The following is a 57671-nucleotide window of genomic DNA, read 5'->3' as shown; positions in this document are numbered from 1 at the left end:
GGTATGGGCGGCTCAGTTATGGGCGCTCAAGTCACTGTCTGCGGATAACTATTGGGTTGTGATTTTGCTGCTGTTTTCAGCGATGTTCCTGATGCCGCTGTCGAGACGATTGTGGGATTCTGAATCCCGGCAGACATGGCGGCCTGCGATGGAACTGGGATGCGCAGTTTTGATCGCTGCAAGCTTCATGGCAAACTCGGCTGTTTATGTCATTCCATGGCTGTTGGTTCGTTCGGCAGCGGCGTATGAAGCGATCCGAAATTGCTCAAGAAAGACGCTGAGAGATCCGGCTGAACTGACGCTTTTATCAGCCCGGATATTCCCCGCCATCGGTGCCGCATGGCTGGTGGCACATCGTGCCAACTGGGCACCGTGGGGATTTGACCCGCTGATCGTGTTGCTCACGGCGGCGCATTTCCATCATGCGGGATTCACGCTGCCAATGATGGCGGGACTGAATGCCCGGGCGAATCCGGGATGCTGGACGCGCTTTTCATGTGTGGCGATTTTGCTCGGTGTGCCGCTTGTAGCCGTGGGCATTACCGGCACGCATTTTGGCATGTTGAAGTTTGTTGAGCCTTTTGGCGTGGTGATTTTGGTGATGGGTGCGCTGGGTGTCGCTGCCTCACAGGTAAGGAGAGGCTTGGAGCGGCAGCGCACGATCTGGACAGGCATCGGCTTCCTCCTTTCAGGCGCGTCGCTCTTTGCGGCGATGCTGTTGGCGCTCGGTTTTGGCCTGCGCTATTTGGTTCCAAACTTCGCGCTGACAATGCCGCAGATGTGGGCGATCCACGGGACGCTGAATGCGTTTGGCTTTGGGCTGTGCGGGATCCTGGCGTGGTGCGCTTGGACTACATCAGCCGACAAAACCCTGCTGAGCGTAACGGCGTAGAGTTTCCGGCGCAATGTCATAGCCGTTCGGCCATGATATGATGCCATAGGCAAGAAAGGCTTCCGCAAATGTTGCTGGATCAGACAACGCACGCCGGAGCGGGCCGCCGTCGTTACCGTATTCAGCGAAATCGAGCTCGGTGACATAGCCATCACGAAAACGCAGGCTGACAAGATGAGGGCCGGTCACCTGCAAGGCGGCGACTTCGCATGCTTCGAGAGAAACGGTGGAATCAGACTGGCTGATCTCAGGCATGCCGAACAGTGGCGGCAAATTCAGGCTTGATCAAGCCTCACACGTTCTGAGCGCCCTTGAGCAGATCAAACAACGTGACCATCCCGAGAAGACGTTTTTGCTCATCGACGACCACCGCCTTGCTGACGCCGCTGCGCATCAGGGTGCCGACGAGCACAGGCACGGGGGTGTCGGCGGTGACGCAGAAAGGTTTGGTCAGTGGCAGCGCTTGCAGCTTGTCCACGCAGGTGAGGCCGTGATTCTTGAGCCATTCATAGGCAACGGAGCGGCGCAGCAGGCCAATGACGCAGCCGTTTGTGGTGACGGGATAAGTGCTGTGCGGATGCGCTTGAAACTCCGCCACGGCATCCTGTACGGTGACATTGGTATCGAGGAAGGCGATGTTGCGCGTCATGACATCGGCAGCGCAGGCTTTTCGGGTGGCTTCGGGAATCATGTCCACCGTGTTCTGAATTTCCTCGGGCAGATGGTACTGCTGTGCGGTGCCACGGAAGAGGGCATCCAGCGAGCCGATGCTTTTCGCGAGGGTCTTGAAGGTCTGCCCGTCGATGGCGACGAGTTCGCTGGATTCGGTGGCCTGGGCATCGAAACGCCAAATGCCATCACTCAGCAATGCGCGTTCGCCGAAGTGCTCGCCAGGTCCGGCTGCTTTGACGATCTGGCCCTGGGCATCGGTGATGTTGACGTTGCCTTTTTTGACAGCGTAAAGGGACAGGGCAGGCTCGCCAGCGTGGAAGAGGGAGTCCCCGGGTTCGAGGTGCATCTCGCCGAGAGGCGAGGAGAAACTGGGAGTGAGCAGGTTGATGTCGCGCGGGAAAAACAGTTCGAAGGTCCATTCCGCCATGACGCGCAGCTTGCGGTCAAAGCCTGGGAGCTTCATGAGGTAAATGCTGCGCCACATGAACCAGGCGATGATGCCGGAGAAGCGCATGCCAAACACCTGTGCGACCGCCTTGCGATGGCCGATGGTGGCGAGTTCGCCGAGGCCGGTGAAGCGAAACGGTTTCAAGGGACGCCCTGCAAAACTGGCGGCGATGTTTTTGGCCACGAGCGCCCCCTGGCGCATGGCAAACTGCGCGGTCTCGGGGCAGTTGCCGCCATCGGCTTTGGGGAAGACGGCGCAATCACCCGCCGACCACACATTGCTGAGACCTTTGACCTGGCCGCTGGACTCGACCACGACCTTGCCGCGCTCCACAGGGAGCCCGCCATTCGCGCCGAGGGCCGTGATCTGTGGATGTGGCGCATTGCCCACTGTGCAGACCACGAGCGTGGCGGAAAGAGAGATGCCATCCCCCAGCTGCACGGTGCGTGCTGTGACCGCACGCACGCGGCTTTTGAAGATGATCTTCACACCCATCTCCGTGAGACATTTGCCAGTGTAGGTGCCGAGGCTGTCGCTGAGCATGCCCAGCAGTCGGTCCCCGCTGTGGATCAGCGTGACGCTAGGTTCATCGGGCTCGATGTTTTCGTAGAAGCGGCGTGCGCCTTGGATCAAATCCTGAATTTGTCCGGCGGTTTCCACCCCTGAGTAACCGCCACCGACGATGACGAAGGAGAGCAGTTCTTTGCGCAGCTTGGGATTGGTGATGAGATTGGCCTCCTCCAGGCGGCTGATGATGGCGGCGCGCAGCTTCATCGCATCGCCAACCGTTCGCATGAGGTAGGCGTGCTCGCCCATGCCGGGAATGCGGCTGAGGTCCACTCCGGCGCCGGGTGCCAGCATGATGTGCTCAAACCCCACCGTGACCTGAGGGGTAAACATGCCGCCGTTCAGGGTGATGATGCGGTTTTCCAGATCGATGTGTGTGACCTCGCCTTTCAGCACCTCCGCGCCACGGCAGATCATGCGGATGGGATTGACCACATGCTGCGGTGAGAGCGACCCACCCGCGACTTCCGGCAACATCGGCTGGAAAACCATGTGATTCTCGCTGGCAATGATGCCCACGGTCATGTTCGCCACATCTTCAGTGAGCCGCAGCAGTTCGCGTGCGCAGTAGACTCCTGCAAACCCTCCGCCGATGATGGCTACTTTGAAAATGCGGTCGGGTTGCTTGGGCATGGTCCGCACTTCAGACGCAGGCAGCGAGCCAGCTTGACTGGAAAATGCAGTCTCCTAGCTCATGGAACGCCGCAGCACGCGTTTCATCACCACCAAGGCGTCTCCGGGCATGAGCATCGCGGAGGGGCTGGGATTCAAATCCGTGGCGCCTTCCTTGCGCAGGATGGCTACCGGCAGCATGCGCCCGGCGGTGCCGGTTTCGACTTCCGAGATGCGCTTGTGGACCCAGGGGGAGTCCGCACGGATCTCGATCTCCTCCATGTCGAGGCCGAGTTCGGTGAGGTGGTGGTCGAAGTCGATGCTGGCCTTCGTCTTGCCGCCGATCAGGTCGCGCGTGTTGGGGTGCAGGATCAGGTGGGCGATGCGGTCTGCGCCGATGTGCGCGGGCAGAACGACGCGGTTGGCCCCGGCCTGCAGCAGCTTGCGCTCGGTGGAGGGAACTTCGCCGCGCGCGATGATCTGAATCGAGGGGTTCATGTTACGCGCGCTGAGGGTGATGAAGACATTGGCGGCGTCATTGGGCAGCACGGTGGCCAGCACCCGTGCGCGGCTGATGCCGGCGTGTTTCAGCACGGCTTCGTCGGTGGCTTCTCCCTGGAGGGTGAGGAAGCCTGCATCCCGCACCTCCGCCACGCGGTCAGTCGCCTGATCGACAATGACAAAGGGAATGCCGCCAGCCTGCAGCTGTGAGGCGATCATACGGCCGATGCGGCCGTAGCCGCAGATTATGGCGTGGTTGCTCAGTTTTTCGATTTCGTTTTCCATGCGTTTGCCTCCCAAAGCTCGTTGAATCTGTGCCTCCGTCAGCCACTGCACCAAAGTACCGGTGACAAAAATGATGCCGGTGCAGCCAAAAAGAATCAGGGTGACCGTCCACGCCCGCAGCCAGGGATCGGTGATGGGCACCACTTCGCCGTAGCCGACGCTGAAGGCGGTGATGACGACCATATAGAAGGCATCACTCCACGACCACCCCGCGACCCGGTAGCCCACGGTGAAGACCGCCATGACCACGCCCACGAAGGCAAAGGCATAGAAAACATTGGTCTGCGGGCGGCTCTTGGCGATGGGCATGCGGTTGGGCGGATAGGAAAGAGTAGCGGAAGGCGTGCCAGAACCCGGGGTGGCCGTCGAAGTTCGTCGCTGCTGGCTGAAATGCCGCGTGCGTTCGGGCCGTTTGCATTCCACGTTCCAAACCCAATCTATGAAGCATCTGCTCACCGCCCTCCTGGCCTTCTCACTCCTCGGCTCCGCGTTTTCAGCGGACAAAAAATCCATCGTCATGATCGCGGGGAAGCCCTCCCATGGTCCGGGGCAGCATGAACACAATGCGGGCATCCAGCTGCTGAAAAAGTGCCTGGAGCAGGGTGCGGCAGATCAGGTGGACATCAAATTTCACCTGAATGGCGAGTGGCCCTCCCAGGAGGAGCTTTCCGCAGCGGACACGGTCGTCATTTACTCGGACGGAGGTGGCGGACATCCGGCCCTGCAGGGAGACCATCTGGCCCAGCTCGACAAAGAGATGAAGCGCGGCTGCGGCTTTCTGACGCTGCATTACGCGGTGGAGCCGACGATTGAGAAGGGCGGCAAGGAGTTCATCGACTGGATGGGCGGCTGCTTTGAGATCAACTGGAGCGTGAACCCCCACTGGGATGCCAACTTCAAAGAACTGCCTGCGCACCCAATCAGCTCCGGCGTGAAGCCTTTTGGCACTAATGACGAATGGTATTTCTTCATGCGCTTCCGCCCAAACATGGAAGGCGTGACTCCGATCCTGAGCGATGTGGCTCCTGAATCGACGATGAGCCGCCCAGATGGCGCGCACAGCGGCAACCCGGCGGTGCGTGAGTCCGTGAAGAAGCAGGAGAAGCAGCATGTCGCCTGGGCCTGCGAGCGTGCGGACGGCGGCCGCGGCTTTGGCTTCACCGGTGGCCACTACCACAAAGGCTGGGCCAACAACGAGCAGCGCAAGCTGGTGCTGAACGCGATCCTTTGGACGGCGAAGGCAAAGATCCCTGCAGATGGCGTGGCCTCGACAGTGACGGATGAAGACATGAAGGCTAATCTCGACCTCAAGCCCGGCCAAGGCCTGCCGGAGAAGCCGAAGCCAGCGCCGAAGGCGAAGTAACCCCGCCATTCCGACTTTCATGAACCGCCGTCGTTTCCTGCAAAAAAGCGCGGCGGGCATGCTGGCCGCCAACCTGGCCTCCGGGCAGTCAGCGGCCCCACTGATTGCCTCCATTGATAAAATCACGCTCAAGCATGGGCGTGATGGCAGCGGGCCGTCGTGGTTTCATCCGCGGCCCTGCGTGGTGCCGTCGAAAGACGGGCCGGTGGTGTTTATGACGATGCAGGAGATTCGCGGCTCGGACTTCTTTCTGCCGGTGCATTGGATGGAATCGCGGGACCTCGGCCAGACGTGGTCGGAGCCGCAGCCGGTGCCACCGCTGGGCCGCGACCCGACGACGGATGGGCGGGGCGATGAAGGTGTGTGCGATGTGGTGCCGCAGTATCATGCGAAAACCGCCACCGTTTTGGCCATGGGCCACAATGTCTTTTACAAAGGCCCGAAGTTTGACCGCAACCAGCCGGCGCGCTGCCCGGTGTATGCCGTTTACAAGGACGGCCGCTGGTCGGAGCGCAAACGGCTGATCTGGGATGATCCGCGGGGTGCGAATATTTATACAAACAACTGCGGCCAGCGCGAGGTGCTGGAAGACGGCAGCATTGCTTTCGTGATGTCTTTTGGCGCGAAGCAAACCAGCCGCTCCGCCGTCGGGGTGCGCTGCTCGTTTGATGGTGAAACGCTGGCCATTCAAAAGGTGGGCCGCGAGATCAAGCATGCTGCGGGTCGCGGGCTGCTGGAGCCATCGCTCGTGCGGTATCGCGGGAAGTTTTATACGACTTTGCGGGCGGAGGACAATCGCGGATATGTCGCCGCGAGTGATGACGGACTCGACTTCGAAGAAAAGCAGCCGTGGTGCTGGGACGACGGCACGCCGCTGGAAATGAGCACAACGCAGCAGCACTGGCTGCCGCACAGCGAGGCGCTGCATCTGGTCTATACGCGCAAAGACGCCAGCAATGTGAAGGTGATACGCTGGCGCTCGCCGCTGTTCATGGCGCAGGTGGATCTGAAAACACTGCGTCTCATCCGCGACACGGAGCGCATCGTGCTGCCACTGGAAGGCGATGGAGTGAACGCACCGGATGATGTGCCGTTGATGGGCAATTTTCAGACCACCAACATATCACCGAATGAATCGTGGGTGACCGACGGTGGCATGCTGCCAAAGCATGGCTTCAAAGGCGATCTGTTGCTGGGCAAGATCCGCTGGAGCAGGCCGAACACCCTGGTGTGATGCGCTCAGGCGGAGTAGCCGCCTGAGATGTAGGCGTTGAGCTGCTCGATCGTCATGCGCTGGGTGGCGATGATCCACTTCACGAGATCGCCGATGGACACGATGCCGAGCAGTTCCTCGCCATCCAGCACGGGCAGGTGGCGGATGCGGTGCTCCGTGATGATCTCCATGCAAGTGGAGACGGTTTGATCGGGCCCCACGGTCACCAGGTCCCGGACCATGATGTCGCTGACGGGTGTGTTCTTGGATGATTTCCCCTTGAGCGCCACTTTGCTCATGTAGTCGCGCTCTGAAATGATGCCGACCAGCTTGGTGCCTTCCATCACCGGCAGAGCGCCGATGTTTTTCTCGGCCATCATCTGAATGGCCTGGAAGACGGTGGCCGTTGGCGAGATGGTCCAGATGTCCCGGCCCTTGTGCTCTAGCAGGGTTTTGGCGGCGGTAGGAATTTCCATGGCATTAAATTTGTTAACTGATTTTCTGAAATGGGCGTCTGCTAAGCAAGCTTCGTTTTACGCGCCCTGTCTGGCCGGGGGAAAAGCGGGAATCAGCCAACCTTGGTGCTTGAGAACGACTCGGTGTGTCGTTTCATGCGGTGCCATGAGCACCCAACCCACGCCTCTCTCACGTCGCCGCTTCGTCGGTGCTGCCGGTCTCGTCGCCGGGAGCATGATCACCCGTCCGCTGTTTGGACAGAACGCACCCAGCAACAAACTCAACGTCGCCCTCATCGGTGTCTGGGGTCGAGGTCTCGCGCATTACGACTCCATCGCGGAGGAAAATGTCGTCGCATTGTGTGACATCAACGAGGCGCGCTTTCCAGAGGCGCTGAAGCGTTTTCCCAATGCCACCACGTACATCGACTGGCGCAAGTGTCTCGACCACAAAGGTCTGGATGCCGTCGTCGTCTGCACGCCCGACCACACGCATGCGTTCATCGCCAACTGGGCGCTGAAGCGGAACCTGCACTGCTACTGCGAGAAGCCGCTGGCCATCACGGTGAATGAAGCGCGCACGGTGCGTGCGACGTGGGAAACCAAGAAGGACAAGCTGGCCACGCAGGTGGGCATGCAGCGTCATGCGAACCCGAATTTCAACCGCGTGCGCGAACTCATTCGTGACGGCGCCATCGGAGAGCTGAAGGCCGCTTACGCCTGGGGCAATCGCCAGATCCCGAAGCCCGGCTACTTCCCTGAAGAAGGCGAGCCGCCAAAAGGATTTCACTATGACCTGTGGCTTGGCCCATCGCCGTTCCATCCTTACAATCCGGCCTACTTCTCTGGCGGAGCCGGTGCGAACTGCCTTTCCTGGAACATGTTCTGGGACTTCGGCGCCGGACAGATCGGTGACATGGGCAGCCACACGATGGACCTTCTCTGGAATGCCGTGGACGGAGGCCTGCCGACCTCCGCTGAAGCCAAGGGCGATGCGTACAATTCCGACGTGACGCCAGTGAAGTGTGAATCGCATTTCGAACTGCCCGCCAACGACTGGCGCGGCCCGATCTCCGTCGCCTGGTATCAGGGCGGCGCGATGCCAAGCTCACCGAAGAAACACATCGATCTGACGCAGATCGGCCACGGTGCCATGTTCAAAGGCACGAAGGGCTTCCTCATCGCGGACTTCGATTCACGTCTCATCCTGCCCTACGGCAACGACGCCGACATGAGCTACTACAAGCCGCGCAAGAAGGAGGACATGCTGCCTGACCTCGGGCACTTCCAGAAGCAGTGGTTTGACGCCTGCCGCGATCCGAGCAAGCCCACCGCCTGCAACTTCGGCTACAGCGCCAACATGATCGAGATGATGCTGCTCGGCCTCGTGGCCTACCGCACCGGCAAAAAGATCCAGTACGACGGCAAAACCGGCACCAGCCCGGACACACCCGAAGCGAACGCCTTCATGAAGAAGGAGTACCGCGACGGCTGGAACATCGACGGATAGTTCCACATAAATCAGTTCACGCCCATCAGCCTGGAGCTGATGGGCGGTGAACTGACATTGGTGAGGCAGATGATTTTGGTGAAACGATGCCTGCAACCATCTGAATGATGACCCCATGAAACGCCGTCACTTTCTCACCGCCACTGTGGCGAGCAGCGCTATGGTTGCCGCTGCCGCGCCGCCGGGCGGCATCATCGACTGCCAGAGCCACCTCTTCTTTCCCGAGGTGGTGGACATGATGCGGAAACGCAAAGTGGAGCCGCTGGTGTATGACGAGAAGGGCACCACGTTTCTCAAAATGGGCGACTGGTTGCGCAAGGTGCCATCTCACTATCTTGATGTGAATGCCAAGCTGGCAAGCATGGAGGCCAGCGGCATCGATATCACGATGCTTAGCACCCTCTCGGGCAATGCACGTCAGCTCTTTGGCCTTTCATGAGCGAAGCGCATGACAGCACTCCCGGCGTCATCGGCATGGGCCTGATGGGCAGTGCCGTGATGAAGATGATCGGGGCCAGTTGCGGCTGGGATGTGGATGTCACCCGCTGCATCAATGCACCGACCGCCAACGATGTGTTTGCTCACTGCGATGTGGTATTTCTCTGCCTGCCGAATTCCGAAATCGTTCGTGATGTGCTCCGTGCTGCCACCTTGAAGCCCGGCCAGGTCCTCATTGATACCACGACCGGAGATCCGTGTGAAATGGCCGCGCTGGGGGCTGAACTGAACGCGCAGGGTGTGTACTACCTGGATGCGACGGTGTCTGGCAGCAGTGCGCAGCTGCTGCAGCGCGACGTGCTGGTCATGGTCGGCGGTGACGCCTCCGTGTTTGCGCAATGTCGTGATTGGCTTGATCGTTTTGCGCGCGAGGTGGTGCATGTGGGGCCTTGTGGCAGCGGAGCGAAGATGAAACTCGTGACAAATCTCGTGCTGGGCCTCAATCGCGCCGCGCTGGCGGAAGGACTCGCATTTGCGCAGCAACTGGACCTCGACCTCACGCAAACGCTTGATGTGATGCGCCGGAGCATGGCCTACTCCCGCATCATGGACACGAAGGGAGAGAAGATGGTCACGCAGGACTTCACGCCGCAGGCCAAGCTCTCGCAGCATCTGAAGGATGTGCGTCTTATGCTGGCTGCGAGTGCGATCCCGCTGCCGCTGAGCGAAACGCATCGCCAGTTGCTCGAAAAGGCGGAAGCGCTTGGCTATGGCGAGGCGGACAACAGTGCAGTAATACAGGCCATTCTGAAATCATGAATACTGCCCAACGCTATCTGGTGCTCGTCACTGTTTTTCTGGCACTTGTCTTTGACGGCGTGGAACTCGGACTGATGCCGGTGGCCTCGCTCTCGGTGTCGAAAAGCCTTCTTGGGGCTGGTTTTACGGCGGAGCTCGGGGGCGAGTGGTTTGCGCGCTTCACCGCGGCGCTGATGCTCGGTGCCGCCATCGGAGGCATCACTCTCGGCAGCTTTGGCGATCGTGTGGGGCGCACGCGGGCGATGGGCGTATGCATCCTGTTATACTCTCTCTTTGCCGCGATGGGGGCCTATGCACAAACGCAGGAGCAGATGCTGGCGCTGCGCTTTCTGGTGGGGCTCGGAGTCGGCGGCTTGTGGCCGAATGGCATCGCGCTCGTTTCAGAATGCTGGTCCAGCGCTTCGCGTCCGCTGGTTTCAGGCGCGATGATGGCCGGATTGAACTTCGGCGTTCTGGCGCTCTCTCAGGTGGCGCGGCAGTGGCACATCACCCCGGATTCCTGGCGCTGGGTGTTTCAGTTTGCGGGCCTGCCTGCGCTGCTGGGCTTGTTTGTGCTCGTGGCTTTACCGGAGTCGCCCAAATGGCTGGCCTCTCGTGGCATGGCGAAGAGCCCCGTGACACCCTTGCGTGAATTGTTCCGGCCCGCGTTGATTCGCTTTACGCTGGTGGGCATTTTATTGAGCTCCATTCCCATGATTGGCGCGTGGTCGGCCAGCAAGTGGATGATTCCATGGTCTGACAAGATCGCCGGTGCTGCGCATGGGGACTACAAGGCGGCCACGCAGGGCTGGTGGGCGCTGGGGGCCACGCTTGGCAGCCTGTTGGGCGGGCAGTGCGCGATCTGGCTCGGCCGCCGCCTGAGCTACTGCCTGATCAGCCTGGCCACGGTGAGCATCACCTTCACGATGTTCCAACTGACCGCGCCGCTGCAGGCTTCGTTTCATCCGATCGTCTGTGCTCAGGGTTTTGTCGCCACCTTGTTCTTTGGCTGGCTGGCGCTCTATCTGCCGGAGCTGTTTCCCACGCGTGTTCGTGCCACAGGCAGCGGTCTGGCGTACAATTCCGGCCGTTTTGGCACCGCAGTCGGCGTGCTGGCTGCGGGATACCTCTTCACCGCGCTCGGCGGCGACTACGCACGCGTCGGCGCGATCTGTGCTTTGATTTACGCGCTGGGCATTTTTGTCATCTGGTGGGCGCCGAATACGCAGACGCAAGAGTTGGCCGATTGAGTCCGCATTTGGCGACCGTATGGAGAGGATGCGACCGCTTCTCTTCGCCCTCTGCACTCTCATTTCGACCGCGTATGCGGCTGATCCCGCCCCTGTTTTCAAAGCCGGAGCCGCCACCAGCAACATCACGCCGGAGCTCGGCAGTTCGATCAACGGGGGCTTTCAGGACGGCAAGGCGCTGTACATCCACGATGAACTGAACGCGCGCTGCCTCGCGCTGGATGATGGGAAAACGAAGCTTGTGCTGGTGGTCGCGGACAGCTGCGTCATTGGCCGTGGCATTTTCGATGAAGCGAAGAAGATGGTCAAGGAGGCCACGGGTCTGCCCCCGGAGAACATGCTCATGTCCGCCACGCACTCGCACTCCTGTGGCACCGCGCAGGCCGTGGGCCAGAGCGAGCCGAGCCCCATGTATCAGCGCTTCCTTGCCAAACGCATCGTCGATGGCGTGCAGCGTGCGCTGAACAATCTGGCACCTGCCAAAATCGCGTGGGGCAGCGTGGACGTGCCGCAGCATGTGTTCAACCGCCGCTGGAAAATGAAGCCCGGTGGCATTCCTCCCACTCCTCATGGAGTCATCACCGATCAGGTGAAGACGAACCCCGGTGTCAACAATCCCAACTTGCTTGAACCCGCAGGTCCCACGGATCCGCAGGTATGTTTTATCAGCGTGCAGTCAACGGAGGGAAAACCCATCGCGCTGTATGCGAACTACTCGTTGCACTATGTGGGCGGGGTGGGCCCGGGCCATATTTCGGCTGACTACTATGGTGTGTTTGCCAACCGCATTGGTGAGCTCCTTGGTGCAGACCGGCAGGATCCCCCTTTCGTGGGCATCATGTCGAACGGCACCAGCGGCGACATCAACAACATCGACTTCCGTGGTGGTCAGGCTAAGGAGGGGCCGTATGGTCGCATCAAGATCGTGGCGAATGATGTGGCGCAGGCAGTGGCTGGGGCCTGCAAAACGCTGAAGTATCATGACTGGGTGCCGCTGGGTGTGGCGCAGAAGGAAGTCACTCTGGGCCTGCGCATTCCTACGCAGGAAGAAGTGGAGAAGGCGCGCGCGGTGACGAAGCAGTCAAAGCTTTTCCCACGCATGGAGACAATGGAGCAGGTGTATGCGCGAGAAACTGTACTGCTGGCAGATTTTCCGAAGCAAGTCTCCGCGCCGTTGCAAGTCCTCAAGATCGGCGAGCTGCGCGTATCGGCCATTCCTGCCGAGGTCTTCGTGGAGATCGGCCTCGGCTTGAAAAAGCGTCATCCCCAGACCTTCACAGTGTCGCTGGCCAATGCCTACCACGGCTACCTGCCCACGCCTGAGCAGCACAAGCTCGGCGGCTATGAAACCTGGCGTGCGAGGTCAGCCTGCCTCGAAGTCGATGCCTCGACGAAGATCGTCGCCGGGCTGGAAGAGCTGTTTTCGTCACTTCAATGAAACCTGTCATGAAATCCATCCTGCTTTGCTTCGCTCTGCTCACTGGCACGGCGCCTGCCGCGAACATCGTCATCATGACGGTGGAAGATCCCAACAACTATGAAGCGCCGCGGACGATGCGTGAGTTTGCGGAGAAGGAACTCCGGCCGCTGGGGCATCACGTCACGGTCATTGATGGTGACAAGCCGCAGATGCATCACTTTACCGGTCTCGTCGAAGCACTGAAGGACGCGGATCTGCTGGTGCTTTTCTCCCGCCGCCGCTTTCCACCGAAGGAGCAGATGGCTGCAATTCGTGCACATCTTGCTGCTGGGAAACCGCTGCTCGGTATCCGCACTGCAAATCATGCTTTCCTTCCCAAGCCCAAGGAAGTCGTAGATCCCAGTCTGGCTGCTTGGCCGGAGTTCACGCATGAAGTTCTAGGCGGAGAAAATACAGGCTATGAAATCAAGGGCCTGCCTTACAGCGTCAGAGCGCCGGATGGAGTCAAGACGCCGCTTCTTGAAGGAGTGAATGTGGCGAACATCCGTGGTTATCAGTCGCTGTACCAAGTGTTGCCGCTGGCCGCTGATGCCACGCCGATTCTCATCGGTACCGCGCAGGCCGGAGCCGCCACCCCTCCTCAGCCGGTCGCGTGGACGCGCACGTATGGACCTGGCAAGGCCCGCATCTTTTACACCAGTCTCGGAGCGCCCGAAGACATGCGCAGTGCGGATGTGCAGCGACTGTTGCTCAATGCCGTGGCATGGACTCTGCAGAAATAACGAATCATGAAATTCATCTGTCTTCTCCTGCTCGTCTGCGTGGCCGCTGCCCGGGCTGAAATGCTCGCTGGTGTTGCCAAAGTTGACATCACAGACCGCACGGTTCCGCTGGTCAATGATCCTTGTTTTGCCAAGGCTCTAGTTTTGAAAAGCGGTGGCACCACCGCGGTGGTGATCACGCTGGATGCCGTGGCGGTGGGCGGCATCGGGCGCGTCGGCAACGGTTTCATGACCACCGTGCGCAAGGGATTGCAGCAGGATCTGGGCATTCCGCCCGCAAATGTAGTGGTCAATGCCAGCCACTGTCACGGCATCGTGCGTGGCGATCTGGAGCCGCTCGTTATTCAGGCGGTGAAGGAGGCCATGCAAAACCTCGTTCCCGTAAAGGTGGGCAGTGGCGTGGGTTCGGAGACGCGCATCAGCGAAAACCGCCGCCTCAAGATGAAGGATGGCAGCACGGTGGACATGCGCCGTGCTTACTCGATGCCACGAGATGAAGATGTGGCCAGCGTGGGCCCTATCGATCCGCAGGTCGGCCTGCTGCGCCTGGATCGCATGGATGGCACACCCTTGGCCGTGCTCTACCAGTTCGCCTGCCATCCCATCATGAATCCGCCCAGCAAGGGCTGCTCGGCAGATTATCCCGGCTTCGCTTCCAAGGTCATTGAAGAGGCACTTGGCGGTGGTGCGATGGCCTTCTTCGTGCAGGGCTGCGGTGGCGACATCAATCCGGTGCGCTACAAAGAAGTCACGCGCACTCCGGATGCGGAGCCGCTCGGCACCATGCTCGGTGCGACCGTTCTGGCTGCGACACGGAAGATCGAAACCAAAGGCGATGGCTTACTCAAAGTGAGCAATGCCACCATCGCAGTACCACGTGCGGCGGATTACACCGCACGCATCAGCAACATCGAGGCGGAGCAGAAAAAACTCGTCGCCACGCTCAAGTCCACGAACATCAACTTCAAAAGTTTCCTGCCGCTGCTGCTCCAGCACAAGCTCTGGCCGGACACGCCATCGCACTACTCGCAGAGTTATCTGCACGATCAGTCGCTTGATCGGAAGGCCATCTCACAGCTCGATGCGGACAACCGCCTGCTGGTGGAAAACTACCTCGCCAACATCGAAATCATGGAGCGGCTCACCCGGCTGAATGCAAATCTGGCGCTGCTCAAAATGCATCTGAAACAAACCCTGGCCGCTGGTGAAAAAACGCTGGATGCCGAGGTCTGCGGCCTGCGTGTGGGCGATTTCAAACTGGTGACATTTCCAGGAGAGGTCACGGTTCAGGTAGGCCTGAACATCAAGAAAGTCGCAAAGGATACGAACGCCCATGTCTCCGGCTATACCAACGGTTACATCTGGTACACCCCCACCGTGGAGCAGCGTCTCAATCCTGGCTATGCGCAGGAAGACTGCGATACATTGGTCGCGCCTGAGTGGCAGAAGATCTTTGAGACGAAAGCGCTGGAGGTGTTGACCAACCTCAGCCGATAACCATCCCCAATGAAAACCATTCTCACTCTCTTGTTATGCGCCTGGACCAGCGGGGCCATGGCCGCTGATGAACTGCCAAAGACGCTCATGACCCAGCGCGGGAAACTGCTGGTCAGCGAAGACTTCGCGCCCCCGCTCGCGCCGGTCACGGGAAAGCCCGTGGGATTTGCCAGCGGGTTTACCGGCTGGCGCTACAATGCAGGGCCTGCGGGTGGAAAGTCCGGACAGTGGAAGCTGGCCGAGGGTTGCTTTACCGGCATTGAAAGTCCCGCCGCCAATCATCCCGCGACGGCATCCTTTGGTTTTCAATTCACCGACGCCATCATCCAATGCGAAGTGCGGCTGAACGATGTGCCTGATGAGGGACGCAAGTATCGCTCATTGTTTGTGAAGGCGACGGATGTGAAGGATTATGTGATCGCGCTCAGCATCGGCCCGGGCGGCTTGTTTTTAACGCCCTATGATGCCGACCGCATTAATCCCGCCACCAAGCAGCGGGAGAAGGGGACGACGAGCCGCGTCCTGACTCCGGTCAAACTCAACGAATGGCATACGGTGGTGCTGGAGATCAAAGGCGACGAGGTCGTGGGCACGCTCGATGGCAAGAGCACCACCCTGAGCAACCCACTCATCAGCGTGGCCAAGCACAGCATCATGCTGGGAGCTGGCACCGAGGCCAGCTTCCGCCATCTGCGCGTGTGGGAGGCTCTGCCAAAACCAGACTGGGCGGCGGCCAAGGCGGCACTGCAAGCAGCACCGAAACCCTGATCAAACTTTCAATCCTATGAACCTATCCTTTGTTTTTCGCATAGTGCTCTTCGTTGCAGCCGTCCTCGGATGGCAGCTGCAAGCGGCGGAGCCACCGCACATCGTCATCATGATTGGCGAGGATGAATATCACACTTGGGAAACCTTGCCGGAGTTCGCAGCCAAAGAATTGAAGGCAGCTCCTTATCGCATTACCATCATTCAGGCGGACGCGGCGGACAAAAATCAGTTCCCGGGATTCGTGGAGGCCATGCGTGATGCAGATCTTCTCTTCATCAGTGTACGGCGCCGCACTCCGCCGATGGAGGTCATCAATGCCGTGCGCGCGCATCTTGCCGCCGGCAAGCCGCTGGTGGGAATCCGCACGGCCAGCCATTGCTTTGCCCTGCGTCCCAAGGAACCCGAGCCCAAAGCGGGACTGGCGATTTGGCAGGACTTTGACCCGCAGGTGCTGGGAGGCAACTACACCGGCCACTATGGCAAAGACGCCGCCACGATCACCCTGGTGCCGGGTGCGGAGGCACATCCCATCCTGCGTGGCGTCACCGTGGCTGAACTCGTCGGACACGGCGGTCTGTACAAAAACACACCACTGCAGGCCGGAACCACGCCGCTTTTGATGGGGACGCTGGCAGGAACCGCAACGGAGCCCGTCGCATGGACTCATGCCTACGGCGAAAAGAAGTCCCGCATCTTTTACACCTCGTTGGGGCATTGGGATGACTTCAAGCTGCCCGCCTTCCGGCGCTTTTTGCTCAACGGCATCGCCTGGGCATTGGAGAAGTAAGGCGCCTTTCTCATCTCACGCGCCCATCCGTCCAACGACGAAACCTAAAATGGCAGTGTTGCAGCCTTGAGCATCGCCAATGGCTCGCCATAGAAAGCGGTTCACCAAAACCACCCCGAATATGCGACTTCAAGACCAGGTCATCCTCATCACCGGCAGCACCACCGGCATCGGCGAATTCATGGCGCGGCGCTTTGTCGCCGAAGGCGCCAAAGTCATCCTCCACGGCCGTGACGCGGCACGTGGCGAGGCCTTGTGCCAGGAACTCGGCAAGGACAAAGCAGCCTTCTGCCAAGGAGACCTGGCGGATGCCGCGTATCCGGCCAAGCTGGCTGCCGACGCGATCGCTGCCTTCGGCAAGGTGGATGCGCTGGTGAACAACGCGGCGCTGACCAATCGCGCACGCATCGCTGAGACGGATGCCGCCATGTTTGACCGCATCATCGCCGTGAATGCGCGTGCGCCGATGCTCCTGATCCGTGCCTTGCTGCCTGAATTGAAAAAGAACCGGGGTGTCGTGCTGAACATCGGCTCGGTGCTCGCCCACTGCGGTCAGGCGAATCTGCTGGCCTACTCGATGTCCAAGGGCGCGCTGATGACGATGACGCGCAATCTGGCCGACGCACTTGGCACGGACCGTGTGCGTGTGAACCAGCTCAATGTGGGCTGGACGCTGACGGAAAACGAATACCAGGTGAAACTCGGCGATGGACTCGGCGAAGGCTGGCCTGATCGCCTCCCTGCCTACGCCGTGCCCATGGGCCGCCTGCTCATGCCGGAAGACATCGCTGCGGCGGCCGTTTACTGGGTCGGTCGCGAAAGCTTCCCCGTCACCGGCACCGTGGCCGAACTCGAGCAGTATCCGCTCATCGGCCGCTACACGAATCACGAAGGCGACCCCCTCAAACAACAAGATCACACCAACTAAACCACTATGAAACTGATCCGCTTCGGCAACCCAGGAGAAGAGAAACCCGGCCTTCAACTCGAAGACGGCCGCCGCATTGATGCGAGCGCCTTTGGCAGCGACTACGATGAAAAATTCTTCGGGGGCGATGGGCTGGAACGTCTCGCCGCCTGGGCCAAGGCCAATGCAGCCACTGCCCCGACTGTGAGTGCTGACACGCGCCTGGGTCCATGCATCGCACGTCCGAGCAAGATCATCTGCATCGGTCTGAACTACAGCGACCACGCCAAGGAAAGCGGCATGCCGATTCCGGCTGAGCCCATCGTGTTTTTCAAAGCCACCAGCGCCATCGTTGGCCCGAACGACAATGTGGTCATCCCGCGCAATTCGAAGAAGACCGACTGGGAAGTTGAGCTCGCTTTCGTCATCGGCAAAAAAGCCAGCTACGTCTCCGAAGAAAACGCCATGAGCCATGTGGCCGGCTACTGCGTGCACAATGACTACAGCGAGCGCGAATGGCAGCTGGAGCGCGGCGGTCAGTGGGTCAAAGGCAAGAGCTGCGACACCTTCGCGCCTATCGGGCCTTTCCTTGCCACCAGCGATGAAATTCCTGATCCACAGAATTTGAAGCTCTGGCTCAAGCTGAACGGCAAGACCATCCAGAACAGCAGCACCGCGCAGATGATCTTCGGCGTGAAGACGCTGGTGAGCTACCTGAGCCAGTTCATGAGCCTGCTGCCCGGAGACATCATCACCACCGGCACGCCTCCCGGAGTCGGCCTCGGCTTCAAGCCTGAGCCTCTCTTTATGAAGCCCGGCGATGTCATCGAACTCGGAGTCGAAGGACTCGGCGAGCAGGGGCAGACAGCAGTCGCGGCTGCATGAGTCGGAGGTCAGGCATCCTGCCTGACGATGGTTTGAGGCTTCCAGCCTATGTCAGAAGATCGAAGGCGGGACGCCTCGATCCGCTGACAGGCCGGAGGCCTATCCTCCAGGCGTGACCTTCAGCCGCACAAAACCTTTTCCAACCGTATTCACGCTGACGGTAATGGTGCCGTCTGGGTTCGTCGTCGTTTGTGCCGTTCCGATGTCGTTCCAGTTGAGCAAATCGGCCGATGACTGCGCCTGGATGGTCCCCCACTCCGTGAAGACGGCGCGCGGCCGATAAGTCATCGTCAGCGCGCCATTCTGCACTACGGGTCTGGGCAAGCTGGAGACATCGGTGAGGCCTTCCAGTGCAAACTCAAGTCCGTTGGGAATGCCGTTGTGATTTGAGTCGTCGGTGAAGCTGCCGCTTTGTCCTTGCGATGCGAGCCACTCGGTGAGGGGGATGTTGGGATCAAGGCCGAGGACGGTGGAGATGATATAGTCGTCAGTCAGCGGCGTGATCGCGGTGGACGGATACCTGGCGTTGAAGGCGTCGACGACCATCTGCGCGATCTTGGCGTGGGCGCAGGTGTTGGGGTGGAAGCCGTCTCCAGAGAAAGTGTAGCGAGTGCGAGCATCGGCGTCTGCCATGCGATAGAATTCGATGCCCTTGATGCGGAAGGGCTGGGTGATGAGCGCCTTGGTGAAGTCATAGACGCCGGGGACGAAGCCGATGTTTTGCGATTGCGCATATGCGGCGAGGGTTGCGTTCAAAGCATCCATGGCGGCGGTGACGCGAGCTGTCTTGACGGGGTCGGTGGGATAGCCTGCTTGAATCTTCGGCGTGCAGCCCACGTGTGGCACGCTGACCAGCACGATGGGAATGGTGGCATTCACCTTGCGCACGTAGTCAAGGATCCATTGCAGATTGCCAAGGGTGGTGTTGGTGACCGAGGCGTCCACCACACCGTTGTAGAGATCGGCGTAGTAGCTGTCGGCATCGTTGCCGCCGGCGAAGATGACGACGCGTTGCACGTCGGTGCGAAGCTGGCTTTTGAGCGTGTTCGTCCACCAGAAGTTGTAAATGCTGCTGAGCTGGTCGCGGATGTCGGTGGTTGTGGCACCCGGGAAAGCCCAGTTGAAGCGGTGACCGGTGAGGCGGGGGTCGGAATAGGCGCTCCAGGTGCCAGTGTCGAACCAATCGGTGCGGTGCTGATGCAGAATCTCGATCCAGTTCCGCGCCTGCCAGGAAGCCGGGTTGTTGGGAAAGAGGGCGGGGAATTCGGCTTCGTATTCCTTGGTCAGACTGTCGCCGATGACCAGACACTGCTCCGCCCTGAGCGTGAGGCCCATGAGGAGGAAGAGGAACAGACAACGCAGCATCTACCTGTCTGACGTGCAAAGGGCAAAAAAGTTCACTGTTAAATGAAGTTCATCGGCTTTGAGTTCAATGAACTAGCTTCATTAAAAAATAGGCCAATGTGAGCCACGTGGAATGCATGACTTCCGTGCTAAGCTGGAGGCTTGTACTGGTTCACTCCACCTTCAGCACCCCATTCATCACCATCCAGTGGCCGGGGAAGGTACAGAGGTAGGGGTAGTCGCCTTTCTCTTTCGGGGCGGTGATGTGAATGGTGAAGCTGGATTGCGGATTCGTCATGTCCGTGTAGGCGAGCACATCATCGGAATCCGGCACGTAATGTTTGGCCAGCCCCTGCGGATCGGTGATCATGAGATTGGCGAGATTGCCGATCTTTTGCAGCGTGCCCGGTTTGGCGAGCATCCAGTTGTGCGGCACCACGTCGGGGTTCTTGAAAACGATGGTGAGCTTTTCACCAGTTTTGGCGGTGAGCTGCTTCTGCACGTATTGCAGGCCCAGGGCGGCTTCGATGACGAGTTCTCGGCCGCCTTCGCCTTTGGCCCATGGGTTGGGCTTGGCTGACTTCGGTGCTTCGAGGCCGATTTGCGCGGCGTGATTCGTCTTCGCGATTTTGGCGTAGCCGGGGAACTCGGTGAAGGGTTCGGCCAAAGCGTGTGCGGTGAGGAAGATGTCGTGGCCAGTGCTCACATGGAGATGAATCTGGCTCGCGGTGACGATCTGCGGGATTTCGAGGAAGAGGGTCTTGCCGCCGTCCAGCTTCTGCACGCTGCGCACTTCCAGCGGATCGTGGCCAGGTGTATCAGCATACTTCACAGAATACTCGGGAGAGCCATACTGCGGCCCGTAGCGGTAGTTCCAGCACTGCGCAAAGCAGGTGGCGGGATCGGCATCCTTCACGGGCTGATTGAAGCGGAGCAGCACACCATTGTCGCGGGCTTCGAAGCCGATGGGCACCGGCTTCTCGCCACCAGTGAAACGCACGCGCTGGAAGCAGCCGTCCTTCGGCGTGTAGCTCCCCCAGCCCTGCATGCCGTTCACATAGAGATGGCCGTCATTGGGATTGAAGCGCGCGCACTGCGGGCCGGAGTCGAAATTGCCGCTGATCTTTACGGCTGCTGCCTGCCAGCGGCCTTTGACGTTCTGCCGCATGACGAGCCACGCGCTACCACCGCCGGAAGAGAGGTGAACGAGGTTTCCATCGCCTTTGAGAGCTGCCCATTTCTCGCCCGTGATGAAAGCCTGACTGCTCGCGCTGTTGTCCTCGCCACGTGGCATGTACATCAGCACCGGTTCGGGAGGCTGGCCGTTTTTCGGACCACCTGCGCCGAAGTGCGTGCCGAGATTGTGATCCAGCTCGATCTGGAAGATGGAGGAAGCCGGTGTCCAGTCGCCCTCCTGCCCGCTGGTGGTGAGGAAGCGACCATCCGGCGAGATGCCGAGACCATCCGGATTGCGGAAGCCGGTGCCGAGCACTTCGAGTTTGTCGCGACCCGTGATGCGGCACACACCCTGGTTGCCGGAGGCGAAATACCAGCGGCCCTCTTTGTCGGTTTCCAGTCCGACGATGAAATCATGGCCACCAGGAGAGGTCTGCATCGCATTCGTCACGCACTCGTAGAAGTCCGCTTCGTCATCACCATTGAGATCATGCAGGCAGGTGATTTGATCACGACCGAGGACGTAGAGCTTGTCCTTCACGATCTTCATCCCCAGCGGTTGGTTCAATCCAGTGGCGAAGCGTTTCCAGCGTACTGTTTCGAGCTTCTCGTCGATGCCTTTCACCAGCCACACTTCGCCGGTCATGGTGGCAATCGCCGCGGTGCCATCGCTGAAGAAATCATGCGCGGTGATGAAGAATAGCGTGCCGTAGGGATTGTCGAAGGGCAGTTCGATGGTGTCGGTAGCGAATGGCTGCTGGGTGCCGAGCTTGCCTTTGGTTTCGATCCACTGCGGCCATTGAGAGGTAAAATCCTTTGCCTGCCGGACTTCCTGGCCAAGTACATTCCAGAACGATTCACCGACCTTGAAGATGACGGCCTTGCCCTGCCGGTAGAACCCATCATATTGCCCCTGGATCTTGGTGGATGGCTTTGAAGCCACCTTCCCATCCATTGCGGCTCCGCCCATGAAGCCGTGGCGTGCATCGTTGAGCTTGATGAAGCCGCCGGTCCAGGTGACCGGGAACGAAAGTGTTTCAGGATTGAAGACATAAGAGGTGTCTCCGGCTCGTACGCACACGGCTTTTGGAATGGTGAGGCCCGCACCTTTGAAGACGCAACTGAACACGCTGCCATGATCGCTCGCGGCAAAACGGCCATCCTTCCAAGTCACCTGATCGTTTTGGTTGCCCCAGTGGCCCTGCTGGCCGCCATCGAGGCCGGGGAACTGCGGGATCAGTTCGGGCAGCGGCTTCTGCTTCATGAACTGCAGTGCCTGCTTGCCGTAGAAGTCGAAGACTCGCTCGCGATTCACGAATTCCTGCCAGTGGACGTTGTCCTCGGTATGGAGCGGTTTGAGGTCGGGTTTGAAGGCGGCGGGCGGCGGAGCCTTGGGCGGCATGAGGGCGTCGAGATGATCGAAGTCCCAGATGCCGATGGTGTTGTCCATGCGCAGGCGCGGAGCGGTGCCCTTGCGCGGCTTCATCACGCCGCGTGCGATGCGCACATCGTCAATAATCCCGTCACAGCCGATGCTGCCATCCACAAGGCTGCCGAAAGCAATGCCTCCCGCTTTGGGCGTGCCCTTCATCGGTTGCACCGGTTTTTCAAAGACCTGTTTGCCATCAATCCAAAGCACGACGCTCTTTTCGTCGATGCTGGCAAGAAAGTCGTGCCACTTGCCGTCGCAGACATTCACCTGCGAATCGAAGTCACCACCACGGCCGGGCATGAAGAGCGCGAGCGTGCCGCGTTTCGCATGCGTGTAGAGCTCCCAATGCGTGGCGGATGATTTGGCGTCGGAGGCGATGAGGATGTTGTAGTGATCTTTGCCAGTCAGCATGGCGCGGCACTCGATGGTGAGCGGCAGCGCGCGGAAGGGCTCGTTGTCCTGCTCAAAGTAGCTGCCCTTCAGCGCCTCGCCGAATTCCTTGTTCAAAGAGGGCACGCCCTCGCCGGTCATGGCGGGTTTGGTGATGAAGCTGGTGGCTGCAGGCTTGTCGCTCCAGGTGCGATACTTTGGCTTCGGTCCGGGAGGATTGTCATCAAGCTGTGGCACGAGCCAGGCAAGGCCATCGAGGTTGTCGAGCAGGCGGCCTTCAGCGTCTTCATTCGTGTGGTTCAGGATGCCGATGGGGCCGCTGTAACCGCTCGCACGCACAATGCGCAGCATCTTCACATCTTCGGTGCCCACACCGAGCGGGAGGATCTTGCGACCCTTGGCCTCACCATCGATGTCCATGCCGTTGAGATTGAAGCAAAGCAGATGCGGCAGCATGCGCGGCAGCACTTTGGCGAGGCGGTCCAGATGACCATGGCCATGATGCAGATTGTAAACGATGCCCACGTTCTTAATGCCTTTGGCCTTCAGCGCTTCCACGATGGCAATGGCGTTTTCCGGCTCACCATACCAGGCACCGTGATTGTAAAGCGCCACCTGGCAGCCCAGCGGTGCCGCGGCTTCGCAGATTGGCTGCAGGCGTGCCACCTCCTTCGCCACACGCGCTTGTTGATCCGCTTCATCTTTGACTTGGATTGCACCGCCGTTGCCATTCACCCAGATCTGTGGATGCACACCGTGACGTTTGAAAAGCTCCAACGTCTGCTTCGCCTCATCGTTGAGTGAGGTGGGGAACCACCAGCCCATGAGTTCGATGTGGTGCTTTTTGAGCGCGTTCAGCTCGTCGTCCCACTGCGGGATGTGCTCCTTGCGGTAGTCATAGACGAATTTCTTCACGCCCATTTTCTCCAGCATCGCCGCGCGCTCTTCCGGGCCGCGTTTGCCCGCATCAAATGGCACGATGCACCACGCGGCGAGGTTGGATTTGTCGAAGAGCCCCTCGGCTGCCTGGGATTGACCGAGGGCAGAGGTGATAAATGCGAAAGCGAGGAGTCGGGAGAGCATGGGGAATGTTTACTTAGTGTTGGAATAGGCGGCCCACTGGGCCTCGATCCACTTCGCATCAGGCGCGCCGTCGAAAACGAGGATGCGGTATTTGGAGACGTAGGGTTTGCCTGGCTCGATGGACCAGTCGCCATCCTGCGATGGGGCGATGCAGAGCTGCGGGTTCTTGGGATTCAGGCGCAGGGGCTGCGGGAAGCGGAAGTTTGAGGGATGAATCAAGATCACCATGCCAGTCGGGGCGCCATCGACCTGACCGCCGATGTGGACCCACTTGCCCTTGGTGGAGTCCCCTTTGAGTCGGTCATGGCCTTCGCTGGTGAGCATCGTGACGGCATCGACCGGATTCCAGGCGAGGTTGCCGCGCACGCCGAGACCACCGTAGTGATACTTCGGCAGCTTCAGCGGTTGGTTGCTCGCACAAGTTTGCATGCTGGTGAGGTCGATGATGTTGGCGGGCTTGCCATCGAGTTCCTTTTGCGCCACCGCGACCTCCCAGGTCTCATTGAGAACTCTCTGATCGGGCGTGCGACTGTGATCAAGAAACAGATGCTGGCTGATGAAGCCGCCGCCGTCAGCCCCGCCCCAGCTCTTGTCCAGTTTGTCGAAACGCACCTCGGCGAGGATCTGGTCCCCGCTCTTGTCTTTGCCGTCGCCTTTGCCCTGGTTCCAGAAATCGGGGTGTTGTACATGAGGCGTCAGACCTTGGGTGCCAACGGAACGTGTGTCTTGCGCATCGCCGAACTCCGTCTTCGTCCACGCCATCCAGATCCCGCGATGCCAGCGGTGATCCTCGGGATGATTGCCCGTGACGAGCTTGCCGCTGGGCGAATAGACCGGATGCAGATGCGCGCCGTGTTTGAAGACGGCGGACACACCCTCGGGCACCTCGCCTGCCTCCATCTGGTAATCACAGATCGTCTTCCCACCGCTGCTGAAGTGCAGGACGGAGCCGAGCTTTTCCACCTGGATATCGGCGGAGAAAGAATGGGTGGCCAGAAGGGCGGCGAGGAGAAGGGTTGGCTTCATGACGATGGAACGAAACGGTGCATCAGAAACTCGCAGGCTTTACAAGCGTTCCTGCTTTCACCACGCCGCCCTGCATGACGGCGAGAAGGTTGTCACGGTTTTCGAGAATGGAGATGTCTTTGAGCACGTCTCCTTTCACCACGAGGACATCGCCCAGCTTGCCTGCTTCGAGGGTGCCGATCTCCTTCTCACGTCCCATCATCTTCGCGCCGCCGAGCGTGGCGCATTTGATCGTGTCTAGCGCGGAGAAGCCCACGTAATTCACAAAGAAAGTCAGCTCTTGGGCGTAGGTGCCGTGCGGCGTCCAGGCAAAGCCGTAGTCGCCGCCGAGGCCCATGGTGCCACCGGCCTTGAGGACTTTGCGGCAGCTTTCAGCGCCGGCTTCGAGAGTCTCTTGATGACCGTCGAGCACCCGCTGGGACAGACCGAACTCCTTGCCACGCTGCACGCTGAAGAGCTCAAAGCCGAGGCCGGGGCACATCGGCACGTTGCGCTTGAGCAGCAGTTCCAGGCATTCGTCATCCATAAAGGTGCCGTGCTCGATGGCATCATATCCAGCCTTGAGCGCATTGCGGATGCCCTCGGTGGCACGGCAGTGGCCGGTGACTTTGAGGCCATGATTGTGCGCCGTAGCCACGACGGCGTGCATTTCATCAAAGGTCATGCACAGCGTGTGGTGGTCATTGATGTCAGGAGACGCTGCATCTCCCGTGGGATAGGTCTTCACCCACTCGATGCCGTCTTTGACGAGTTTGCGCACGGCAGTGCGCGCCTGCTCAGGGCCGTTCACGATGAAGACGATGCCTTCCATTCCGATGCGGCGGTAGTCGGGATTCCAGTCCATCAAGCCGCCAGCCCCGCAGATTTCGCGGCCGCTGGTGCTGAGGCGCGGGCCGGGAATCATGTCCTCTTCGATGGCCTTGTTCATCCACACGTCGATGTTGTGCAGGCAGCCACCGCTGCGTGCTGCCGTGTAGCCGCATTCCAGCGCGGTCTTCGCATTCACGGCGGACTGCAGCGTGACGTATTCCACAGGGAACTTGATGTCGAGGTCCTGCAGCTCGGACACATTGAAGTAGGTCAGATGAATGTGCGCCTCAATGAGCCCCGGCATGATCGTGCCGCCGCCTGCATCAATGACGCGTGCCTCAGGCGGAGCCGGAGGGGCATCTGCAGCAGGACCCGCGTAGCTGATCATTCCATCAGTGATGATGACAGCGGCATTTGGAACGGCTGGTCTGCCCGTGCCATCGACGAGCTGGCCGTTGTTGACGACGGTGATGCCTGGTTGGAGCTTCATGGTGCGGAGATGCTATCGCTTCGTCCGGCGCTGGGATAGAACAGAAACGGCAGGGCGTGGAATATTCGCGGCAGCGTATTTGTCGCGATACGCACCCGGTGTGAGGCCTGTGACACGACGAAACTCGCGGGTGAGGTGGCTTTGATCCGCGAAGCCGCAGCGCAGGCTCACCGCCGCTATGGACTCACGCGTATCCACGAGCAGGCGGCAGGCCGTCTGGATGCGCAGTCGCTTCAGATACTGCTGTGGTGGCAGGCCATACTCACGCACAAAGCTGCGCTCAAAGGCGCGTGCCGACATGCCAACCGCGCGCGCCATGTCGGTATTCGTCACAGATTCACCGAGGCGGCGCGTCATGAGGGCGATGACAACGCCGAGGCGGATGTCGCTGCGCTGATCAATTTGCGCGGCATCCAGCGCACGCGTGATGCCTGCGGTGCCGACGATGCGGCCCCGGGCATTGCACACGGGGCGCTTGGTGGTGAAGCACCATGCCGCTGTGTGGTCAAAGCGGCCGACGAGTTCCAGCCGGCCCTGCACTGTCTGCCCGGCCAGCACCGCTTCATCGCCTGCCCGGAAATGCGCCGCGAGGTGCGCAGGCGAGAGATCATCATCCGTTTTGCCGAGCACTTCATCCAGCTGGTGCATGCCATAGTTCAGCAGGAAGGTGTGGTTCACCCAGAGATAGCGGCGTTTCGCATCCTTGATCCATGCCTGCACGTCCGGCAGCACGTCGAAAAGATCGCGCAGTGCATCAATGGCAGATGTGGCGGCAGCTTTGGCTTTCACAGATTGGGAGACTAAGGGGAACGGCATTCGAAGACACGCTGAATCATGCATGCATGAAAAAAGCGGAGCCGCATGCCGCAGCTCCGCTTGTGGGGTGAAATGAAAGCTCCCGATTACTGGCGCACTTCCTTGATGTGCTTGTCAGGCGCTGCGTCGAAGGCGGCCTTGCTCGCGGCATCTGCAAAAGCGACCTGGCGTGTGTAGGTCACGGTGATGGACGGATCGGATTTCTTTTTGCTCAGCGGGCACTGGCCGGCGGTGGCAGCGAGGATGTTGTTGAGGTAGCCCTTGGGAGCGGCGGTGAACTGGGCTTTGCAGCGGTTGCAGCAGACGGCCACGGTCTTCGAGTAGTTGCTGGTGATGGCCGGGCTGGCAGGCTTGCCGGAAATGGGGCAAACAGTGTTCAGCGGCTCGGCGGCAGAGGAAACGCCAGCCAGCAGGCTGAGAGAGGCGACGAGGGTGAGGATGTATTTCATGGTGCGCGTGTTGATATGGGACGTGGAACTCGGATACGAATTCATGGATTCTCCGCAACTGAAACTTTCCCCTCCTCTGGACCGCGGGGCACATCTGGCGGTGCAGGGACGGTTTGACACCCCTCCGCCCAGCGCGTACCTTCCCAACCGTGTGCGTCCCTCGATGGACGCAGACACGGAAAATCGGGTTCACGCCATGACCTGTTCTCTGACACGTGCTCCATGGCTCGTTTTCAATACCTGATGCGATGAACCTCTATGTGAGCAATCTTCCCTACACCCTGACGGATGAGGATCTGCAAAGCGAGTTTGCCCCCTTCGGCAATGTCTCCAGCGCCCGTCTCGTCAAAGATCGCGAGACCGGCCGCTCACGCGGTTTTGGATTCGTGGAGATGCCGGTGGAAACCGAAGCGCTCACGGCGATCAATGCGCTGAATGGCAAGGATGTCGGTGGACGCCCCCTGCGCGTGATCGAGGCACGGCCGAAGGAGGAGCGCCCGCCGCGAAACTTTGGCGGCGGAGACGGCGGTAAACGCGGTCAGGGTGAAAGCTGGGATCGCAACAAGCGGTCTTGATCACCAAGACCGCTCGCGTCACAAGTTCCCCGGCTCCTTACTTCGGCTGATACTTCGGATAACGCTGCTGAAGCTGTTGCAGCATCTGCTTGGCTTTGGCCGAGTCTCCGGCTTTCTCCAAGACCTTGGCGGCTTTGTAGAGAGCGCTGGGAGTGACATCCGGATCGTCAAAGAACTGGCTGGGGACGGCATACTTGGCAGCACCGTCCTTCCATTTGCCCACAGCGGCATCCTTCTGGCCTTCCGCAGCGAGCTTGTCGCCCTGCGCCGCGTAGATGTCGCCTTCAAGGATGAGGAGTTCGGCCTGAAGCCTGCCGTCTTTGACAACTTGAAGCGCTTCCTGAGCCACCTTGTCAGCCTCATCAAACTGTCCTTTGCCGAGCAGGGCGCGGCCTTTGGTCAGCAGCGCACGTGAGCGCGTGGCGCTGTCGGGTTCTGATTTGAGGAAGTTGTCCGTGGCCTGAATGCTGGCGTCGTACTGCTGGTTGTTCAACTGCGCCATGCCGAGGTAGTTCCACACGACGGGTTCGGTGTTTTCCGGGTTCTGCGGCGTGACGGCAAGTTCGAGGAAGCGGGCGGCGCGTTTGAAATCGTCGCTGCTGTAGAGCTTGAGACCGAGCCATTTCAAAATGTTCGGAGGCACCAGACCTTCGGGCTTGGACTGCAGGTAGCTGTCGATGGTCTTGGCCAGATTGTCAGCATTCTGGCGGGCGTAATCGCAGAGAATGATCAGCTGGCTGGACTTTTCGAGGTAGCCCTTGCTGTCGAGTTCAATGGAGCGGCGCAGGGCAGGGACGGCCTTGTCGTAGATCTTCTGGTCAAAGTTGCCCCGGCCGATGCCATAGTAGGCCTGTGCGGCGGCGGTGGTGGTGGGGAATTTTTTCAGCAATGTTTCAAAGGCGGTGATCATGGCCTTCGGATCCTTCTGCTCCATCGCGATGAATCCAAGCTGCAGCCAGGAAAGTTCGCAGGCGTCGGATTTGGGGAATTCCTTGGTGACGAATTCAAAGTCAGCCTTGGCCTTCGGCAGATCGCGGGCATCACGGTTCGCGAGGCCACGGCGGGCGTAGGCCTTGGGGAGGAATTCGTGTCCGGGATTTTCGTTGATGAAACGGGTGAAGGTGCCGACGGCTTCCTGATGGCGTCCGGCCTCACCCTGGGCCCAGCCCATGTTGAAGAGCGTGCCCGGGCGCAGCTTTTCGGGCAGTTTGTCGAGGCTGACATCATTGTAGCTCAGCGCCGCCTGCTGGTAGTCGCCTTTGTTGAAGTAAAAATCAGCGCGGATCAGGCGTGCCAGCGAAAGGTATTCATGATTTGGGTGCTTCGGCGCCTGACGTGTGATGAAGGCGGTGGCGAACTCGCCAAGGTCTTTGTCATTCAGCAGGTAGAAGCAGTACAGCTTCCAGTATCCCGCACTGAAGGCCTCTTCGGTGTCGGGATGGTACTGCTCGATGAGCAGGTAAACTTCGACGGCGCGGGCGTAGCTCTTCCGCATGCGGTAGGCGTGGCCGACGAGCAGCAGCATCTTCGCACGTGAGTCTCCCTGCGGCAGGATCTCGGAGTTCTTGTTGTAGTAGTCGATGACCCCGTCGTAATCGCCCTTGGCAAACAGCGCCTGAATGATGCCCACGAGGGAGATGGCCCGGTTTTGCTCGGTCGTCTCCGGCATGCGCAGCGCCTTTTCAAACATCGCGATGGACTCCTCCGGCTTCTGAAGCTCGGCATAGAGCACCGCCGCACGAATGCTGGCCTCGGCGATGATGGTACGGTCGGCGCTGGTCTTGACGAGTTCGTCAAAAATAGGCAGTGCCTCGGCCTTTTTGTCCTGACCGAGGTAGATGCTGCCGAGCGTGAGCAGCGAAGTTTCGCGGTAAGGATTTTCCGTTTTCACCGCGATCACACTGCTCAAGGCGGCGGCCTGCTTGGCCTTGTCCCCGAGCATTTCATAGGCGCGGCCTTTGTTGTAGGCGGCGGCCAGCCGGACGGCGGCGCTCTTGGTTTTGGTTTCGGAAAAGCCGAAAAACTTGGCCGAGTCGGCAAACTTGGAATCGTTGAACATCATCGCCCCGAGGCGATAGGCGCAGGAGGGGGCTCCCTCGCTGTCCGGATAGCGGTTCACGACTTCCTCGTAATAGCCCGCGGCCTGCTTGAGCTGGTTCTGCTTCATGTAGCACTCACCAATGCGATAGAGCGCGTCCGGCACCTGCCTGCCGCTGGGGTACTGCTGCAGGTACTTCGCATACGACTGCGCGGCCATGCCCCACTCCTGGCGGTCATAGGCCAGCGTGGCAAAGTCGAACATGTCATCATCAGGCCCCTTGGTCCTCGGCGGCGCATCCGGCACGGGCTGTGCCTTCGGCGGGCTCACAGGAATGGCCTTTGGCACATCATCTTCCACCGGCAGGGCACGCGGCGGGGCGGGCTGCTGGGCCATGGACGAAAACGCCACCAGGCAGAAAAGCGCTGGAATGAAACGGGGCGCATGACTGCGCGAGGCGGTTGGGAACTTCGCGGCGGTCATCTCACTTGGGCGTGGCAGCAGGTTGGTCGGCTTCAGGTTTGCGCGTGGCAAAGGCGATGTTCCAGATGCCAGCCTTCTGGCAGGTGTCCAGCACTCGGATCACGTTCTGGTAGGGGGTGCCTTCATCACCCCGCAGGATCACCGCCTGGTCTTTGTAGAGGGCGACGATGTTCTTCAGCTTCACCAGCAGCTCGTCGGTGTTGAACTTCTGGCCGTTGACGAGGATCTCGCCATCCTTTTTGATGTTGATGATGATCTCGCCCACGTTGCGGGTTTCCTTCTCCTTGCCCTCGTCGGCCGCAGGCACGCTGACGTCCATGACCTGCTCCTCCTTGGCATACTGGAAGGTCACGGCAAAGAAAATGACGAGCAGGAACAGCACGTCCACCAGCGGCGCGAGCTGCATGGGCGAGGGTTCGATGGAATGCTGTTTGCGGAAGTTCATCGCGGGTGGTGATCTGCCTGTTTACTGACCGGCCACGGCGCGTGCGGCACGCTTGTACTGCACTGCCAGCAGAGCCATCAGATGGGTCGTCGCAGCTTCCATTTCGGAGATCAGGCGGTTCACCTTGCCACGGAAGATGGCGTAGAACATCAGGGATGGAATGCCGATGACGAGGCCCGAGGCCGTGCAGAGCAGCGCTTCGGACACCCCTTGGGCGAGTCCCAGCTGGTTCGAGCCGCCCACGCCCTTGCCGGAGATTTCATGGAAAGTCGTGATCATGCCCAGCGTCGTGCCGAGCAGACCAAGCATGGGAGCGATGGCTCCGACGTCCCCCAGATAGGCGATGCGGGCCAGCAGCAGGCTGGACTGGCGGTTGCCCTCGGCCTCGGTGACTTCCTTGACCTCTTCAAAGCTCGCGGTCGGATTGCGCGTGGCGAAATCAAGGGTCTTTGAGGTGATGCGGGCGATGCACTCGTTGCGGCGGTTGCACACCGCCAGCAGCCCGAGGTAGTCCTGCTTGCGGATCAGGGCGTCCGCCGAATTCATAAACGCATCGCTGACCACGGTGCCTTGACGCACGGTGAAGGCGAACAGCACGATCATGAAAAACGCGATCATGGAGAGAATGATCAGCGGGTAGGCCATGACGCCGGTGCGCTTCACAAAGCCTTGAAAGGTCAGCACATCCCCATAGGGATTGTCTTCGGCGGGAGCATGCGTGACCACGGCGGCACCTGGAACAGCGGCGGGCGCAGGCTGCTGGGCCTGGGCTTTGAGGGTCATCGTGAAGACGAGTGCCACCAGCACAGCCAGGGCGAAGAAGATTTTTCGATGCATGAGGCGGCGACTGTAAACGTGTGCGCCAGCCTTGCAAGGGGCCGGTGGCTGGCTTTCCCGGTCCCGTCAGGCCAGCAATTCCCGCACCACCTTGCACTCGTTCACACCCGTGAGGCGGAAATCGAGTCCGGCGTATTTGTACGTGAACTTTTCGTGATCGAAGCCCAGGATGTTCAAAATCGTGGCGTGCAGGTCATGCACATGCACCGGATTTTCGGTCGCTTGGAAGCCAAATTCATCGGTGGAGCCATGCGTGTACCCGCCGCGTACGCCCCCGCCCGCCAGCCACATGGTGAATCCGTAGTGGTTGTGGTCGCGGCCGTGCTGCTTGCCGGCATTGGCGCCGGGCGTCGGCAGTTCCACCGCCGGCGTGCGGCCAAATTCGCCGCCCCACATCATCAGGGTGTCATCCCAGAGTCCGCGCTGCTTGAGGTCGCTCATGAACGCGGCAATCGCCCCGTCCGTCTGCTGACCGAGCTTCCGGTGCTCAAGGATTTCGTCGTGATTGTCCCACGGCTGGCCCGCGCCGGTCCAGAGCTGGATGAAACGTACCCCGCGCTCCAGCAAACGCCGCGCGATCAGGCACTGGCGGCCGAAAGCGTGGTCGCCGTACATCTTCCGCATCGACTCCGGCTCCTTCATGATGTCGAAGGCGTCCGTGGCCTCCATCTGCATGCGGTAGGCCAGTTCGTAGCTCTGCACGCGGGCTTCCAGCTGCTGGTCACGGTCCTGCTGCACCAGATTGCGCTGGTTCAATTCCTGCAGCAGGTCCAGCTGACGGCGCTGCTGTTTCAGATCGAGCGAGCCGTTCTTGATGAATTCCACGAGCTTTTCCACCCGGGTGTCCTCAGTATTAATGTAGGCACCCTGATAGGCGCTCGGCAGGAAGGCCGACTGCCAGTTCTTCGTGCGCCGTGTCGGCATGCCGCCGGGGCACATGGCGATGTAGCCGGGCAGGTTGTGGTTTTCACTGCCCAGACCGTAGGTCACCCAGGAGCCCATCGTCGGCCGGTTCAGCCGGCCTTCACCGCTGTTCATCAGGCCAAGGGAGGGCTCATGGTTCGGCACGTCGGCGTGCATCGAGCGGATCACGCACATGTCATCCGCAAAGGCACCGGTCTTTTCAAAGACCTCGCTGACTTCGAGCCCGCACTCACCGCGTTTGGTGAATTTGAAGGGGGATTTGAAACCTGCGCCGGTCGGGCGCTCGGTCTTGAGCACGTTCGGCAGCGGCTTGCCGTCATACTTGTCCAGCATCGGCTTCGGGTCGAAGGTATCCACGTGGGAAGGCCCGCCGTTCATGAAGAAATGCACCACGCGCTTGGCCTTCGGCTCAAAGTGCGGCCGTTTCACCGCCATCGGGTCCATCGTGGCTGCGGAAGCCTGCGAAGTGAACAAGGATCCGGCCGCCATCGTGCCAAAGCCCATGCCCACGCGTTGCAGCAGTTCGCGGCGCGTCAAAAACGCATGCTCCAGATTCGGGGCATGATGGGAAAAGGAGGAACTCATGGGGGTATGAATGATACGTCTCAGCCAGCAGATGCTTTCGCATGATTCCTAGCACAAGAAAGCGCAAAAAAGGAGCGGAAGCTGCTGATTAAATGCCGTCCTTTGTCCGTATCATTTGTACCCCCAATGTCTCTGAATACACGCCATTTTACTTTGGCCGCCTTTGTCGTCGGCTCGTTCTCACTTTCCGCTGCTCCCGCTTGGAAGGACGCGGAGGTCGTTTTGAAGGCCAAATGCTACGAGTGCCACAACCCTAAAAAGACCAAAGGCGACGTCGATTTGCAGCAGTTTGCGGCGGATCCACAGCTCACCAAGCATTTTGAAGTGTGGCTGAAGGTCAAGGACACCATCGAGAACGGCGACATGCCGCCGCCAAAGGCACACCAGATGAGCGATCAGGAGCACACCGCGCTCCTCGGCTGGGTGAATGGCGAACTCGACGCCCTCGCCGCCGCGCAGTCCGGCGATCCCGGCCCTGTGACCATGCGCCGGCTCACCAATGCCGAGTACGACTACACCATTCGCGATCTCACCCGTCACGACTACGGCTTTGCCAAAGAATTTCAAACTGACGGCGGCGGCGGGGAAGGTTTCAGCAACACGGGCGATGTGCTCTTCATGAGCCCGGCGGCGCTGGACAAATACTTCGGGGCCGCACGCAAGGTGGCTGATCACGCCACGATCATGCCGGGCACGGGCATCGTTTTCAATCCACAGCGCATCGGCCTGCGCGGGCCTGAGCAGGTCAAAGCCCAGGCGCAGCAGGCTCTATACGTCTGGTACCAGCAGAAGTCGGCGCCTCATCTGCCCCAGGATGGCGAGGACATGCGTGAGGCGGACTACATGGTCGCCTGCTGGAAGCACAAGCATTTCCAGACGCCTCTCGAACAGCTCGCCAAAGAGACCGGCTTGAAGCTGCCCTTCCTGCAGAACTGGAACAATCTCGTGAACGCCACCGAGCCGAAGTCGCGCTTCCTCGATCTCACCCGCGTTGCCTGGCGTGAACTGCCCGGCCCGGATGCCACGAAGCCCGGCCAGGTGCCGCAGGCGGTGACAGACGGTGCCAAGGCGATCCAGACGCAGTTGCTCTCCTGGAACAATCCGAAAAAGGCCGGAAGCGGCGTGCAGCGCCAGCAGCAGGACGCCGATGGCATCCGTCCTTACCAGATGAACATCGAGGTGAAAGGCAAAAAGCAGGCCTTCCTTTGCATCGGCGATGACGGCGACGGCAACAAAGGCGACATCGCGCTCATCACCAAGCTCGATGTGAAAACCACCAAGGGCCCCCTGATCTACTTGGACTGGCTCAACAAGCAGCTTGCCGAAGACAACAAAGCCCTCGGCGCGACTCCCCCTCCTGCCAATGCAGAGGCTCTAAAGCAGCGCATCGCCGAACTCGAACGCGTGAAGAGCGCCTTCGGCAAACATCCGCAGGGCCGCAAGATCGAGCCCGGGGTGCTCGCCATCGCCGCACCGCTTGTGGTCAATCTGCCGCTGCCGGAAAACGTCACCTGGATCCACGCCGAGGCCCGCCTTGACCTCGAAAATCCCGACATCAATGACGGCACCACTCAATGGGCGCTCACAGCGGACAAGCCGCGGGATGTCACCAAGATCATGCCGGGCATTCTCACCGTCTGGAAAACGCAGACCGATGCGGCTCGCAACACCATGAGGGATTTTGGTGTCATGAAGCAGGCCTTCCCGGACATGTTCGAGCGCCGCCTCGAAGAAGTCGCCAGCAATCTCTACCGCCGCAAGCCCGGCATCACCGTCTATTACTTCAGCGACGATCAGCTCGGGCAGCTTCTCGGCCCCAAGGACCGCGACTATCTCGCGGCCATGAAGAAGGACTTTGGCTACACTGCCCAGCCAAATCTCAATCCGCAGCAGCAGAAGGAGTATGATGGAGCCATGCTCGGGCATCTGCATCAATTTGCCGGCCGCGCCTGGCGCCGTCCGCTTGCCAGCGAAGAAATCCAGAAGCTCGACGCGCTCTACTTTGAAGGCCGCAAGAAGGAGCTCGACCGCGAATCCGCCGCCCGCGAGGTCGTCGTGCGCGTGCTGGTCTCCCCCTATTTTCTCTTCAAGGCCGAGACGCTGCCCATGGCCAACGCCGCTCCCGGTGATGTGAAGCTGAACGCCCATGAGCTCGCCTCCCGCCTCAGCTATTTCCTCTGGGCCTCTCAGCCCGACTGGGAACTGCGCAAGACCGCAGACGATGGCAGCCTCTTGAAGCCTGAAGTCCTCGCCGCAGAGACAAAGCGAATGCTGCGTGATCCGAAAGCGACCGCCCTCGCCAAGGAATTCGCGGGGCAGTGGCTGAAGTTCAACGGCTTCGATGAGAAGAGCACCGTCGATGAGAAAAAGTATCCCGAGTTCACCACCGAACTCCGCAACGACATGCAGCGCGAGACCATCGAGTTCTTCGCTCACTTGGTGCGTGATGACCGCAGCGTCGGAGACATCATCGGTGGCGACTACTCTTTCCTCAACGAGCGCCTCGCCAAATTTTACGGTGTTCCCGGCGTCACCGGTGGTGAGTTTCGCGAAGTCAAAGTCGGCCAGCAGCATCGCGGCGGCCTGCTCGGCATGGGAGCCATTTTGACCAAGACCTCGCGCCCAAATCGCACCAGCCCCGTCGTCCGCGGCGACTACCTCTATCAGGTTGTGCTCGGGTTCAGTTCACCTCCGCCGCCGCCGAACGTGCCGAAGCTTCCCGACAGCGCCGTGAAACCCGCCTCCTTGCGTGAAGCCCTCATGATCCATCGCACCGATGCCGCCTGCGCCGTCTGCCATGAGCGCATCGATCCCCTCGGCTTCGCCCTCGAAAGCTTCGACCCCATCGGCCGCTTCCGTGTCGCTGATGAAACCGGCGGCAAGATCGACGACACCGGCGAGCTCAAAGACGGCACCAAATTCCAAGGTCTCGCCGGACTGCGCGACTACCTCAAAAAGAACGAAACCAATTTCACCGCTCAGTTCTGCCGCAAGCTCCTCGGCTACGCTCTGGGCCGTCAGACGATGCCCAGCGACAAAGCGCTGCTCCGGCAGATGCAGGCTGCGCTCAAGCAGAACAACGGCAAATTCTCAGCCGCCGTGCTTGATGTCGTCAACAGCCGCCAGTTCCTCAACCGTCGCAGCGAACCCGCCGTGGCCGCCAATCAATAAACAAACCGCCTTACCCCTATGAACCTTTCCCGTCGCAAATTTCTCCGTGGCACCGGTGTCGCCCTTGGGCTGCCGTGGTTTGAATCGATCAGTTCCTTCGGAGCCGAAGCGGTCAAAAACAACACCGCACCACGCCGTCTCGCCGTGTGCTTCACTGGCAACGGCGTCAATCCGCATCACTGGGGCGCCACGCAGGGCCCTGCTGGCATGGAGTTCATGAAGTCGCTCTCGCCGCTGGAGCCTTTGAAGAAACACATCAGCGTCTTCAAGGGCCTGTGGAATCCGACCACCGTGGAAGGTGAAGGCGGTCATTATCCGAAGATGAACGTGCTCTGCGGCCTCAAGGTGAAGAAAACCACCACGGACGTCGAAGTCGGCACCACGATGGACCAGCTTGTCGCGGCACAAACGGGCAAGTTCACGCCCATGCCAAGCGTCGTCCTCGGCACCGAGCGCCCCAGCTACAGCACGGATTCCGGCTTCACCTCCATCTACTCCGCCTACATTTCCTGGAGCACGCCCACTACGCCTGCGCCGAAGGAAATCTTCCCGCAGCAGGCATTCGATCAGCTCTTTGACGACGGCAGCAAGCGCAAGCGCGACAAGAGCATCCTCGACCTCGTGCTCGAAGACGCGGGTGCGCTGAAGCCCAAGCTCAGCCAGCGCGACAAACAGAAGCTCGACGAATACCTCACCTCCGTGCGTGAGATCGAGCAGCGCGTGGAGCTGGCGGAAAAAATCAGCCAGGCAGAAACCAAAGGCACCGGCTGGCAGCCCACCGTGAAGGTGCCCACCATGCAGCGCCCCGGCGCCGGCATCCCCACCAGCGCGGAAGATCATCTGCGCCTCATGTTCGACATCATGCTCCTCGCCTTCCAGATGGACCGCACCCGCGTGGCCACGTTCATGATGAACAATGATCTCTCCAACATGCGCTTCCCCAGTCTGGAAGGCATCAGCGGCGGTATTCATGAGCTTTCACATCACGCGAACGACGAGCATCGGTTGGACATGTACCAGCGCGTGAACCAGCACCAGGTGAAGCTCTGGGGCGAGTTCCTCGGCAAGATGCAGGCCACCAATGAAGGCGAGCGCACCCTGCTGGAAAACAGCATGATCATGCTCACCAGCAGCCTCTTTGATGGCAACGCCCACGATTCCCGCCAGCTCCCCGTCGTCCTCGCCGGCGGCGGTGGCGGCACCATCCAAGGCGGCCGCCTCCACGATCACAGCGCCGACCCGAACCGCAAACTCTGCCGCCTCCACATCGCCCTCATGGACCGCATGGGCCTCCACGTTGCCCATTTCGGTGATGCTGAGAACGCCTTGGCGATTTAGCTGCTGGGCAGCAAAGAATTCAAACAGGTCGAGATCGTCTGGCTGAGGCGGATCCCGCCACATTTCATTATAGTATTTTTATGAAGTGATCGGTTGTTTCTGTATCGAAAATAGTCAGAATGTTCTCTAGCCATGAGCGCTTCTGTGTCTGCTGAGGAGGCTCTTTTTCAGGCCGTTTTAAAACGACCTATGGCTCAGCGTAATTCTTATTTGAAGCGGACGTGTGGCGATGACTCTGATCTGCGGCGCCGTGTTGAAGAACGCCTCGCGGCCCGCAACATGTGCGCAGGCTCAACGAGCCAACAGCCTGAGGGGGCGGAGGATGACGAGGAAACCCTGCAACTGGAGCATGACGCCGAACCCGTTCATGAACAGATTGACCGTTACCGGCTGTTGAACGTGATCGGCTCCGGAGGTTTTGGCAGTGTGTGGCATGCCGAGCAGAAAGGTCCCGTCCCCAGACGTGTGGCGCTGAAGGTCGTCAAGCCGGGCATGGATACGCGTGAGGTCATTGCTCAGTTCGAGGCGGAGAGACAGCTGCTGGCTTTGATGGACCACCCCTGCATTGCCAAGGTGTATGATGCAGGGGCGACCCGCGAGGGGCTGCCCTATTTTGTGATGGAACTGGTGGGTGGGATTCCGATCACGAAGTTTTGTGATGAGCACCGGCTGTCCACGGCTGAGCGTCTGCGATTATTCGTGGAGGTGTGCAAGGCCTTGCAGCATGCGCATCAGAAAGGCGTCAGTCATCGTGACATCAAGCCCAGCAACATCCTCGTGTGCAAGCATGATGGCAAACCTCTCCCCAAGGTGATTGATTTTGGCATCGCCAGAGCCACACGACCGATGCCAAACGGGGTCAAGACCCAGCTGCCAAACGATCAGCTGATCGGCACTCCGGTTTATATGAGTCCGGAACAGACGGCGGGGAGCATCGACATCGATACTCGCTGCGATGTCTATGCGCTGGGAGTTCTGCTTTATGAACTGCTCACTGGCAGCACTCCGTTTGATCAAAAAAAACTGCAGGAAGCCGGCGAGCAGGAGATTCGCAGGATTATAAGCGAGGAGACGCCGGCAAAGCCTTCAGAAGTGCTTGCTGCGATGCCTCGTGAGGCAGCCGCAAAAATTGCGGCACGCCAGCAAAGCTCTCCCGCCCTGCTGGCAGCAGCCATGCGTGAGGATCTTGACTGGATTGTGATGAAGGCCATGCAAAAGGACCGCAACCAGCGCTACGAGACGGCCAACGGTCTGGCCATGGATGTGGAAAGATACCTCCTGAGCGAGCCGATTGTGGCGCGTCCGAGCAACAATCGTTATCGGCTGAACAAATTGGTGAACCGCAACCGGCTGGTCTTCACCATGGGTGCTCTGGTGGGGGTGGCGTTGCTCATCGGCATCAGTGTCAGCGGCATGCAAACCTATCGGATCACACAGGTTGAGCATGAGCATGACCGCTTGCGCGCCCTGGCCGAACAGAGTGAGCGCAGAGCCCATGAGGACAAGGAGGCTGCCAGAAAATCTCTGGCCAGGGCCCAGATCTCTCTCGCCGACGCAGCGTATCGTGATCAGGACGGCAGCACGATGCAGGCCGCGCTGCTGGCAGTACCGGCAGAGCTGCGCGACTCGAACTGGCACTACCTGATGGAGAAATCAGACACGTCCTTCGCCAGCATTCAGGTGCCCAGTGGTGCTGCTGTGGAGCGTGTGCTGCCGCATCCCATTCAGGCGGGAGTGTTCATCATGGTGTCCTCCGACTACTGGGTGTCGATCACGAAAGTCGGATCTGCTGCCGCTCAGCTGAGTTTCCAGCTTGGTTTTGAAGATCGCTCCACCCCGGATTTTTGCCTGACCATTTCACCGGACGGTGAGCAGCTTGCGGCGGCCAAAATCAGCGGCGGAGGCATCGTCATTCACAATCTCAAGGATGGCAAAGTGATCACTCGTTGGGAAGATGCTGGCACCGATGCGTTGCTCTTCAGTCCAGATGGACGACGTCTGCTGGACATTGCTCACAACGGGCCTGCTCACATGCGGCTGGCGCAAACGGGCGCGGTTCTTTGGACTGCGGAAGGAGCCGAATCCATGGTTCTCGCTGCTTTCGATCCAACGGGTCGGCAGCTGGTATGCAACAAAGCCACGGGCGGGCAACGGCTGCAGATCATCAATGCCTTCAATGGTGCCGTGCTGCGTGAATTGAGCGCGCCTCGCTCGCGCCTCACGGCACTTGCCGTCAGCCCGAATGGTCGTCAGGTTTTGACGGGTGACCAACGCGGTTTCGTGCGCTCCACGGAGCTCGGCACCGGAAACATCCGTTACGAATTTCGCGCCAATGATCGTGCTGTGTCCTCACTGGCTTTTGCGCAGGATGGCAGGCAGTTCATCACCCTATCCAATCTCTCCGGCGGCCGTCAGTCCATCCAGGTGTGGGATGCTTCCGCCGGTATTTTTCTTCAGCCATTGCTCAACGCAGGCAGCATCGGAAGAGAACTCTGCGTGCATCCTGTCTCGGGCGAGATAATCGCCACGGGTGCCACTGCCAAAGCCTGGCGTCTGAAAGGCCTGAACGAGGAGTTTCGCCTGTCAGCCCGCGATTTTGCCAACACCTGCTTCTGGAGCAGCGATGACCTGGTCTTTGCTCATGGCACGAACACCGGCATTGATCTCATCGACCTGAATGACGACGCGTCCCGGAGTCATCCGCTTTGGCGATCGGCAGATAAAAATGCCCGCCTGGTCACTGCCAGCATTGATGGTTCGAAGGCTGCGGTCGCATCTTCCAGCAAGGCTGGCTCTGACATCCAGCTGCTTCGACGTGACAAGAACCGCGTCGAAGAATTGCGGCATCTCACGGCTCCCGGAGGTCTGCTCTTCATGCACTTCGATCCCTCGGGTGAACGTCTCCTCGTCCGCGCGGCCAGTGCCTTTTATGTCATCGATGCCGGGTCCGGCCATACCACCACCATTCCCTGGGACAAATCTTTTGCCGTTCGTGAGGCGGAATGGGTCGGGACTACGCCGCGCATCGTCGCACTCCTTGCCGCCAAGACCTCACGCAGTCTTCCGGGCTCGGAAGACCGGCTGCTGTTGTTCGATGCCACGTCGGGCGAGTGTCTGCAAACCACCCTCAATAGCAGTGTCATCAATGCCTTGGCAGTCTCGCCGGACGGCTCCCTCTTCGCTGAAGGCGGGGCCGATCGCATGGTGCGCCTGCGCGACACCCAGACACTCGCCATCAAACAAGAGCTGCGTGTGCATGACGGCCCCATCATGGCGCTCGCGTTTCATCCCGCACGTCCCATTCTCGCCACAGCCTCCGAAGATCTCACGATCAAACTTTGGAATCTCGCTGATGGCAAACTCATCGAAGAGTTGAGTGGTCCCGTCGGCCCGCCTCGTCAGCTCGTTTTCAGTCTCAATGGCCGACGCCTCGCATGTCTCTCGGGTGATCGTTCCATGCGTATCTGGAATCTGGACGCCTTTACGGAGTCAAAGAAGTCGGATTAACCATGGCTGCAGACGAGAGGCTCTAAAAAAGCACCCGATGACAAATAAAATCCCCCAACCCGTGCGTCGTTTGTCAAACTGACCACGGATGCCGCCCACTGAAGCCACCCTAGCCCGACTCCATGCCGACTACGCCGTCAGTGCGTATCGGTTTGCCTGGTCGGTGACGAAGGATGAATCGCTGGCGCAGGAGGTGGTGCAGGAATTGTTTCTCAAGCTCGCCCGGGACGCTGCGGTGATCACCACCGCGCAGTCCGAGCGCGCCATCATCTTCACGCTCACGCGCAATCTCGCGCTCGATTCCTTGCGTCGTCGCTCCACCCGTGAAGATGTGTTGGAGAGATTCGCAGACGAATCACCCGGCTGGTTTCTGCCTGCCGCTGATGCCGAGGCCGAGGAAACACGCGCTCAAATCACCGCTGCACTCGCCGCTCTTCCCGAGGAGCAGCGCAGCGTCATCCACCTCCATGTGTGGGAGGAGCTGGGCTTTCGCGAAATCGGTGAACTGCTCGGCCTTCCCACCCAGACCGTCGCCAGCCGTTACCGCTACGGCTTGGAAAAACTGCGTGCCCAAAAACACACCCTGGTATGAACAAAGACATCGAATCCACCCTCCGTACCCAGCGCTGGCGCGACCCTCCGCCCGCCTTCCTTCAGCGTGTTTTGGAAGAAGCGCTCCAAGTCTCGCGACAGCGTCCTGGAGTGCTCCAGCCCTCTGGAGCTTTGCGCGAACCGCAAAACGTCCGAAAGCGCCCAAGGCCCGGCACACTCCAAAACACTGCCACGCCGAAGTTCTTCCTCCGCCTGCTCTCCTCCATCCCTCGCCCCCTCCGCCTGCCACTCGCCGCGTGCTGGCTGCTGGCCTTCTTCTTCCGCATCACCACGCCCGAGGCCATTCCGCAATCCACCCTCAGCAGCTACGCCAAGCTGCCCCCGATAACACCCGCGCAACTCCTCGCCAACCGCCAACAAATCGAACAGCTCGCCCATGAACTCCTCCACCCCCGGCACCAAGGCCCCATCCCGCCTTTATAGCGTTCGCTTTGCCCGCTGGCTGGCCCGCCTCGTGTGGAATCGTCGCATGGGTTGGACGCTCGTTTGTCTCATCTCTCTCATCACCGTTCTCTGGCAGTGGGAAAACTGGCGCAGCGCGAGAGAGCTTGCGGCGGTTCATCGCCGTATGGTGGAGCGGCTGGGCACGGGCGATCCGACAGCCCTCATGCCGCCGAAGGTGACCGATGAAGAGAACTACTTTGCCAATCCAGTCTTCGAAAGCTGGCTGCATGTGAAGAAGCCAGGCACGCTGAGCCTGAGATACGTTCCTCCACAAAACGCACTGCTGCCGAAGGACTTCATCCGCCCGGAGATCACCAAATCCAAGGATGGCGAAGGCGATAGGCTCGATCTGGTCACCTGGATCAAGAACCGGGGTATCAAGGCTCCTGAGTTACCGGCCACGGTCCTTGCCCGCGAACTGGGAGACGGCAATGGCCTGCTGCCCAAGCTTGCTGAAGGGCTGAACAAACCTTTCTCAGTCATCAAACCGGGCCAGCGGGAGGCCTTGGAGGCCGTCGGAAACAATCCCTGGCAGGCATCCTTTCCCGACTTCCTTGGACTGAACGACTTCCAGCTTCAGCTTGGCCTTCATCTGCGCAGCGCCGCCTTGGCCGGAGATGCTGCAAAGACGGTGAGCACGGCGCTGATCATGTTGCGCATCAGTGAAGGAATGGCGCGTGGCGGTATGGTCGGGTGCCTCGTTCCTCTGGCCGCCCATGGCATCACGTTTGACGCTTTGCACGAGGCCCTCGGCCATCCAGTCTGGACGGAAGAGTCGCTGGGCCGTCTGCAGGTGCGGCTGGGCCAGTTTGATGATTTGCAGCAGTATCAATCCGCTCATGGCCAGGAAATACTCGGCATGTTTTTCCAGCTCGAGTATTTGAGAAAGCACCGCCACTTGCTGGAGGACATAACCAACCGATCCTTAAAGACGCCGTTCTTGGAGCGAATGATAGAGGATGCATTTTATTATGTCATGGTGAATGGCCCCATCGGCTGGCATGATGCAAACGTCGCCTTTTACGCCGATTGCATGCTCGATCAGCTTGGACCACCCGGCCCCGAAGCCTGGCTTTCGTCAGGTTCCAGAGCGGAAATCGTGCAGCGTCGGAGCAAAGCGGAAAACTCATGGCCCAATCCGCGCCGCATCCTCGGAGCCATTGCCATTCCGCAAATCGGTGATATCACGCAAGCCGCCGCCGAGAGACTCTTCCACCGCCGCTGCCTCATCATGGCCTGTGCCTTGGAGAAGCATCGCCTGAAGCACGGCAGCTTCCCCGAATCGCTCAATCTGGTGAAGACCGACCTGAAGCTCTTCCAAGTCACCGATCCCGCACGGCCCACACAGCCGCTGGGCTATCGCCTCGAAAAGGACGGCTACCTCCTCTGGTCCGCAGGACCCGATGCGAAGGACGACGGCGGAACTAAAGACAAGGACTGGCTGTGGCGCATGAAGCGCGAGCCGTGAGCCTCACTCCTTCGTGATCGTCTCGTCGAGATTGAGCAGCACGCGCGCGACCAGGGTGTGGGAGTCGATTTCACCAGGCTTGGGCTGGTGGCGCTTGAGCATGTCCACTAGCAAAGCCGTTTCTTTGGAGCTTGGCTGGCGGCCGGTGCAGAGCTGGAAGCCGTAGGCGATATGGGAGGCATCATCGCTGCCGCCTTCCTTCCACATGCGTTCACCCAAGGCTTTGGCGGCAGCCATGCTCATGGTTTCGTTCAGCGTCATCAGAGCCTGCAGCGGAGTGTTGCTCTTCGAGCGGCGAATGCAGGCGCTCTCGCCATTGGGTACATCAAAAGTGCTCAAAAAAGGATACGGCGTGCTGCGGCGGCGAAAGACATAGACGCTGCGGCGGAACTGGTTCTCATCCTCATCCACCTTCCACGGGAAGGGCGCATAACTGGCAGGCTTCTCAAACAGATACGCCGGTGCAGGCGGCATCACGGGCCGCCCGCCGATGGCTGGATTGAGCAAACCACTCGCCGCGAGCTGGATGTCGCGCACGACTTCGCCCTCCACACGGAAGCGCGGACCACGCGCGAGCAGGCGATTGTAGGGGTCACGCTCCAAAAGCTGGGGCGTCACCTTGCTGGACTGCTGGTAAGTCTCGCTGCTGGTGATGAGGCGCAGCAGGTGCTTCGTGCTCCAGCCATGCTCCATGAAATCAACCGCAAGCCAGTCGAGCAGCTCGGGATGGCTCGGCGGCGAGCCCTGCGTGCCGAGGTCCTCGGCAGTCTCCACCAGTCCAGTACCGAAACAGGCCTGCCACACGCGGTTCACATAAGCCCGGGCGGCGGTGGGCGATTTTTTGTCCACCAGCCATTTGGCAAAGGTGAGACGCGAGCCATCCGCATTCTTCGGCAGCGGATTCAGCACCGCAGGCACACCGGCGGTCACTCGGTTGTCGGGTTTGAGGAAATCACCGCGCTTGAGCACCGAGGTCATGCGCGGCTCCGCGCGCGGATCCAGCGTCAGGGTGGTGGTGCCTTCAGGATGCTGCTTCCACAGCGATTCAATTTCGTCATTCACCGGCTGCCATTCCGCCACGGTGGTGCGGAAGACGCTGAACTCAGCTTTTTTGCCATAGAGCGGATCAGCCTCGGCATTCGGCGCATCCGTCACACTGATGCGATACCGTCCCAGGTTCATCGTCTGCAAATCATCGCTGTTCCAGCCGCCGTGCTTCATGCTCAGCGTCACGCTCAATTCGCTGTCAGGCTTGAGTTCCACGGGTTTCTCCAAAACGAAGACCGCATTGCGCGGCACATTGCGCCTGCCAGGACCCGCATTGATGCCCCAGGCAGTCTCCACTTTGCCATCAATCGCATACGCGATGGGTCCCGTGACACGTTTGTCCTTTTTCACATCCTGGTCGCGGGCAAAGGGGGCGAGCGGTGAGTTTTCCGGTTCGCCATAGTCAGCAGTGGCTTTGACAAATTTCAGCTTGGTCATCTTGCCGTCGATCTTCATCTCAGCCTGAAATTCCGTGAGCGCCGCCGTGCCCTTTTGCGAACGCCCCGGGCCATACGCAGGCAGGTTGGGGTCATTCATCAGCTCCAGTCGAAAGGCGCTGATGATTCGTGGCGCAGCGGGAGCGCTCGCATCATGAAATCCCTTCACCGCAAACTTCACATCACTCTTCGTCGGAGCATACCCTTGCGCGAGGATGCTCCCATCCGGCTGACGCAGCGCCTTCTCTCCCCCTGAAGGATCGTCCTCAAAGGCCAGCGTGTGCCACTGCGGCTGCGCGGCTTTCACAGCAGCCACCCATTCTTTCATCCGCTGCTGCCAGTCAGAGTGGTCATGCTTCAGCTTGGCTTCCAGCTCCGCCGTGCGCGTGAGCACCTGCGCGCGCTGCATCTGCTCGCTGGCCGTGTACACCACGCGCCAGGGCTCGTTGTCATTGTTGAGGTAGGCAAACATGCGGTAGTACTCCTCCTGCGAGATGGGGTCGTACTTGTGGTTATGGCACTGCGTGCAGCCAATGGTGAGCCCGAGGACGCTTTTGCCGATGGTGTCCATGCGGTCAAACATCGACTCCATGCGGAACTGCTCCGGGTCCACGCCACCCTCCTCATTCACCATCGTGTTGCGCAGGAATCCGGTGGCCACGATCTGATCCTGCGTGGCCTGGGGCAGCTCATCGCCAGCAAGCTGTTGAATGATGAACTGATCATACGGCAGGTCGCGGTTGTAGGCGCTGATGACCCAGTCACGGTAAAACCAGATGAAGCGCATCGGGTCCTTTTCGTAGCCGTTGCTGTCTGCGTAATGCGCCGCATCCAGCCAGTGCCGCGCCCAGCGCTCACCAAAGTGCTGGCTGGCAAGCAAGTTGGAGGTCAGCCGTTGAATGCTTCCTGCGGGATCCTGTTTGTATGCGATGGCAAAGCCCGCGGTTTCCTGCGGCGTCGGCGGCAGGCCGGTGAGATCCAGGTGAATTCGGCGCAGCAGCGTTTCAGGAACTGCGGCGGGCGAGGGCTGCAGCCCCTCTTTCGCCAGACGTTCGCGGATAAAGGCATCGATGGGATGCTTTGCTCCCGCAGGCACGGGCGGCCGCACGGGCGGCTTGAAGGCCCAGTGGTCAGTTTTCCGCTCGATGCTCACGCTCGCGCTGTCAGGCCAGACCGCACCCGCATCGATCCATTCCTTCAGCTTGCCGATCTCCTCCACGCTCAGCGGGTCACCCTTGCGCGGCATGCGCATTTTGGGGTTCGTGCCCAGCACCGCATGCATCAGGCGGCTGTCATCCGCCTTGCCGGGGACAATGGCCACACCAAAGTCTCCGCCCTTCAGCGCGCTCGGTTTGTTGTCGAGCCGAAAGGCCGCCTCCTGCTTGTGCCCGCCATGGCATTGATAGCAGTGATCGCTGAAGATCGGCTGGATGTCCCGAACGAAATCGACCGCCGCAGAGGCACGTGCGGTGAGGAGCAGCAGGAGAAGGGCAGGGGAGCTTTTCACGAGAGGAGTACGCACATCCCGCATGCGAAATCACCGCCTGCCGCATGGAGAATGCTGTCGGGCGGTAGCCTTAGCACCCGCTCAGCGGACTTTGGCATCGGTCACCACAGGCGCTGGCGTTGTTTGGGCGGCAGTCGTGACGTCGGCTTTCGTGCTGTCTGCCATGCCCAGAGGTGTGGCAATGGCGGGCGTCTTCTCGCTGCTCACGGCTGCGGACACCTCCCCGCTCGGGATGGATTTCTGGATGAACGGCCACACAAAAAACCCAATCACGGTGAGAGCCGCCAGGTTCAGCACCACCGCCATCATGACACGGCTGCCGGAGGATTTTTTCAATGCGGCGGGTGGGGCGTCAGCTCCAGCGGTGGACTTCGCAGCGACAGGGCCCGCAGCCGCAGCAGTCACGGACTTGGTCGCCACGGGCTTCGGCTTTGGCACACCCGCAGGAGCCGGGATCGACACAACGGAAGCAACAGCCACAGGCTCATCCAAATGAACGGCGACAGCCTCAACCACCTGACCATCCCCCGGCTCCACAGCCAGAACAGCCATGGGAATCCCAGGTTGAACGGCCGCTACGAGCGGCGTGGTCTGGGCTCCCGGTGCCATCACAGGCGCCTGCTGTGGCATGTAGGCAAAGCCGGTGTGCATGCTCAGCATCAGCACATCCAGCGCCTGAGCCACCGACTGCGGGCGCTGCTGCGGCGCTAGATTGAGAAGCCACGCCAGCCAGTCGCGCAGCGGCGGGTCTAGGTCCGGCCGCAGGTGGCTTAGCACATGGCTCGCGTTGAAGGCCTGCCAGTCCCGCATGATCTCCTCCACCGTCGTCCCTTGGGCCGGTGCGGTGTTGGTGGCCATGCAGAACAAACTGCCCGCCGCTGTGAAAAGATCGCTCTGCGTCGTCGGCGTGCCGCCCGCGTGCAACTCCGGTGCGCGAAACCACAGCGTCTCCGGCGGTTGCGTCTGTCGTGCCAGCGTGAGGCCCCAGTCCTGCACCTGCAGAAACAAGCCGCCGCCAGGATGATCGGCGATGATCAGATTGCTCGGCTTCGGGTCGCCATGCGGCTGGCGCAGATGCTCGCCCACCAGCAGCGCATGCATCAGCTGCACCGCCAGCGCTCGCAGATCAGCAGGCGCGGGCCTGCGCTCAGCGGCAAAGTTCCGTCCGTTCATCCCCGGCATGAATTCAGACACCAGGGCAAACTCTTCCTCCGTAGGCAGCAGCGTGATCAGTCCCGCGATCTGAGGATGCCGCATCTGCATCAGCGAAGGAGCCAGCAGTTGCAGGCGCTCCCGATCCAGCGGATTCACCGTCTCGTGGTCCTGCAGCAGGACCTTGATCAGCACCTTCCGTCCCGTCATCGTCTCCACTCCACGATACACTTTGGCAGAGGGCCCGGCGGCGATGATCTTTTCGGGCTGAAAGTGGTCGGGATACATTTTTAGCGACGATTTCTACCAGAATGGCAAACATCCGGGGTCCAAAGCAAGACTAGATTGGCGTACTTGCACGCCGCCACATCTGCCCCAAATTCGCCCCATGATGAAACTCGGACTCATTGGCTGTGGAAAAATGGGCGGCGCGCTCCTGCGCGGCGTGGAGCAGGCGCTTGGCAAAACCAGCCTGAATGTGGCGCTCAGCGATGTGATGCCCGAGGCCGTGAACTCCCTCCGCAAATGCCTCGCCTGCAAATCCATCACCGGCACACCGGCGGAAATCGCGGCGGTATCAGACGTGATCATCCTCGCCGTGAAACCCGGAGACATGAAGTCCCTGTGCGAGGCCCTCTCCCAGGTCAAAGGCTCCCGCCTCTATCTCAGCATCGCCGCCGGCGTTTCGCTGGCCAATCTCGAAACCTGGCTCGGCGGCAAGCAGCGCGTCATTCGCAGCATGCCCAATACCCCTGCACTCGTCGGAAAAGGAGCTGCTGCCTTCGCACGCGGTAGCAAGGCCACCGCTAAAGACGCCGCCCTCGCGGAGAAAATTCTCGGAGCCGTCGGCACCGCAGATGAAGTCGCCGAAAAACTGCTCGATGCCGTCACCGGCCTCTCCGGCAGCGGTCCCGCCTATGTTTACACCGTCATCGAAGCCCTCGCCGATGGCGGCGTCCTCATGGGCCTGCCACGTGCCGCAGCCCTGCGCCTCGCCGCCCAAACCGTCGCCGGTGCCGCAGAAATGGTCCTTACCAGCGGCAAACACCCCGCGTCCCTGCGCGATGAAGTCACCAGCCCCGGCGGCACCACCATCGCCGGCCTCGAAAAACTCGAGCAGCACGGCCTCCGCCACGCCATGATCCAGGCCGTCCGCGCCGCCACCGAAAAAAGCAAAGCGCTCGGAGCCTGATCGTAGGACAGGCCTCCGGGAAGTACGATAGGCACTCCTGCCCGTCGATCAGCGCCCCCGCAAGCTCCCGCGTCCACGTTTAGCCTCAAACCGACCAGCGATAGCGCCAGTCCGTTGAAGTGATATGAAAGGATGGCTTGCGAACGGCTGACCTTGGAGAATCCCTGGGACCGTGATCACTACGCCAACGCAGATTTTACGATCCGAGCGAGAACCCAGTTTTGTAGGTGTAACCAATAAATGCGAGCGTCGCACCCACTATAGCAGCGATCAGCACCACCAGCGGTGCGGCGATCACACGGCGCTTCGCCAGCACCGGCAGAAAGCCCAGCACCAGCCACAGGCCGATCTTGATCCAGGCCCACACCGGCATCGTGCCCATGATGCCAAGCTTTGCCAGCATGCCGAATCCGGAGACAATGCTGATGACCAGACCGATGCCATGCCACATCATGGCCTTCTTGGCACCTTCGCTGGAGAACAGACCGCCAAAGCCAATGAAAACAAGGATCAGGCCGATGAGATGCAGGTAATGATAGAACGGGAGAGACATAGCCGAGTCTGTGGCCCAAAGATACGCGACACACAAGTACCGTAATGTTCAGAAATTGCCCGTGTTGCCGCAAGGAATAACCTGAATACACAGAACCAGCCCCTCATTTTCTCTGATTTTCCGAATCTTTTCAGTGCCTCCTGCCGGTCAACTCTCTGTCCTCCATCCTGATAGAGAACATATCTTGGCACAAAAAAGGCGGCCCGCGTGGTGCGGGCCGCCTCGAAAACAATCCTTTTGGGAGAATCAGCCCGCCTCAGCAGCCGTCGTCTTGGCTTCGGCCAGCTTGGCGGCACGTTCGGCCAGTTCGATGTGGAACTGCTCCGGCGTCGGCGCCTCGCCCGTGGTGCGGGTGCGGGCGAACCAGTCGGCGAAGATTTCGCCGTCCTTGCGCTCCGCTTTGAAAGCTTCCAGGAAGGCGCGCACCTTCACCGGCACTTCTTCACCGAGGACGGTCTTGTACTCCAGGCCGGCCAAGCGGTTGCCGCGGATGCTGCCACCCACAAACATCGCGTACTTGTTCGGCGAGCGACCCACAAAGCCGAAATCGGCGTTGTAAGGGCGGCCGCAGCCGTTCGGGCAGCCCGTCATGCGGAAGAGGATCGGCTCGTCTTCGAGGCCCAGTTCACGCAGCGCTTCGTCGATCTTGTCCATGAAGCCCGGCAGCACGCGCTCAGACTCACTCAGAGCCAGGCCGCAGGTCGGCAGGGCCACGCAGGCGTGGGCCACCTTGCGGGCGCGGGTCATGCCGTCCGCGTGGATGACGCCATGCTTGGCCAGGATGGCGTCCACGGCGTCCTTTTGGTCGGGCGCCACGTCGGCAATGATCATGTTCGTGTTCGGTGTCACGATCAGCGGCAGGTCCAGCTCTTTGCACAGCTCCACAAAGGCGCTGCGGTAGTGCGGGCCGTTTTCACGGTCCACAATGCGGCCCATGCTCACGTGCACGGCGCAGTAGAGCTTGCCGTCACCCTGCTCATGCCAGCCGAGCTTGTCCTCCACACTGTCAAAGTTCAGCTCCTTCGGCGGGAAAGTTTCAATGCCCGGCAGGCGGCGCACCACTTCGGCGCGGAAGCCGTCGAGGCCCATGGTCTGCACGGTGTACTTGAGACGGGCGTTTTTGCGCTCGGTGCGGTTGCCGTGATCACGCTGGGTGGTCACGATGGCTTCGATCGCATCCACCACGTTCGCACGCTTCGCATACAGCAGCGGCTGGCCCAGGAAGGGGCGGGTGCTCAGCTGGCCGTGGCTCATGCCAAAGCCGCCGCCGACGGTGATCGTGTAGCCTTCCACAGCACCGTCCACCACGTGCGGCACAAGGCCCACGTCCTGGGAGAAGATGTCCGCATCGTTGCAGGGCTGGATGGCCACGCCGATCTTGAATTTGCGCGGCAGATAGACCTTCCCGTAGATGGGGTCGTCACCTTCGGGAGCCTTCGTCGCCTCACGCACGGCAGGATTCACCTCCGGATCATGAGTCCACTCAGGCTCCAGCTTTTCGCCATCGAGCCAGATGTCCGCATAGGCGGAACTCCGCCACAGGAAGCGCTGGCTGATTTCCTCCGTAAGCTTCTGAGTATCAGCGTGCACGGCATCCTTGATCGGAGCCGCAGGGCCCATGGTGTTGCGCACCACGTCACCGCAGGCACCCATGGTGCTGAGGCCGCTGTGGCAGACATTGGAAATGACTTCCTTCAGGCCGCCTTTGAGCACGCCGTGGAGCTGAATGCCTTGGCGGTTGGTCAGGCGCATGTTGCCAAAGGCCTTGGTGCACAGGTCGTCATGGATCATCCACTGCTTCGCGGTGATGCGGCCGCCGGGCATCTTGCTGCGGATCATGAAGCTCCAGGCCTTGTCCAGCTTCGCCTTGGTACGTTCGGCGCGCACATCGCGGTCATCCTGCTGGTAGGAACCGTGGTGCTTGAGCAGGATGTTGGAGTCCTCCGGGATGTTCGGGGTGCTGGTATCAGCGAACTGCTCGGCCAGCTGGCCACGGAGGCCTGCTGAGGCGAGTTTGATGTCTTCGACGGAGGCTTTGCTCATAAAGGGTGGTTTGGGGGGCTTTCAGTCTCGGCTAGGATACTTTGAATGCAAGCCTTGAGGCCAGGCCGTCATTCTGAAAAATCATGGTACGGGATGCGTGACAAACGGGAGTGAATAGGATTACATTCTCTTTGGAAATGAGCAGGCACCCTACTCGCATTCTTCCAGTGACAGCCGCCATGCTCTTGCTGCTGGGCGGCTGTGTCAAAAAAACCGAGTACGATGCTCTGCAGATCGAGAACCAGACCCTGCAGACCCGTGTCGATGAGACCAACCATCTCCTGGAGCAATCACAAGCAGATTTGTCCTCCCTGCAGGCACAGATGCAGCAATTTGCGGCGGTACAGGCAGCTTTGAAAAAGACCCAGCTGGAGCTCTCCCAGACGCAGGAGGAGCTCAAGGCTCTCAAAGCTCAGTTTGACCGTTTCCGCACCCAGCGCCGCAGCGCCATGGTCGGCAGGAAGTTTCCCGTGCTGAATCTGGACGATGGCAAAGTCCTGCGCGACGCCGAGATCACCGCCGTCAGCGCCGAGGATATTTCCCTCCGGCACGCCGACGGCCTGGTCAGAGTCGCCTTCGCAAAAACCACCCCGGACCTTCGCTGGGAGGCCTGCTACGATCCGATGGAGGCCGCAGAAAAATCCCGCGAGAAAATGCTGCTCCAAGCCCGCGAAACAGAGTTGCGGCTGGCTCGTGAGCAGGCCGGTTCCTCCCAGACTCCCGCCTCGGAGGCCACCATGCCGGCCCGCAACGTGGTGGATATTCTCCGCTCTCAGCTTGCCGCACAGCGTCAGGCCTTGAACGCAGACTACTACGCGCTCGCTGCCAAGAACCCCGGCGCCATGCGCGGCGTGGTGTGGAATTCCTCCCAGCCGGAGGCCAGCCCCTTGCTCAATACCCTTTCCGGTAGCCGCGCTGTGCTGGGCATCAGCCGCCTGCAGGCCCAGCGCGACGCCATTCTGGCCACCCTGCAGCAGCTGCGTCAGCTCGACCCCTCCGCTCGCTGAACGCACGGAATCCATAAATTAATCTAGGCAAACCGCCCGTTTGATCGTTCCATGTCGCACTCAACCATGAAATTCAGCCTTCTCTTCGCTCTTGTCCTGACCACCACCGCTGCTTCTGCGGTCGATTACAAAACGCAGATCGCTCCCATCTTCCGCACCAAGTGCTATGCCTGCCACAGCACCACCAAGAAGGTCAAAGGCAAGCTGGCACTCGATGATGACAAGCTGCCCGAGCAGATTGGTGCGGGTAAAAATATCATCCCAGGAGATGCCGCCAAGAGCACCATGTGGGTGAACTGCACGCTGGCGGATGATGACTCGGATGTGATGCCTCCGGAAGGCAAGAACAAGCTCACCGCTGCCGAGCTCGACGTCTTCAAAGCCTGGATCAATGAAGGCGCCAGCCTCACCGGCGGTGGCGCAGCTCCTGCTGCCGCCATGCCCGCAGCAGCCGGCGGCGTCCTGAAATGGACCAACACCGAAGGCAAGACCATCGAGGCCGAATTCGCAGGACTTCAAGGCGACAGCGTGCTCCTCAAAATTCCCTCCACCGGCGTCACGCACATTCTGGCACTCAGCAAGCTCTCTCCCGAAAGCCAGGCCCAGGCCAAAGCCGCGGTGAAATAATTCATGAAGCGCGCCGCGTGCATCGTCGCATTCAGTCTCTTCCTGCTGCATGGCGCGGCAGTGGCGGAGATGCGTTCCTGGACGAATACCAGCGGCCAGATCATCGAGGCCGAAATGGTCGGCGTGAATGTCGCCCAGCGTGCGGTCAAAGTCCGCCTGAAGAACGGCGCGGACTTTGAGATCGCCATCGACAATCTCAGCCCTCCAGACAAGGCCTATGCCAAGGACCATTGGCTGGCCATGCAGAATGCTCCGGCAAGCACCGCCTCCGGTGGCCTTTCGGAAGCCTCTCTCAAAAGCCTCCCCGAATCTTACCGCGCCCGCTTTCTGCCCGCCACTCGCCTGCAGGCCATCCGCCTTGGCGGAGGCACTCCAGAGATGGATGCCGCCGTGGTGACTTCCCTGAACCTGTTTAAAACCAGCCAGAACCCCGACGGCTCCTGGGGCCGCAGTAACAAAGGCGCGATGAGCGGCTTCGTGCTCCAGTGTTTTCTTGGCCACGGTGAGACACCAGATTCTCCCGAGTATGGAGACACTGTGATGAAGGGGATCATGTACCTGATCGAACTCGGCCGGAAGAACCCCAGCGGCATCTTTTCCGAAAAGTGGGACGCTCAACCCGGCGGCTCAGGGACCTATGAACATGCCATTGCCACCACGGCAGTCGGCGAAGCCTACATCACAGCACGACTGGGCTCCAAAAGGCTCCCGGGTTTGCGTGAGTCCTTTGATACCGCCATCAAGACGATCATCAGCCAGCAAACGAAAAGTGGCTCCTGGACCTATGGTGGCAAGACCCTCGTGTACAATCCCGATGGCGGTGCAGATCTGTCCTTGGCCAACTGGCATTTCCAGGCGCTCAATGTCGCCAAGGCCACCGGCTTGAAGATCGACGGGCTGGAGTCCTGCATCAAAAAAGCGCTGTCATACATCGACTCCGTTCAAACCAAGGACGGTGGCTTTGGCGGCGCCAGCCGCGAAGCGCATTACAATCAATGGAGCCTCAGTGGTGGCGCTGCGGCAGGCCATCTCATGCTGGCTGGAAAAAGCACACCAGCCGCTAAAAAAGGCGTCAAATTCATCTCGGGCTTCCTCCAGGCCGAGCCACCGGACTGGGAAAAAAACTGCAATCTCTACTGCTGGCATGGCTACAGCAATGCGCTCTTCCTCAACGGCGGGGCTGAGTGGACGACCTTCGCCTCCCAGGTCATGCCGCAAATCCTCGCCGCCCAGCAGCCGGACGGCTCCTTCAAACGCGGTCGTCCCAACTGGCCTGCCGCCGATGCCGCTGATGCGACATATCGGCAGGCTCTCTGCACCTTGATTCTCGAAACCTTCTACCGCTGAGCCTGCGGTACGATTCAGGCCAGGACAAACATCGTCTCCGCCACCCGCTGTCCATTGATCTGCAGCTCCACTCGGTGCCTGCCTGAGTAATGTTTCCGCGTCGTGAAATCGCGCACGACCTGCGATTTGACGAGTTCGATTTCAGCGTGCGCTGGCAGGTCGATCTCGGTCCACTTGAAGACCTTCTCCGCGCTCCCCCCGCTGGCCTTCACGTAATGCACCACGTAGTCGATCGCGAGTCGCTGCGCACGGCTTGAAGTGGAAGTGAGCGCAGCCGTCAACGTAAGCCGCTGCCCAAGTTCCAGGCGTGAAGGAGAAGCCGCCAGCTTTGCCGTGACCTCCGCCTTTTTGCCAAAGCCAAAGAGCTTCAGCGCACGCGGATGCCCGCGCTTGATCAGCGTTCTGCAGGCATGCTTCGCGATCCACTTCAGATGCTCTCGTTCAAGATCCCACGCTTCGAGCCGCTGCAAAACATAGTCGTGATGATCCTTCGTGATGTCATTCAGATGATTGGCTACCGAACGGCGCACAAACAGGGAGTCATCATCCTTCAGCGCCTCCAGAATCTTCGCCGTGGGCTCGGGGTCTCGCACCAGCGCCTGCAACCGCATGCCCCAGGGCAGGCGCGGCCGTGATCCCTCGCTGGCCAGGCGGCGCACCTTCTCATCCGGGTCCGCCGTCCATGCGTGCATCTTTTGCAAAGCACGTTTTTGATCCGCCAGAATGAATGGTCGCACCGCAAACTCCGCCGAGCCAAAGACCGTGAAAAACCTCAGCGCCTCCATCGAGAAATCGAAATCCTCAAGGCCGTACGTCGCCACGAAATCGCCGAGGAAAATCGTCACGAATTCATGCCCGATGCGCGGCGCGAGCTTCTGCAGCGCCCAGACCTTTTGCTGATACGTTCCCGGCAGCGCCGCATCCACGGCCACCGCACACTGATGCACGCGCTGCATCAGTGTGCGGCCTTCAAGCCCATCGAGCACTGACCGCATGAAATCATCCGCACGAAACTCCGGCGCGATGCTGGCGAGTTCCTTGGCGATGGCCCGATAGCGGGCGGCATCAAACCATTCTTTGAGCTGTGGCGGAGGGGAAGGTTCAGGAGGCATGATCAGCAGCAGCGCATGTGGGGCAGATTGGTTGGTTGCACGTTGGCGGCTTCTCGCCCAAATCGCAAGGATGCCTGCAACTTCCCGCCGTCTCCACGCCTTCACCGAGTCCGTCATTCGCGCGATGACGCGCCTCTCCAATCAGCACGGCGCGATCAATCTTTCCCAGGGCTTTCCCGATTTCAATCCACCGGAGGAACTCCTCGCCGCACTGGAGCGCGCCACCCGTGGTCCGTTCCACCAATACGCCGTGACTTGGGGCGCGCCGCGCTTCCGCCAGGCCCTCGCCAAAAAGATCACCCATTTCTCCGGCACCCCCGTTGATCCAGATCAAAACCTCGTAGTCACCTGCGGCAGCACGGAGGCCATGATGTGCGCCATGATGACCTGCTGCGAGCCCGGAGACAAAGTCATCGTCTTCTCACCCTTCTACGAAAACTACGCCGCTGACGCCATCCTCTCCGGGGCCGAACCCATCTACGTGCCCCTCCGCCCGCCGCAGTTCGGCTTTGATCCCGATGAACTCGCACGCGCCTTTGCGCAGGGAGCCAAGGCCATCATCGTCTGCAATCCCTCAAACCCCACCGGCAAGGTCTTCACCCGCGCCGAGCTGCAGTTGATCCTCGATCTCGCCGAAAAGCACGATGCCTTCGTCATCACCGACGAGCCCTACGAGCACATCGTCTATGCACCGCATGAACACGTGTACATGCACTCGCTTCCCGGCGCTGCAGAGCGCGTCATCGTGTGCAATTCACTCTCCAAAACCTACTCCATCACCGGCTGGCGTTTGGGCTATGTGCAGGCCGCGCCGCACATCATCGCGCAGGCGCGCAAGGTGCACGACTTCCTCACCGTCGGCGCCGCCGCCCCGCTTCAAGAAGCCGCCGTCGCCGGACTCGAACTCCCCGACAGCTACTACCACGGCCTGCGCGATCTCTACACCGAGAAGCGCGACATCTTCCTCAATCACCTCCGCGCTACCGGCCTGCCCTTCACCGAGCCCCACGGCGCATACTACGTCCTCATGGACATCTCATCCCTCGGCTTCCCCACCGACACCGAAGCCGCCGAATGGTTCGTACGCGAAGTCGGCGTCGCCGGCGTCCCCGGCTCCAGCTTCTTCCGCGAACCCGAACACCGCTTCATCCGCTTCCATTACGCCAAGCAGGTTGAGACGCTCAACGCGGCAGGGGAGAAACTGCTGAGAGTGAAGCAGGGAAGGTGATGCGTTTGCAAAGTTTAAAATGCCTTGTGAGCCTTCCGCCATTTAGGTAGGTCGGTGTACAAACACCATTGACCAGGACAAACCCGATCGAGATAGCGGACTAATTTTTTTGTGATTTCTCTCGGTGTTTCTTAGCAAGATTCCACCCATGGACAGTCCCATATTGGTCACCATCGTCCCTTCGGGAAACATGATGTCAGCATCTTCTTCCAGCCTTTGCTTGATAGGCCTTATATCCTTTGGGGCTGGGAAAAGTTCATTCGTGTCAAGTTCGTCTGCGGATAGAAAATCGGGCTCTATATAGTACGTGCGAGTGTCTAAAGTGTATGATTCCGAAGACGCCTTTTGAGAGATAGAGTGCTTGCACGCTGGCATCCCAATCACCAAGGCCAAGAACAATGCTTCAAACAACAGGTGGTGTTTTCTCGCCATGGGCGTGAATAAAAATCCATTTCAGCGATCAAGGCAATGCTGCAAGCGCGAGGCGGATTTCAAAGATTCGCCGCATACGCCTGCAGCTCCCGATACTCCACCAGAATCCGCTTCACCGCCGCCACCGTTGCTTTCACCTGCGCATCCATCGGCGCCAGCGCAGGCGTCTCAAACACAATCTCCAGCGCATGCGGCCGCTGCTCCGGCGGAGCGCTGAGAATGCCCAGATAGCCTTCCTTGATGATGCCGCGCGAGGCCAGGAAGCCATCGATGATGTGCTGCTCGTTGCGCGGCAAAAACTCACTCGCCGCCTGCAGCGCCGGCTCCAGCAAATGCTCGCTCAGCAGCGCGCCGCTGACGAATCCATAACAGCCGTCAGACGTGTCATCGGAGTGCAGCGAGATGATGCCGTCGTAGCGCTCACGCCGCAGCTCGGCTTCCAGAAAGACGACCTCAGGCTCAGTGGAGCCAAACCAAAACTCACGATTCAGATC

At 60.2% G+C, this 57671-nt stretch carries 46 protein-coding genes (2 of these 46 cut by a window edge); 26 read left to right on the top strand and 20 right to left on the bottom strand.

Translation table 11 applies throughout. The annotated features are described in order from the left end of the window. Positions 1-892: the 3' portion of a YndJ family transporter gene (locus AC3RLQ_RS19525; RefSeq protein WP_493030320.1), read on the top strand. 47 nt of this gene lie to the left of the window's left edge; the window shows 892 of its 939 coding nt (coding positions 48-939); the start codon falls outside the window, past its left edge; the stop codon is at positions 890-892. Here AC3RLQ_RS19525 and AC3RLQ_RS19520 read toward each other — a convergent pair. Genes AC3RLQ_RS19520 through AC3RLQ_RS19510 form a run of 3 tightly spaced genes read right to left on the bottom strand, consistent with a single transcriptional unit; the run spans position 857 to position 4286 of the window. Further along, positions 857-1147 carry a DUF2442 domain-containing protein gene (locus AC3RLQ_RS19520; protein WP_493030319.1) on the bottom strand — a complete coding sequence of 97 codons (291 nt, stop codon included), beginning with the start codon at positions 1145-1147 and terminating at the stop codon, positions 857-859. The two genes, AC3RLQ_RS19525 and AC3RLQ_RS19520, sit on opposite strands and share 36 nt — an antisense overlap. 37 nt (positions 1148-1184) lie before the next feature. Continuing rightward, positions 1185-3212 (bottom strand): FAD-dependent oxidoreductase, encoded by a 2028-nt coding sequence (locus AC3RLQ_RS19515; RefSeq protein ID WP_493030318.1) that lies wholly within the window; start codon positions 3210-3212, stop codon positions 1185-1187. Positions 3213-3266: 54 nt separating this feature from the next. Next, the gene (locus tag AC3RLQ_RS19510; protein WP_493030317.1) at positions 3267-4286 is read right to left on the bottom strand and encodes a potassium channel family protein; all 1020 of its coding nucleotides are present in this window, start codon (positions 4284-4286) and stop codon (positions 3267-3269) included. Between the two features lie 130 nt (positions 4287-4416). On the opposite strand from AC3RLQ_RS19510, the gene AC3RLQ_RS19505 reads away from it, so the two are divergent. Together AC3RLQ_RS19505 and AC3RLQ_RS19500 are read left to right on the top strand one after the other, a co-directional pair. Beyond that, on the top strand, positions 4417-5340 hold the full coding sequence (locus AC3RLQ_RS19505; RefSeq protein ID WP_493030315.1) for a ThuA domain-containing protein: 924 nt from the start codon (positions 4417-4419) through the stop codon (positions 5338-5340). Between the two features lie 19 nt (positions 5341-5359). Then, entirely contained in the window at positions 5360-6574 is a 1215-nt protein-coding gene (locus tag AC3RLQ_RS19500; RefSeq protein ID WP_493030313.1) for a sialidase family protein, read from the top strand. Between the two features lie 5 nt (positions 6575-6579). Here AC3RLQ_RS19500 and AC3RLQ_RS19495 read toward each other — a convergent pair whose 3' ends face one another. Next, positions 6580-7029: a CBS domain-containing protein gene (locus AC3RLQ_RS19495; RefSeq protein ID WP_493030312.1), complete on the bottom strand. Its 450-nt coding sequence runs from the start codon at positions 7027-7029 to the stop codon at positions 6580-6582. Between the two features lie 145 nt (positions 7030-7174). Here AC3RLQ_RS19495 and AC3RLQ_RS19490 point away from each other — a divergent pair, with 145 nt between their 5' ends. From AC3RLQ_RS19490 to AC3RLQ_RS19440, 11 genes are all read left to right on the top strand, one after another. Beyond that, a complete protein-coding gene (locus AC3RLQ_RS19490) occupies positions 7175-8518 on the top strand; it encodes a Gfo/Idh/MocA family protein (RefSeq protein WP_461526194.1) in 1344 nt (447 codons plus the stop codon). Positions 8519-8633: 115 nt separating this feature from the next. After that, the gene (locus AC3RLQ_RS19485; protein WP_493030311.1) at positions 8634-8957 is read left to right on the top strand and encodes a hypothetical protein; all 324 of its coding nucleotides are present in this window, start codon (positions 8634-8636) and stop codon (positions 8955-8957) included. Then, the gene (locus AC3RLQ_RS19480; protein ID WP_493030310.1) at positions 8954-9775 is read left to right on the top strand and encodes an NAD(P)-dependent oxidoreductase; all 822 of its coding nucleotides are present in this window, start codon (positions 8954-8956) and stop codon (positions 9773-9775) included. The genes AC3RLQ_RS19485 and AC3RLQ_RS19480 overlap by 4 nt, the downstream gene beginning before the upstream one ends. Then, entirely contained in the window at positions 9772-11004 is a 1233-nt protein-coding gene (locus tag AC3RLQ_RS19475) for an MFS transporter (protein ID WP_493030309.1), read from the top strand. The genes AC3RLQ_RS19480 and AC3RLQ_RS19475 overlap by 4 nt, the downstream gene beginning before the upstream one ends. A gap of 28 nt (positions 11005-11032) precedes the next feature. Further along, positions 11033-12442 (top strand): hypothetical protein, encoded by a 1410-nt coding sequence (locus tag AC3RLQ_RS19470; RefSeq protein WP_493030308.1) that lies wholly within the window; start codon positions 11033-11035, stop codon positions 12440-12442. A gap of 8 nt (positions 12443-12450) precedes the next feature. After that, positions 12451-13206, top strand: coding sequence for a ThuA domain-containing protein (locus AC3RLQ_RS19465; protein ID WP_493030307.1), 756 nt, complete (start codon positions 12451-12453; stop codon positions 13204-13206). A gap of 6 nt (positions 13207-13212) precedes the next feature. Then, positions 13213-14703 (top strand): hypothetical protein, encoded by a 1491-nt coding sequence (locus tag AC3RLQ_RS19460; protein WP_493030306.1) that lies wholly within the window; start codon positions 13213-13215, stop codon positions 14701-14703. A gap of 9 nt (positions 14704-14712) precedes the next feature. After that, positions 14713-15471 (top strand): LamG domain-containing protein, encoded by a 759-nt coding sequence (locus tag AC3RLQ_RS19455; RefSeq protein ID WP_493030305.1) that lies wholly within the window; start codon positions 14713-14715, stop codon positions 15469-15471. Positions 15472-15487: 16 nt separating this feature from the next. Continuing rightward, positions 15488-16258, top strand: a complete 771-nt coding sequence (locus AC3RLQ_RS19450) for a ThuA domain-containing protein (RefSeq protein ID WP_493030304.1) — start codon at positions 15488-15490, stop codon at positions 16256-16258. Positions 16259-16379: 121 nt separating this feature from the next. Next, a complete protein-coding gene (locus tag AC3RLQ_RS19445; RefSeq protein WP_422319576.1) occupies positions 16380-17186 on the top strand; it encodes an SDR family NAD(P)-dependent oxidoreductase in 807 nt (268 codons plus the stop codon). A 6-nt stretch (positions 17187-17192) separates the two neighbouring features. Then, entirely contained in the window at positions 17193-18050 is an 858-nt protein-coding gene (locus tag AC3RLQ_RS19440) for a fumarylacetoacetate hydrolase family protein (RefSeq protein ID WP_493030303.1), read from the top strand. A gap of 99 nt (positions 18051-18149) precedes the next feature. Here the strand turns inward: AC3RLQ_RS19440 and AC3RLQ_RS19435 are convergent, their stop codons facing one another. From AC3RLQ_RS19435 to AC3RLQ_RS19410, 6 genes are all read right to left on the bottom strand, one after another. Continuing rightward, a complete protein-coding gene (locus AC3RLQ_RS19435) occupies positions 18150-19415 on the bottom strand; it encodes an SGNH/GDSL hydrolase family protein (RefSeq protein ID WP_493030302.1) in 1266 nt (421 codons plus the stop codon). A gap of 151 nt (positions 19416-19566) precedes the next feature. After that, positions 19567-23475, bottom strand: a complete 3909-nt coding sequence (locus AC3RLQ_RS19430; protein WP_493030301.1) for a LamG-like jellyroll fold domain-containing protein — start codon at positions 23473-23475, stop codon at positions 19567-19569. 9 nt (positions 23476-23484) lie between these two features. Beyond that, complete coding sequence (locus AC3RLQ_RS19425; RefSeq protein WP_493030300.1) at positions 23485-24501, bottom strand: DUF6807 domain-containing protein; 1017 nt, start codon at positions 24499-24501, stop codon at positions 23485-23487. A 22-nt stretch (positions 24502-24523) separates the two neighbouring features. After that, on the bottom strand, positions 24524-25801 hold the full coding sequence (locus AC3RLQ_RS19420) for a metal-dependent hydrolase family protein (RefSeq protein ID WP_493030299.1): 1278 nt from the start codon (positions 25799-25801) through the stop codon (positions 24524-24526). Between the two features lie 12 nt (positions 25802-25813). Then, positions 25814-26617 carry a helix-turn-helix domain-containing protein gene (locus tag AC3RLQ_RS19415; protein WP_493030298.1) on the bottom strand — a complete coding sequence of 268 codons (804 nt, stop codon included), beginning with the start codon at positions 26615-26617 and terminating at the stop codon, positions 25814-25816. A gap of 86 nt (positions 26618-26703) precedes the next feature. After that, the gene (locus AC3RLQ_RS19410; RefSeq protein ID WP_493030297.1) at positions 26704-27066 is read right to left on the bottom strand and encodes a hypothetical protein; all 363 of its coding nucleotides are present in this window, start codon (positions 27064-27066) and stop codon (positions 26704-26706) included. 248 nt (positions 27067-27314) lie between these two features. On the opposite strand from AC3RLQ_RS19410, the gene rbp reads away from it, so the two are divergent. After that, positions 27315-27641: an RNA-binding regulator gene (gene rbp / locus AC3RLQ_RS19405; protein ID WP_493030296.1), complete on the top strand. Its 327-nt coding sequence runs from the start codon at positions 27315-27317 to the stop codon at positions 27639-27641. A gap of 37 nt (positions 27642-27678) precedes the next feature. Here the strand turns inward: rbp and AC3RLQ_RS19400 are convergent, their stop codons facing one another. The 4 genes from AC3RLQ_RS19400 to AC3RLQ_RS19385 form a co-directional block, all read right to left on the bottom strand. Further along, positions 27679-30213 (bottom strand): tetratricopeptide repeat protein, encoded by a 2535-nt coding sequence (locus AC3RLQ_RS19400; protein WP_493030295.1) that lies wholly within the window; start codon positions 30211-30213, stop codon positions 27679-27681. Further along, the gene (locus tag AC3RLQ_RS19395; protein ID WP_493030293.1) at positions 30164-30607 is read right to left on the bottom strand and encodes an ExbD/TolR family protein; all 444 of its coding nucleotides are present in this window, start codon (positions 30605-30607) and stop codon (positions 30164-30166) included. Before AC3RLQ_RS19395 ends, AC3RLQ_RS19400 begins: the two co-directional genes overlap by 50 nt. A 21-nt stretch (positions 30608-30628) precedes the next feature. Next, positions 30629-31444, bottom strand: coding sequence for a MotA/TolQ/ExbB proton channel family protein (locus AC3RLQ_RS19390; protein WP_493030291.1), 816 nt, complete (start codon positions 31442-31444; stop codon positions 30629-30631). Positions 31445-31510: 66 nt separating this feature from the next. Further along, positions 31511-32953 (bottom strand): DUF1501 domain-containing protein, encoded by a 1443-nt coding sequence (locus AC3RLQ_RS19385; protein WP_422319600.1) that lies wholly within the window; start codon positions 32951-32953, stop codon positions 31511-31513. A 126-nt stretch (positions 32954-33079) separates the two neighbouring features. Between AC3RLQ_RS19385 and AC3RLQ_RS19380 the strand changes: the two genes are divergently transcribed. The 6 genes from AC3RLQ_RS19380 (at position 33080) to AC3RLQ_RS19355 (ending at position 43493) form a co-directional block, all read left to right on the top strand. Beyond that, positions 33080-36124: a DUF1592 domain-containing protein gene (locus tag AC3RLQ_RS19380; RefSeq protein WP_493030290.1), complete on the top strand. Its 3045-nt coding sequence runs from the start codon at positions 33080-33082 to the stop codon at positions 36122-36124. Between the two features lie 18 nt (positions 36125-36142). Continuing rightward, positions 36143-37462 (top strand): DUF1552 domain-containing protein, encoded by a 1320-nt coding sequence (locus AC3RLQ_RS19375; RefSeq protein WP_493030289.1) that lies wholly within the window; start codon positions 36143-36145, stop codon positions 37460-37462. Positions 37463-37651: 189 nt separating this feature from the next. After that, entirely contained in the window at positions 37652-40969 is a 3318-nt protein-coding gene (locus AC3RLQ_RS19370) for a protein kinase domain-containing protein (protein WP_493030288.1), read from the top strand. Between the two features lie 88 nt (positions 40970-41057). Next, positions 41058-41561, top strand: a complete 504-nt coding sequence (locus AC3RLQ_RS19365; RefSeq protein WP_493030287.1) for an RNA polymerase sigma factor — start codon at positions 41058-41060, stop codon at positions 41559-41561. After that, positions 41558-42004, top strand: coding sequence for a hypothetical protein (locus AC3RLQ_RS19360; protein WP_493030286.1), 447 nt, complete (start codon positions 41558-41560; stop codon positions 42002-42004). The genes AC3RLQ_RS19365 and AC3RLQ_RS19360 overlap by 4 nt, the downstream gene beginning before the upstream one ends. Next, entirely contained in the window at positions 41958-43493 is a 1536-nt protein-coding gene (locus tag AC3RLQ_RS19355; protein WP_493030285.1) for a hypothetical protein, read from the top strand. The genes AC3RLQ_RS19360 and AC3RLQ_RS19355 overlap by 47 nt, the downstream gene beginning before the upstream one ends. Positions 43494-43496: 3 nt before the next feature. Here the strand turns inward: AC3RLQ_RS19355 and AC3RLQ_RS19350 are convergent, their stop codons facing one another. Further along, entirely contained in the window at positions 43497-46484 is a 2988-nt protein-coding gene (locus AC3RLQ_RS19350) for a PSD1 and planctomycete cytochrome C domain-containing protein (protein WP_493030283.1), read from the bottom strand. An 81-nt stretch (positions 46485-46565) separates the two neighbouring features. Continuing rightward, complete coding sequence (locus AC3RLQ_RS19345; RefSeq protein ID WP_493030282.1) at positions 46566-47924, bottom strand: serine/threonine protein kinase; 1359 nt, start codon at positions 47922-47924, stop codon at positions 46566-46568. A gap of 100 nt (positions 47925-48024) precedes the next feature. On the opposite strand from AC3RLQ_RS19345, the gene proC reads away from it, so the two are divergent. Next, the gene (gene proC / locus AC3RLQ_RS19340; RefSeq protein WP_493030281.1) at positions 48025-48828 is read left to right on the top strand and encodes a pyrroline-5-carboxylate reductase; all 804 of its coding nucleotides are present in this window, start codon (positions 48025-48027) and stop codon (positions 48826-48828) included. Between the two features lie 196 nt (positions 48829-49024). Here proC and AC3RLQ_RS19335 read toward each other — a convergent pair whose 3' ends face one another. After that, on the bottom strand, positions 49025-49381 hold the full coding sequence (locus tag AC3RLQ_RS19335) for a hypothetical protein (protein WP_422319619.1): 357 nt from the start codon (positions 49379-49381) through the stop codon (positions 49025-49027). Between the two features lie 246 nt (positions 49382-49627). Then, entirely contained in the window at positions 49628-51424 is a 1797-nt protein-coding gene (locus AC3RLQ_RS19330) for an NADPH-dependent assimilatory sulfite reductase hemoprotein subunit (RefSeq protein ID WP_493030280.1), read from the bottom strand. A gap of 179 nt (positions 51425-51603) precedes the next feature. Here AC3RLQ_RS19330 and AC3RLQ_RS19325 point away from each other — a divergent pair, with 179 nt between their 5' ends. From AC3RLQ_RS19325 to AC3RLQ_RS19315, 3 genes are all read left to right on the top strand, one after another. Next, complete coding sequence (locus AC3RLQ_RS19325; RefSeq protein WP_493030279.1) at positions 51604-52431, top strand: CCDC113/CCDC96 family coiled-coil domain-containing protein; 828 nt, start codon at positions 51604-51606, stop codon at positions 52429-52431. 66 nt (positions 52432-52497) lie between these two features. Beyond that, positions 52498-53058 (top strand): c-type cytochrome domain-containing protein, encoded by a 561-nt coding sequence (locus AC3RLQ_RS19320; protein WP_493030278.1) that lies wholly within the window; start codon positions 52498-52500, stop codon positions 53056-53058. Positions 53059-53061: 3 nt separating this feature from the next. Further along, a complete protein-coding gene (locus AC3RLQ_RS19315; RefSeq protein ID WP_493030277.1) occupies positions 53062-54405 on the top strand; it encodes a prenyltransferase/squalene oxidase repeat-containing protein in 1344 nt (447 codons plus the stop codon). 14 nt (positions 54406-54419) lie between these two features. Here the strand turns inward: AC3RLQ_RS19315 and AC3RLQ_RS19310 are convergent, their stop codons facing one another. Continuing rightward, positions 54420-55517, bottom strand: a complete 1098-nt coding sequence (locus AC3RLQ_RS19310; RefSeq protein WP_493030276.1) for a DNA alkylation repair protein — start codon at positions 55515-55517, stop codon at positions 54420-54422. Positions 55518-55587: 70 nt separating this feature from the next. Here AC3RLQ_RS19310 and AC3RLQ_RS19305 point away from each other — a divergent pair, with 70 nt between their 5' ends. Next, positions 55588-56745 carry a pyridoxal phosphate-dependent aminotransferase gene (locus AC3RLQ_RS19305; RefSeq protein ID WP_493030275.1) on the top strand — a complete coding sequence of 386 codons (1158 nt, stop codon included), beginning with the start codon at positions 55588-55590 and terminating at the stop codon, positions 56743-56745. Between the two features lie 491 nt (positions 56746-57236). Here AC3RLQ_RS19305 and AC3RLQ_RS19300 read toward each other — a convergent pair whose 3' ends face one another. Next, a protein-coding gene (locus AC3RLQ_RS19300) for a M14 family metallopeptidase (protein ID WP_493030274.1) crosses the window boundary here: on the bottom strand, positions 57237-57671 show its 3' portion. The gene runs 252 nt beyond the window's last position; the window shows 435 of its 687 coding nt (coding positions 253-687); its start codon lies off the right edge, out of view; the stop codon is at positions 57237-57239.

The sequence above is a fragment of the Prosthecobacter sp. GW821-HT29F12 genome, from assembly GCF_058803405.1.
This window is presented reverse-complemented; position numbering and strand designations above follow the sequence as displayed.

Coding starts and splice junctions, on each gene's coding strand:
- AC3RLQ_RS19460 (WP_493030306.1), top strand. CDS start 13,213: ATGAAATTCATCTGTCTTCTCCTGCTCGTCTGCGTGGCCGCTGCCCGG.
- AC3RLQ_RS19480 (WP_493030310.1), top strand. CDS start 8,954: ATGAGCGAAGCGCATGACAGCACTCCCGGCGTCATCGGCATGGGCCTG.
- AC3RLQ_RS19330 (WP_493030280.1), bottom strand. CDS start 51,424: ATGAGCAAAGCCTCCGTCGAAGACATCAAACTCGCCTCAGCAGGCCTC.
- AC3RLQ_RS19380 (WP_493030290.1), top strand. CDS start 33,080: ATGTCTCTGAATACACGCCATTTTACTTTGGCCGCCTTTGTCGTCGGC.
- AC3RLQ_RS19335 (WP_422319619.1), bottom strand. CDS start 49,381: ATGTCTCTCCCGTTCTATCATTACCTGCATCTCATCGGCCTGATCCTT.
- AC3RLQ_RS19415 (WP_493030298.1), bottom strand. CDS start 26,617: ATGCCGTTCCCCTTAGTCTCCCAATCTGTGAAAGCCAAAGCTGCCGCC.
- AC3RLQ_RS19495 (WP_493030312.1), bottom strand. CDS start 7,029: ATGGAAATTCCTACCGCCGCCAAAACCCTGCTAGAGCACAAGGGCCGG.
- AC3RLQ_RS19355 (WP_493030285.1), top strand. CDS start 41,958: ATGAACTCCTCCACCCCCGGCACCAAGGCCCCATCCCGCCTTTATAGC.
- AC3RLQ_RS19430 (WP_493030301.1), bottom strand. CDS start 23,475: ATGCTCTCCCGACTCCTCGCTTTCGCATTTATCACCTCTGCCCTCGGT.
- AC3RLQ_RS19505 (WP_493030315.1), top strand. CDS start 4,417: ATGAAGCATCTGCTCACCGCCCTCCTGGCCTTCTCACTCCTCGGCTCC.
- AC3RLQ_RS19390 (WP_493030291.1), bottom strand. CDS start 31,444: ATGCATCGAAAAATCTTCTTCGCCCTGGCTGTGCTGGTGGCACTCGTC.
- AC3RLQ_RS19325 (WP_493030279.1), top strand. CDS start 51,604: ATGCTCTTGCTGCTGGGCGGCTGTGTCAAAAAAACCGAGTACGATGCT.
- AC3RLQ_RS19450 (WP_493030304.1), top strand. CDS start 15,488: ATGAACCTATCCTTTGTTTTTCGCATAGTGCTCTTCGTTGCAGCCGTC.
- AC3RLQ_RS19520 (WP_493030319.1), bottom strand. CDS start 1,147: ATGCCTGAGATCAGCCAGTCTGATTCCACCGTTTCTCTCGAAGCATGC.
- AC3RLQ_RS19310 (WP_493030276.1), bottom strand. CDS start 55,517: ATGCCTCCTGAACCTTCCCCTCCGCCACAGCTCAAAGAATGGTTTGAT.
- AC3RLQ_RS19410 (WP_493030297.1), bottom strand. CDS start 27,066: ATGAAATACATCCTCACCCTCGTCGCCTCTCTCAGCCTGCTGGCTGGC.
- AC3RLQ_RS19305 (WP_493030275.1), top strand. CDS start 55,588: ATGCCTGCAACTTCCCGCCGTCTCCACGCCTTCACCGAGTCCGTCATT.
- AC3RLQ_RS19375 (WP_493030289.1), top strand. CDS start 36,143: ATGAACCTTTCCCGTCGCAAATTTCTCCGTGGCACCGGTGTCGCCCTT.
- AC3RLQ_RS19445 (WP_422319576.1), top strand. CDS start 16,380: ATGCGACTTCAAGACCAGGTCATCCTCATCACCGGCAGCACCACCGGC.
- AC3RLQ_RS19315 (WP_493030277.1), top strand. CDS start 53,062: ATGAAGCGCGCCGCGTGCATCGTCGCATTCAGTCTCTTCCTGCTGCAT.
- AC3RLQ_RS19320 (WP_493030278.1), top strand. CDS start 52,498: ATGAAATTCAGCCTTCTCTTCGCTCTTGTCCTGACCACCACCGCTGCT.
- rbp (WP_493030296.1), top strand. CDS start 27,315: ATGAACCTCTATGTGAGCAATCTTCCCTACACCCTGACGGATGAGGAT.
- proC (WP_493030281.1), top strand. CDS start 48,025: ATGATGAAACTCGGACTCATTGGCTGTGGAAAAATGGGCGGCGCGCTC.
- AC3RLQ_RS19465 (WP_493030307.1), top strand. CDS start 12,451: ATGAAATCCATCCTGCTTTGCTTCGCTCTGCTCACTGGCACGGCGCCT.
- AC3RLQ_RS19395 (WP_493030293.1), bottom strand. CDS start 30,607: ATGAACTTCCGCAAACAGCATTCCATCGAACCCTCGCCCATGCAGCTC.
- AC3RLQ_RS19500 (WP_493030313.1), top strand. CDS start 5,360: ATGAACCGCCGTCGTTTCCTGCAAAAAAGCGCGGCGGGCATGCTGGCC.
- AC3RLQ_RS19345 (WP_493030282.1), bottom strand. CDS start 47,924: ATGTATCCCGACCACTTTCAGCCCGAAAAGATCATCGCCGCCGGGCCC.
- AC3RLQ_RS19365 (WP_493030287.1), top strand. CDS start 41,058: ATGCCGCCCACTGAAGCCACCCTAGCCCGACTCCATGCCGACTACGCC.
- AC3RLQ_RS19440 (WP_493030303.1), top strand. CDS start 17,193: ATGAAACTGATCCGCTTCGGCAACCCAGGAGAAGAGAAACCCGGCCTT.
- AC3RLQ_RS19485 (WP_493030311.1), top strand. CDS start 8,634: ATGAAACGCCGTCACTTTCTCACCGCCACTGTGGCGAGCAGCGCTATG.
- AC3RLQ_RS19515 (WP_493030318.1), bottom strand. CDS start 3,212: ATGCCCAAGCAACCCGACCGCATTTTCAAAGTAGCCATCATCGGCGGA.
- AC3RLQ_RS19470 (WP_493030308.1), top strand. CDS start 11,033: ATGCGACCGCTTCTCTTCGCCCTCTGCACTCTCATTTCGACCGCGTAT.
- AC3RLQ_RS19425 (WP_493030300.1), bottom strand. CDS start 24,501: ATGAAGCCAACCCTTCTCCTCGCCGCCCTTCTGGCCACCCATTCTTTC.
- AC3RLQ_RS19455 (WP_493030305.1), top strand. CDS start 14,713: ATGAAAACCATTCTCACTCTCTTGTTATGCGCCTGGACCAGCGGGGCC.
- AC3RLQ_RS19490 (WP_461526194.1), top strand. CDS start 7,175: ATGAGCACCCAACCCACGCCTCTCTCACGTCGCCGCTTCGTCGGTGCT.
- AC3RLQ_RS19510 (WP_493030317.1), bottom strand. CDS start 4,286: ATGCCCATCGCCAAGAGCCGCCCGCAGACCAATGTTTTCTATGCCTTT.
- AC3RLQ_RS19385 (WP_422319600.1), bottom strand. CDS start 32,953: ATGAGTTCCTCCTTTTCCCATCATGCCCCGAATCTGGAGCATGCGTTT.
- AC3RLQ_RS19360 (WP_493030286.1), top strand. CDS start 41,558: ATGAACAAAGACATCGAATCCACCCTCCGTACCCAGCGCTGGCGCGAC.
- AC3RLQ_RS19475 (WP_493030309.1), top strand. CDS start 9,772: ATGAATACTGCCCAACGCTATCTGGTGCTCGTCACTGTTTTTCTGGCA.
- AC3RLQ_RS19435 (WP_493030302.1), bottom strand. CDS start 19,415: ATGCTGCGTTGTCTGTTCCTCTTCCTCCTCATGGGCCTCACGCTCAGG.
- AC3RLQ_RS19370 (WP_493030288.1), top strand. CDS start 37,652: ATGGCTCAGCGTAATTCTTATTTGAAGCGGACGTGTGGCGATGACTCT.
- AC3RLQ_RS19420 (WP_493030299.1), bottom strand. CDS start 25,801: ATGAAGCTCCAACCAGGCATCACCGTCGTCAACAACGGCCAGCTCGTC.